Raw genomic sequence first — 40,884 nt, forward strand, 5'->3', positions numbered from 1 at the left:
TCTCGTCAGCGGGAGGCGAATTCTACAGCGTTACACGCTGCTGTCAACACCTCATTTCCTGCTTCGATGATTTGAAGCTGGCATCGTTAAAACCGTCTAACTCATTGAAACTCAAGGAGTTTTCCGTTTCGACTGCGCCGGAAGTGGGGCGAATTATAGGCCGTTGAAATCCTGAGTCAAGCCCCGTGTTCGCTTTAGTTGTGAAAAGTTCAAAACCAATGTGCCCCCCCTCAATTGCGCACTATATTGCACAGCCTTTATAACTTGCGCATCATGCCCCTCTTAATGCTACTGCATCCCTTCTCAGGCCACCCCTATATGACAAAGCAGACTCAACACCTTACATCAGTTCTATTACCGGTCGGCTTACTTCTGATAGCCATGGCGTCTATTCAATCTGGCGCTTCGCTTGCCAAAAGCATGTTCCCGATCGTGGGCGCGCAAGGCACCACTACGCTGCGCCTGATCTTTGCCAGCCTCATCATGCTGCTCATTCTGCGTCCCTGGCGAGCCAAGCTCACCGCCAAGTCCCTGAAGACTGTGATTGTTTATGGCATCGCGTTAGGCGGGATGAATTTCCTCTTCTATATGTCATTGCAAACGGTCCCACTCGGCATAGCCGTAGCACTTGAATTCACAGGTCCTTTGGCAGTCGCTATTTATGCATCCCGCAGAGCTATTGATTTCGTCTGGATTGCGCTTGCGATCACGGGCCTCTTACTACTGATTCCGGTTGACGAAAGCACACATGGCATTGACTTATTAGGGGCCGGGTACGCCCTAGGGGCTGGTGTTTGCTGGGCGCTCTATATCTTGTTCGGACAGAAAGCAGGGGCTGACAACGGCGTGCAGACTGCCGCACTGGGCGTGATCATTGCGGCGTTATTCATTGCACCGATCGGCATCGTCCACGCAGGCGCAACGTTATTGACGCCAAGCCTGATCCCGGTGGCCATCGGTGTAGCTGTACTGTCGACAGCCCTGCCCTATACCCTGGAAATGGTTGCGCTCACCCGCATGCCCACGCGCACATTCGGCACGCTCATGAGCATAGAACCAGCGTTTGGCGCACTGTCAGGCCTGCTGTTTCTTAATGAAGTGCTGTCGTTCGTACAGTGGATGGCCATCCTGTGCATCATCATGGCGTCAGTCGGAGCAACGTTAACCATGCGCGGCCACACAAAGCCTGTAACTAAAGCCGAATGACAGTCCATCGCTATAAGCTCTGGCAATTGACTCTCATTTGAGCGATGTTTAATCACCGTGAGAGTCAATTGGGGCGGTTCAAGACAAGGAGATCTATAAATAGCCACGGGCAAGGCAGTTCGGCACCCACCTCCGCAACCCGACGCTAACGCTTAAGGACAGGAATGAAACGCTTTTTGATAGGTTTGACAGCATTGGCACTCGCAGGCTGTGCGGCAACCTCAGAAACCACTGTGAAACACGGCAAACGAGGGATGCATATCAACTGCTCAGGATTGTCTTCATCGTGGGACAAATGTTATGCCGAGGCTGCGCGATCCTGTGGCGAAAAAGGGTTTCGAACCCTCGCAAAATCAGGCGACTCCGCCGAAGAGCCGGGAGATTATCCCTTCGGCTTGAACCCGGCAGGTTACACCAGCCGAAGCCTGATCATCATCTGCAAGTAAAACAGCCATAAAAGTCAGCCACGCAACCCTCTGAAATTGATTGCGTGGCTTTCTTGTTATGACCGCGTGTTGACTACAGGCTCAGTGCACGTGTTCAGCCAGGCCAGCGCATCGCCTGCCAGCAACGGCGACAAGCGCTCACGAACGTGCGCGTGATAGCCATTGAGCCAATCCACCTCTTCGCACGTTAATAGCTCAACTTGAAGACAGCGCGTGTCAATCGGACACAACGTAAGCGTTTCAAACTTCAAGAACGTGCCAAATTCTGACGTCCCCGCTTCTTGATTCAAAACCAGGTTTTCAATTCGCACTCCCCAGCGACCCGGCCTGTATGTACCGGGTTCTATAGAGGTAATCATTCCCGGCAGCATGGCCGTATGCGGCGCAGTTGCGGCCTGATAGGCAATCACTTGTGGGCCTTCATGCACGTTCAGAAAGTAACCGACCCCATGTCCGGTACCGTGCCCGTAATCGACGTTATCCGCCCAGAGGGGTGCGCGCGCGATCGAGTCCAGCAAAGGAGACAAAATACCTTTCGGAAAACGGGCCCTGGACAATGCAATCACACCTTTGAGCACGCGGGTGCAGTCCTGTTTTTGTTCAGCACTGACCTCCCCCACCGGCACCATCCGCGTGATATCCGTTGTGCCACCCAGATACTGCCCACCCGAGTCAATCAGGAGCAGGCCATTACCCTCGATCACAGCATGTTCCTGCTCGGTCGCATGGTAATGAGGCATCGCACCATTTGCGTTAAATGCCGCAATGGTATTGAAGCTCAATGACACAAAACCCGGACGACGTGCCCGGGCAGCCGTCAATCGTTCATCAATGGTCAGTTCGGTAATACGCTCGCGGCCCCAAGCGGACTCCAGCCACGCAAAGAACTCGCACAACGCAGCGCCGTCCTGCTCCATTGCCTGACGGATGTGAACGGCATCTTCGGGCTTCTTTTGGGCTTTAGCTAACGTTGTAGGGTTTATGCCTTCAACCAGCCTGACCTCCTTGTTTACATTGGCAATCAGCCCACATGTGACACGCGCAGGATCCAGCAGCAAACGGGTCGATGCTGGCAAGGCCGCCAAGGCGTCTGCGATCTCGCTGTAATCACGCAGCACTACGCCCTCACGCTGCAAAGTACGCTTGAGTTCGGCACCGACCTTGTTCAGATCGACAAACAAAGAGGCTTGTGTGTGTTCAATCAATGCAAACGAGAGGAATACAGGATTAAAGGAAACGTCCGAACCGCGAAGATTAAAAAGCCAGGCGATATCGTCCAACGTAGCAATAAAGTGCGCATCGGCCTGACGCTGTTGCAGCGTTTCTCGCAATTGCGCGAGCTTTTCTCCACGGCTCACAGTGGCCTGTGGCGCTCCATGTTCGTACAACGGCTGAACAGGGAGCGAGGGACGCCCCTCCCACACCAGCCCCAACACGTCGATATCGGTACGCAATTGCGCACCCCGCTCTTTCAACCTGTTTTCCAGTGTGCGGGAAGACGCCAAGGCCAGCACTGAACCGTCCACCGCGACGGTTTCACCTTCAGGGGTTTGCTCGGCCAGCCATTCAAGCGGGCCAGGTTGCCCGGGCATCAGCTTGACCAATTCGATGCCGCTGCCCGCTAGCTCTTTGGCCGCCTGTTCCCAGTAGCGGCTATCGGCCCACACACCCGCAAAGGTCGGCGTCACGATCAACGTACCGACTGACCCCTGAAAACCCGATAACCACTGCCGGCCTTGCCAATACGCAGGCAAATACTCTGATAGATGAGGATCGGCGGAAGGCACCAGCAACGCATGGACGCCATGCTCGCTCATGACTGACCGGACCCGCGCCAGGCGCTGCACAACCGATCCTTGATTCAACAACTGAGTACTCATCCTCTCTCCTGCAGGCCAATGGTCATTGTTATGAAGCCCTGATCATGAATCAGCAACTAAGGTTGAGCAACTGCCCAAAACGGCGTGGCGACTTGTGTTGCCGCGTGAATAGCGCTGGCCAGCGCATCAACGTCTTCTTCAGATGTAAAGCGTCCAAAACTCAAGCGAAGGGTGCGTGATGCTTCTTCTGCACTCAGGCCCAAGGCGAGCAGTACATGGGACGGGGCATGACTGGCCGAATTACACGCCGACGTGGCCGAGTACGCTACATCAGCCGCCAGCACCGCACTGTCGAAGTTGCCCTCAACGAAAGTCAGACTCAGCGTGTGAGGAATCCGATGCGTCTGACAACCGTTACACCGCAAACCGGCAATACCGGCCAGTTGATCCAGTAAACGCTCACGTAAGCGGCAGATATGCGCCAGCTCTTCACTAAACTGCTGCTCGGCCAGCTCAAACGCCGCGCCCATACCTGCAATTTGGTGTGTGGCCAACGTACCGGAGCGCAGACCCAGCTCATGCCCCCCGCCATGCATCTGCGCCTGCAGCCGCTCCTGAGCCCGTGGGCCAACATACAAAGCGCCAATTCCTTTAGGCCCGTAAATCTTGTGCCCAGAAAAGGACATCAAATCCACCGGCCAACTGCCGAGATCAATGGCCATCTTTCCTGCGCCTTGTGCGGCATCCACGTGGAAAAGGGCTCCATGCTCGCGCACCCGCTGCCCGATGGACTGGATATCGTTGACTGTTCCCAGTTCGTTGTTCACCAGCATCAACGAAACCAGCAAGGTATCTTCGCGCAACGCATCCCGGACTTGCTGCACACTGATCAGCCCGTTGACGTCCGGCTTCAGCCAGGTCACATCAAAGCCTGATTGCTGCAAAAACAACGCGGTGTCCAAGACGGCCTTGTGCTCGATCTGGCTGGTAATGATATGTCCACGGGTCAAGCCACTGCCTGATGCCACCCCCTTGAGCGCCAGGTTGTTGGACTCCGTGGCCCCGGATGTCCAGACAATCTGTGAGGGCATGGCTCCAACCAACCGGGCAACTTGCGCCCGGGCCTGCTCAACCACAGCACGCGCTTGCCGACCAAACACGTGTGAACTGGAAGCCGGGTTCCCGAAGTTACCCTCGAAACCGAGGCAATCCACCATCACCTGAATGACGCGAGGATCGGCAGGTGTGGTGGCAGCGTAATCGAAATAAAGAGGTCGTTTGTCCATTGTGAACACTCACTGATCGAATTCCGGCATCAGGCATTGCTTGATAACAGAAGCGGGAGGCAAACAGGTTCAGGGGCCTTTACAACTACCCTACCGAAGCCTGCGAAAAAAGAGCCGCGCACAAGAAAAGCCGTAGGAGCATTCCCAAATTCTGATCTTGCACCGCAATGGCCTTAATAAAGCGCCAGAACACCGATCAAGCGCAAGTCTTATATGCAATACGGATATATAAATATGGAATTAGATAGATTTAAGGAATATAAACCCTCGCCTTTCAAGCTGACTCCGACTGACCGGTGAAAGTCTGCGCCTCAAGCAATGGCAGCGTCGGGGTCATTGGGGGAAACCGGCAATAACACTTGCACCGGCTGCAGGGCCGCGCGGTTTGTTTTCCCTGACCAATTGCTGAACACCTGTTGACCCAGCAGCACGTGGCAAATCGTCGACATGCCTGTCGCCGCCCTGTCGGGTTATGGGTAAGATGATGCCCTTCCCGCGCACCTGCGCCGTACGTCCCGCCGAATTAAGTCGATCCCATGCCTTTTGAACTCAGCGTAGATTTGACCACCCTCGCCATTCTGGCTGCCGTGGCCTTTGTGGCCGGCTTCATCGATGCCATCGCCGGCGGTGGTGGCCTGCTCACCACGCCTGCATTGCTCACCGCAGGGTTGCCGCCGCACCTGGTACTGGGCACCAACAAGCTCAGCTCGACCTTCGGCGCCGCCACTGCCAGCTTCACCTTTTACCGACGCAAGCTGTTTCACCCACGGGAGTGGAAACTGGCGATTTTCGGCACGTTGGCGGGCGCCCTGATTGGCGCCATCGTCGCGCACTACATGCCTGCCGAATGGCTTAATAAAATGCTGCCGGTGATTGTTTTTGCGTGCGGGTTGTACCTTTTATTCGGTGGCACGCCCAAAACCCCGATCGACAACGATGCTCCGATCAAAAAGAAGTGGCAGTTGCCTCAAGGTTTCAGTCTCGGGTTCTACGACGGCGTTGCAGGGCCTGGAACGGGGGCCTTCTGGACCGTCAGCAGCATGCTGCTTTATCCCATCGATCTGGTGAAAGCCAGCGGGGTAGCGCGCAGCATGAACTTCGTGAGCAATATTGCAGCCCTGTCGGTGTTCATCTTTTCCGGGCATGTGGACTGGATCATTGGCCTGAGCATGGGCCTGGCAGTCATGGTCGGCGCCTTCTTTGGCGCCCGCAGCGCAATCAGCGGCGGGGCCAAATTCATTCGTCCGGTATTCATCACCGTGGTATTGGGGCTGACTGTACGCCTAGCCTGGCAACACTGGTTCGGCCAGGCCTAAACGGCGCGCCACGTACAGGTCGATGAGATAACGCGCAATCGAGCGCGACGCCGGCAACGGCGGCAGGTGATGCACATTAAACCATTGCGCATCCTCAATCTCATCGGGCTGCGGCACGATCTCCCCGCCGGCATACTCCGCATGAAAACCCAACATCATGGAGTGCGGGAACGGCCAGCACTGGCTGCCCACATACTGGATGTTCTTGACCTCAAGCTGCACTTCTTCGCGCACCTCGCGGATCAGGCACTCCTCCGCCGACTCCCCCGGCTCGGCAAACCCCGCCAATGTGCTGTAGACACCAGGGACAAAGCGCGGGGACCGCGCCAACAACACCTCATCTCCTCGGGTGATCAGCACGATCATGCTCGGTGAAATACGCGGATAACTGCGCAAATCGCAAGGCGAGCAGTACATCGCCCGCTCCCCGGGCACTTGAGTCATCGCCCGGCCGCAACGCCCGCAGAACCGATGCTCGCGCGCCCACGTCGCAATCTGAGCGGCATAGCCCAACACCTTGTACAGCGTGTGATCGCCTTCCAGCATAAAGGCGCGCAACCCTTGGCAGCGACAGCCTTCCACCTCCACCGCGCGCTCCAGCTCCAGCACATACACCGGCTCGCCATCCAGATAACCGATCCCGTGTTCAGCCATCACCGGTAACGACTGTGAAGCCAGCCATTCACGCGAAAACAGCGGCCCATCATCGTTAACCAGAAAGCCCTCCGGGCTGCGCGCCACGGCACGGCCGCCCGAAAGGTTGGTGTCCAGTACTGCGGTGGTCCAACGCGGTGTCATACAAAGTCCTTGTCAGGGTTAAACGCTGACGCCGCGCAGGCGTCAGTCGAGAAATTGCGGGGTGTTCTTGGTCATGTGCGCCGTCATCGCGACGCGCAAATCAGCGGATTGCAGCATGGCTGCGTTCCAGGTAGCCACGTACTCCAGGCCGTCGTCCACCCGGTGATCGCGCATGTAACCGATCATCTGCTTGGTGCCACCAATCGCAATAGGCGACTTGCCGGCAATCTCACGTGCGATCCCCATAACGCCTGCAAGCAGCGCCTCATGGTCGGGGTAAACACGGTTGACCAGCCCGATGGCGCGCGCTTCTTCGGCACCGACCATACGCCCGGTGTAGGCCATTTCGCGGAGCATGCCATCGCCAATGATGCGCGGCAAACGCTGGAGAGTACCCACGTCGGCGGCCATGCCCATGTCGATTTCCTTGATCGAGAACTGCGCGTCTTCTGCGGCATATCGCATGTCACACGCGGCAATCAGATCAATCGCACCGCCCAGACAGTAACCTTGAACCGCCGCCAGTACAGGCTTACGGCAGCGATCCACGGCATTGAAAGAGTCTTGCATCTGCAAAATCTTGCGCCGCAACAAGCGCGCATTGCGCCCTACATCCTTGCCCATTTCGTTGGCGACCGAGGCCAGCAACATGAGGTCGATACCCGCCGAGAAATGCTTACCGGCACCGCTGATGACCACTGCCCGCACGGCATCGGTCTCGTCGATCCAGCGGAAAATATCGATGATCTCAGTCCAGAACGCCGCATTCATCGCATTGACCTTTTCCGGTCGATTGATCCGCACGTGAGCAATATTGCCGTCTAACTCAACCTCAAACGCCTGGTACTGAGACATCACCTGAATCCTTTGTTAAGTGCCGTTGCCGGCCATAAGCCAAGGACTATAACAAGCCGCAAACCACGCTAGCAGGCCGCGATCCTGCCAAACGCCGGACAAAATGACTTACTCAGTGCTTCTGAGGCCGAAGGACAAAGCGCTCGATCGCCTGGGCAACACCGTCTTGCACATTGGTGCCCGTGACATGGGTCGCCTTCAACTTGATGGCTTCGTCCGCTTGCCCCATGGCGATTGATAGCCCGGCCTTTTCGAACATCGCCGGGTCATTGCCCCCATCGCCAATGGCCATGGTCCGGGACAACGGCACATCCAGCATGTGCGCCAGCGCCACCAGGGCTTCGCCCTTGTTCGCCTTCGGCGCCGTGATATCGAGATAGAACGCCTGAGAACGGCTCGCCAGCGCCTTGCCTGCCAGTTCGTCGTGCAGGCGATCTTCAAGCTGGATCAACAATGGCGCGTCACGACTGGCGGCCACGATTTTGTCAACGCGCTCCAGGTGCGGCTCAAAACGGTCAACCACCACAGGGGCGTAGCCGAGTGCGCGCTGCTCATGATCCACCATCGGGCTGTCAGGATCGCGCAAATACCATTGATCATCAGCGAAGACCCACAGATCCACCGGGTAGGCTGACAACAGCTTCAAGCTCTGGCGTACCGCGTCTACCGGTATGTGGTGCGACTTCAGGTACTGGCCATCTGCATCGACCAATACTCCGCCATTGAAGGCCGCCGTGGGCAAGATGATGCCCAACTGCTCGATCTGATCGCGCATCGCGCGCGGCGGGCGCCCCGTGGCCAACGTGAAGAACACGCCAGCATCTTGCAGTTGCCTGACCGCCGCCACCGTGGCCTCACTCAGGGAGTGGTCCGGGCGCAGCAGGGTGCCGTCCATATCGCATAGCACCAGTTGGATTGAATCGGATTTCACGCGTTCATCCTATGTTCAGCCACACCCGGCCATCGCGGGCCAGCAGGTCTTTAGCTGCTTCAGGCCCATCTTCGCCAGCCCTGTAGGATTGGACTTCAGTGTGTTCGCGCCAGGCGTCCAAAAAGGGCTGCACGCCTCGCCAGCCGTTTTCGATGTTATCGGCGCGCTGGAACAGCGTCTGATCGCCCGTCAGGCAATCGTAAATCAACGTTTCGTAACCCGAAGAAGGCTGGATCTTGAAGAAATCCTTGTAGGCAAACCCCAACTCGATATTGGCCATTTTCAGGCCCGGTCCCGGACGCTTGGCCTGCAAGTCAAACCACATGCCTTCATTGGGCTGGATCTGAATGCGCAAATAGTTGGGCTGCATGCGCTCAACGTCGGTATCACGAAACTGCGCATAAGGCGCAGGCTTGAAGCAAATGGCAATTTCCGTGTCCCGGGCACTCATACGCTTGCCGGTGCGCAGATAAAACGGCACACCCACCCAGCGCCAGTTATCGATCATCACTTTGAGAGCGACGTAGGTTTCCGTCGTGCTGTCGGGCGCCACATTGTTTTCTTCGCGGTAACCGGGCACTGGCTTACCGCCGGACTCCCCCTGGGTGTACTGCCCGCGCACTGAATATTTGCGCGCGTCTTCAATCGACCAGGGACGAATCGCGCCGATGACCTTGGCCTTTTCGCCCCGCACCGCGTCTGCGCCGAACGCGGCAGGTGGCTCCATGGCCACCATCGCCAACAACTGAAACAGGTGATTGGGCAACATGTCGCGCAACGCACCCGTGTGTTCGTAAAAACTGCCACGTGTCTCGACCCCCACGGTTTCGGCCGCGGTGATCTGCACATGGTCAATGTAATGGTTGTTCCAAAAGGCCTCGAACAGCCCGTTGGAAAAGCGGCTGACCAAAATGTTCTGAACCGTCTCTTTGCCCAGGTAGTGGTCAATCCGGTAGATCTGCTTCTCGCTCATCACTCTTAGCAGGCAAGCGTTCAATGCCTGGGCTGTTTCGAGGTCCGAGCCAAAAGGTTTTTCAATCACGACCCGGCGAAATGCATCCGGTGTTTCATTGAGCAACCCGCTGGCTCCCAGACGCTGCGCCACTTCACTGAAAAAGCGTGGCGCAGTGGCCAGGTAAAACACCGCATTGCCCGTGCCACTGGCGGCAATCTTCTGTTCCAGCGCCGCGTAGGTGCTGTCGTCCAAAAAGTCGCCCTGCACGTAACTGATGTTTTTTGCCAGCGAAGCCCATAACGCAGCATCCAAGCCATGACCATCAGGATGATCGACCTTGCTGGAGGCTTCCGTGCGAATGAAGTCCTCCAGTTTCTTGGCAAAGCCTTCATCACTGATCGCATTGTGGTCAACGCCCACAATGCGCAGGCCATCGTCCAGCAACCCGTCACGACTCAAGTTATACAGCGCGGGCATCAGCAAGCGCTTGACCAGGTCACCGTGCGCACCAAACAGAAACAGTGTGGTGGGCGGTGCCGGCTTGGCGTCGGGTTGGCTGGACAGGTCAGTCATTTTTTAGGGGTCTCAACGTGGCCGCCGAAACCAAAGCGCATGGCCGACAACATTTTGTCGCCATACAGGCTTTGCTGACGGGAGCTGTAACGGGCAAACAATGCGCTCGACAGTACAGGAACCGGCGTCGATTGCTCCATGGCCGCTTCGATGGTCCAGCGACCTTCGCCGCTGTCAGCCACCGCACCCGAGAAACCGTCCAGCGGTGCGTCGGTGGCCAGAGCATCGGCTGTCAGGTCCAGCAACCAGGACGACACCACGCTGCCACGGCGCCAGACTTCAGCGATATCGGCCAGGTTGAGATCAAAGCGCTGGTCTTCCGGCAAGTTTTCAGAAGCCTTCATTTTCATCACGTTGAAGCCTTCGGCATAAGCCTGCATCAGGCCGTACTCGATACCGTTGTGGACCATTTTCACGAAGTGACCGGAACCTGCCGGGCCTGCATGGATGTAGCCACGTTCGGCACGGTCATCGTCAGACACACGGTCTTTGGTACGCGGGATGTCTCCCATGCCCGGCGCCAGCGTGGCGAACAACGGGTCGAGGTGCTTAACCACCGCCGTGTCACCGCCGATCATCATGCAGTAACCGCGCTCCAGGCCCCACACACCGCCCGACGTGCCGACATCCACATAACGGATGCCTTTTGCGGCCAGCGATGCGGCCCGACGGATGTCATCTTTATAGAACGTGTTGCCACCGTCGATGATGATGTCATCGGCGTCGAGCAGTTGGCTCAAGGTCTCGATGGTGTCTTCGGTCGGTGCACCGGAAGGCAGCATCACCCACACTGCACGTGGCTTGGACAGGCCGTCGACCAGCGCCTGAAGGTCGGCAACACCGGTTGCACCGTCCTTTTCCAGCGCGCTGACGAAATCGGTATTGCGGTCAAAAACCACGGTGGTATGCCCATTGAGCATCAGACGCCGTGCGATATTACCGCCCATACGGCCCAATCCAATAATTCCCAACTGCATGTACTGATGCTCCAAACACAAAATAAAAAAGGGTTACAACACTCTAGTGCAGCGATGCGTAAAGTGCCTCGCTGAGGATTAGTCCTAGCGCATGGCGCATAGTTTCGCACATGAGAGGTAACAGATTCCCTATTCAATACGTTCTGGCGACGGACGAAGGCACGCGGACAACAAAAAATATAAAAGTTCACTTCCCCGACAAAAGAAATCACAATTCACCCCGGCAGTGACCCACGACCCGTAGCGGGCCGTTCGGGTACTCGATCGAAGATGTCAAGAAAGAGGTGAACCATGACCACAGTACTGTCCGCACGACCCGCGCAAACCCTCTATGTCACGATCCGTCGTGATGAGTTGCGTCAGCTCAAGGACGACAACGCGCAGTTACTGCAACAGGTCGAGCACTTGCGCCAGCAACTGGCCCTCGGCCAATCGCCTCTTTCCCTGACACGCTCAGCCGCTCACCTGAACTGACACCCGCCTGCCATGGCGAGTGAATGCTCGCCATTTCGCGACAAAGTTTTCACATCCCCTTGTTGATACTTCAACGCTCGAAGGCTGCTCAACGCTTGATGCAGCGCTGACGCGTTGGCCACGCCTTGCTGCGCCAACCATCCAAGTGGTTATCAGCTGGAGCGCTGTATGGGGATGTTTAAACGCGATGCCACCTCGGCTAAAGGGTTCGACTGGGCAGGCCTGGGCTGGCTGTTTCTGTTCTTCTGGTACTTTTCCGGCATCACTCAACTGTTGATCCAGCTGACCGGCACCTCGGGCTTTTCCGGCTTCCGTCAGGCCTTCGTCATGAGCGCAATCTGGCTGGCCCCGATGCTGCTCTTCCCCGCCCGCACTCGCGTGCTCGCGGCGATTATTGGCGTTGTGTTGTGGGCTTGCTCCCTGGCCAGCCTCGGCTATTTCTTCATCTATCAGCAGGAATTTTCCCAAAGCGTCATCTTCATCATGTTCGAATCGAACATCTCTGAAGCGGGCGAGTACCTGACCCAGTACTTTGCCTGGTGGATGGTACTGGCCTTCCTGGCACATACCGCCGTGGCCGTATTCCTGTGGACGCGTTTAAGGCCGGTGTACCTGCCCCGCGTCCAGGCATGGGCCGCCGCCGTCGGTATTCTGGTCGCCGTCGTGGGTTACCCGCTGATCAAGCAAACGCTCAAGCACGACACCCTGGCCGCTGCGATGGAAAGCTTTGAAAGCCGCGTCGAACCTGCGGTGCCATGGCAGATGGTAGTGGCGTATCGCCGTTACCTTGAGCAACTGGACAGCATGCAGGGCATGTTGGCCAGCGCCAGCAAAATCCCGCCGTTGACCCATCTCAAGGACAGTGAAGCGGGCAAGCCTGCCACGCTGGTGCTGGTCATCGGCGAGTCAACCAACCGCCAGCGCATGAGCCTGTATGGCTACAACCGCAAAACCACGCCCAACCTCGACGAACTGCGCGATCAGCTGTCGATTTTCGACAACGTCGTGACCCCGCGTCCGTACACCATCGAGGCCTTGCAACAAGTACTGACGTTTGCGGACGAAGAAAACCCGGACCTGTACCTGAGCACGCCGTCGCTGGTCAGTGTGATGAAGCAGGCGGGCTACAAAACCTTCTGGGTGACCAACCAGCAGACCATGACCAAGCGCAACACCATGCTCACCACCTTCTCCGAGCAAGCGGACGAACAGGTCTACCTCAACAACAACCGCAATCAGAACGCCCGTCAGTACGATGGCGACGTGCTGGAGCCGTTCTCGAAAATCCTCGCCGACAGCGCACCGCGAAAACTGATCGTGGTTCACTTGCTGGGCACCCACATGAGCTACCAGTACCGTTACCCGCCCAGCTTCGACACATTTACTGACCGCACAGGTGTGCCCGCGGGTCTGACGGACGATCAGGTGCCGACCTACAACAGTTACGACAATGCGGTGCTGTACAACGATTTCGTGGTGTCGAGCCTGATCAAGGACTTCGCCAAGACCGATCCCAACGGTTTCCTGCTGTACCTGTCCGACCACGGCGAAGACGTGTTCGACTCGGTCGGCCACAGCACGCTGGGGCGCAACGAAGCCAAACCGACGGCTCCGATGTACACCATTCCCTTCATGGCCTGGGCCTCACCGAAATGGCGTGAAAACCACCCATGGAATTTCACCCGTGACCTGAGTCGCCCGTACAGCAGCTCGCAATTCATTCACACCTGGAGCGACCTGGCCGGGTTGTCCGCCGATGAGCTGGACGACAAGAAAAGCCTGGTCAGCGATCAATTCGTGGCCCGCCCGCAACTGATCGGCGACCCCTACTCGCGTCCGCAAAAAGCCTTGATCGACTTCAGCCTGATCAAACCCAAACACCCGGCTCCCGGTGAAATCGCCAAGCAATAACCCCCGCCACGAGGCGGCCCGACCGCCTCGTTGACTTTCAGTTGCGCCAAGACATAATTTGAAATAAGAACATTTCCCATTTGGCTAATTTGCCTCCTTATCGCTCGTTTTATGTGAACCACTTCACAACAACGATAAGGAGCCGACAGCCATGTACGCGCCCAAACCCCGTCCCGTCACGTTCGCCCTCGGCCTGCTTGGCAGTGTTTTCACCGCCCAACTGCTGGCAGCGCCCGAGGCCGAAAAGGATGAGCCAGCCCCATCCCCCACGCTGGAACTCCCCAAAACCAGCATCACCGCCCAGGGATTAGGCGCCATCACTGAGCACACAGGCGCTTACACCACCGGTTCTACCAATACCGCCACCCGGCTTAACCTGAGCATTCGCGACACCCCGCAGTCGGTTTCGGTGGTCACCCGTCAGGAAATGGACGACTTCAACCTCAACACCCTCACCGAAGCGATGCGCCATACCACCGGCGTGGTGGTGCAACACAACGACACAGATCGCGTCAGTTATTCATCCCGGGGCTATTCCATCCAGAACTTTCAAATCGACGGGATGCTCAACACATTCAGCAACATGAAAACCGACGCCGACACGATCATTTATGACCGCATCGAGCTGGTGCGCGGCGCCACGGGCCTGACCACCGGTGCGGGTGATCCGTCCGCCACTATCAACATGATCCGCAAGCGCCCGACTCATGAACTGGCCGCCAAAGTGGGCGTCAGTGGCGGTAGTTACGACGACTATTACAGCTACGTGGATGTCGGCGGTCCATTGGGCCTTGACGGCCGTTTGCGCGGCCGCAGCGTACTGGCCTACCGTGACGCCAAGTCCTTTCGCGATCACTACGCCCTCAAACGAGAAGTGGCCTACGGCATTCTTGAAGCCGACCTCACCGACGACACCACCCTCTCGGTGGGTTATGACTACTTCAACAAAGAGGTCCAGGGCACATCCTGGGGCACATTGCCCTATTGGAATGGCGCAGGGGGAAAAGCCGGGCTGGGCCGTGCAACCAATTGGGTAGCGCCCTGGAGTTCATGGCCCAAACAAGACAAAACGGCGTTTGCCACGCTGGATCAACGTCTATTCAGCGACTGGCGCCTCAAAGCGGCTTACACCCATCGCATCAGCAGTACAGACGGCAGTGTTTATTACGCCGGGGGCGGTTTTCCGCAAGCCGATGGCACGGGCATGCAGGCCTATACCAAGCACATGACGGGCGACGAATCCATGACCGCCATGGACATCAATATTTCAGGCACGTACCCGCTGTTCGGTCGCGATCACGAGCTGATGTTTGGCTACGGGGAGGCAACGTTCGTCAATACCTCGCCCTGGTTAATTGATCGCAACCCGGAAGGTTACATACAGGTGCCCGACTGGCAGAACCTGAGCAACGTGCCCAAATTCCAGGACATCAACACCGGGCTGGAGCAAAGCCGGGACACCACCCAGCAAAAAGCCGGGTACCTGGCAACACGCTTTAACCTCAGCGATCAATGGCACGCGGTGCTGGGCACGCGTTACGGCAGCTGGAAAGGCACCAACCTCAACAAGGAATACGACGAAACCACGTACCGACTGACCCAAAAAAACAAAGTCACCCAACTGCATAACGACATGCTCACCCCGTACGCCGGGCTACTCTATGACTTCACCGAGCACCTCACGGCCTACGTGAGCTACACCGATATTTTCAAACCGTCCGAAGAGAAAACCATCAACAAGACTTACCTTGAGCCGGTGGTCGGCAGTAACTACGAAGTGGGCCTCAAGGGCAGCTTTCTGCAAGAACGGTTGAATCTCTCGAGCGCCGTGTTCTGGAGCACGCAAGACAACGTACCTGTGATAGATGACTCCGTGCCCCGCGGCCCGAATGGCGAGGAATATTACAAATCAGCCGGCAAAGGCAACAAGATCAAGGGCTTTGAAATAGAACTGGCCGGAGAAGTCATGCGCGACTGGAACATGATGGCCGGTTACACCTACACCCATTCGCGGGACAGTGAAGGTCAACGCCTTAACAGTGCATCGCCGTTAAACCTGTTCAAGCTCTCAAGCACCTATCGGCTGCCCGGCCAATGGCGAGCCCTGACAGTGGGTGCGGCCGTAAACTGGCAAAGCGACATATTCCGTGAGGCTTGGCGCCCAACCGGTGGCAAAGATGAAAAGGGCGAGCCGATTACCGTCGCCGATACCATCACTCAAAAGTCCTACACCCTGGTGGATCTGATGGCCCGCTACGAATTCGACAAACACCTGTCGGCCACACTGAACGTCAAAAACCTGTTCGATCAGAAGTACTACGACAATGTCGGCTTTTATAACGGAGTGTTCTGGGGGGATCCCCGTACCGTCAACCTGGGGATTGAATGGAAGCTTTAGCCCGCCCGTCGTAGGCAGCGGGCAACGCAGGGCACCAACGGGGCTGGCGCCAGCCGCCCCGGGCAATTCATATGCGGCTCGCCGGGCACCCGCCTGAAGCCACCGGCGGCAAGCCTTACAAGTATTTATTCCAGAACAGCATGCGCCCGTGCGCCGGATTCAGTTGGCCTTCGCTAAAGCCAAACTTGCGATAGGAGCCCTGAGCCACCGGATTGCCTTCCAGCACTTCGAGGGTGATTTTGCAGCAACCGCGCTCACGGGCGATGGCTTCAACTTTCTCAAGCATGTGCTGGCTCAAGCCCAGCCCCCGATAGGTATCGACCACCGACACGTCGTGAACGTTGACCAGCGGCTTACCGGCGAAGGTGGAAAACCCTTCGAAGCAGTTGATCAATCCCGCGGCCTGGCCGCCTACAAAGGCCAGCACGCTGAACGCATGCGGGCGCTTGGCCAGTTCAGCGGGCAACGCTTGAAGAACCGCATCCGATAAGGCTTCACCGCCCCCCATCGGGTCCCGGGCGTAATGGTTGAGCACATCCCTGACGGCCTGTGCGTGTACAGGATTCAAATAGTCCGCTTGCACCACAACGACGTCTGACATGCCACCGGCTCCTTTATGAACGCGCTTAAGAAGCCCCGGACATTAACGGGCCAACCTCAGCCCGCCAAGCCTGACGTGGTGTCCGGCACGTCAATGCTCTGCATCAACGCGTTGACCCGTTATGCAACGTCATGGGCACTGGCATACACCAGCACGTGTTTGTATTGCGGGTGCTCCTTGCAGGCGTCGGGTCGATCAAAACCCGCAGCGGCCGCCATGCGTTGACTGATCAGCAACACATCAAACGCATGTTTCTCGGCATCCCCGAGCCCCAGCAGGGCTTCAATCCGGTCCAGTGGCGCAATGCGGAAATAGCCCAAACCGTTAAGCGCCCTCTCTATCTTCAGAGCCTCTTTTCGCTCTGCGTCGGCGATCAAGATTCGCAATGATTTCGTTGGCATTTAAGTTGAACCATCAGCAAGTGTGTCGTTGGAACGTTTACCGATGCCTGGCAGCGCCAGGCCACGGCACCAGCAAAATAAGTGCTGCCCACACCATTTCAAGGGGCCATTTGTCTTGTCAGGCGCCCGATTCATCATCATCCAGATAAGGCGCAAGCAGTTCATCGAGCCTTTCCATGCTTTGATACAAAGCGTCTACAGTCTCGGTCAGCTCGGGCGCATGGCTGGCAGCACAGGCGTCTTCGAGGCGCTCACACCGCTGGATCACGTCCCGCGCGTCGATCAGGCGCGCACCGCCTTTGACCCCATGCCCCAACCCCATCAACCCCTTGCGATCGCCGTCCACAAACAATGCCAACAGCCGGGCCATGTCCTGCTGATTGCTCGCGGCCAGAGCGGCCAGCATTTTTTGGACCTGTGCGTCATCCCCCTGACTGGTCTCGCGCAGGTACCTCAGGTCAATCTCTGGCGCGGCGCCGCAAAGCGCATCGGCCTCCTCCCCACCAACCGACGCCAGGCAGTCGCTCAAATCCTTGAGGCTGATGGGTTTGAACAGGCATTTATTCATCCCGGCTTCCAGACAACGGTCAACCTCTTCGGGTTGAGCATTGGCCGTAAACCCCAGGATCAGGCACGGTTTCATGCCCAGCAGGTGTTCTTGTTCGCGTATGGCGCGCGCCAGGTCATACCCGTTCATGACAGGCATGTTGCAATCGGTAATGACCACGTCAAATGAGCGCGCATGCCACCTTTCAAGCCCTCGCGCGCCGTGCTCGGCATCAATCACTTGATGCCCCAGATAGCGCATCTGTTGAGCCAGCAACAGACGGTTCGCCGGATAATCGTCCACCACCAGAATCGTTAACGAACGGCTTTGTACCGGCGCTGACTCCGGCTCAATGGGCATGGCCATCGGCTCAAGACGCGGCACCTGCAACAGCACCTCAACCTGCGTCCCCTGCCCCAACACACTCTGCAGGCGTAACGTTCCGTCCATCATTTCGCACAGGGTTCGGCAAATAACCAGCCCCAGGCCCGAGCCACTTCGGGCGGATTGCGTGTTGTTGCTGGCTTGAATGAACGGGCTGAACAACCGTGACTGATCGGCCTCAGAGATGCCCATGCCCGTATCGATGACGCGCACGCACACGCTCAGGCGGGAAGGGTCGCGGCCCGGCGTCACGTGCAAGGCCAGCTTCACTTCTCCGGCGTCCGTGAACTTGATGGCATTGCTCAGCAGGTTGGAGACAATCTGCTTGAACCGCAAAGGGTCAATCCAGGCGTCCGTCTCGGGCACTTCACAGACCACGTGGCTGACCAGACTCAGACGTTTTTGGCGTGCCAGCCCGTCAAACATGCGCAACACCGACGCGACCAATGCCTGAATATTGGCCCGTTCAGGGCTTAAAGACAGATGCCCGGACTCAATGCGCGCGATGTCCAAAATGTCCCCGATCAGCGCCAGCAACTCTCGCGCCGACCCGGAAGCCACCTCGATGGCAAAACGGTCCAGCACACCCTGCTCGGCTTTTTTCATGGCCAGCTCGAGCATGCCGATCACAGCATTCATCGGCGTACGAATTTCATGACTCATGGTGGCCAAAAACGTGGTTTTGGCCCGGTTCGCCTCATCAGCACTTTGCTTGGCGGCCTGCAGCTGCTCCAGCAATTGCTGACGTTTAATGACCGCGCGGCGCAGATAAGCAATCCAGCCCAACGCCACCGCCAACAAAACAGCGGCAATCGCAAAGCCCTGAAGAATCGCGGCACGATTGCGCAACCAATAACTGTCTGTCTCTTGCCCGGTGGTGCGCCAGCGCTGGGTCAAGGCACTCATTTCTTCAGGGCTGATACTCAACAAGGCTTTGTCGAGAATGCTGCTTAACTCGGATGAGTGCCGCGCCGTGGCGAATCCGATATGCGCGGGCTGTGTGCCGACCGTGCTGGTGATATGCAACTGCTCGCGGAAATAGCGCGAAATCATGTAGCGCGCGCTGATCAACGCATTGACCGCCGCTGCCGCCTCACCTTGGGCCACCTTGTTCATGGCTTCCCAGGCATTTTCCACCTCAAGCACCTGCACCTGCGGGTAGTGATGCAGCACAAACTCACGCAGCACAGTGCCCCGCACCATGGCCACCCGCTGGCCCGCCATCTGGTCCAGGGTGGTCGGGCTGCCCGGCGCGACCCGCGTGACAAGCACAAAGGGCGTGGTGAGATAAGGCCGGGAAAAGCGCAATTGCCCTTCACGGGCGTTGCTGGGCGTGAAAGCGCCCATCAAGTCGGCTTCGCCCGTGGTCACCAGCGCGATCAACTCCTCGACAGAATTCCCCGTCACCGGCTCGAACACCAACCCGGTTCGAGCACTGATATTGAGCAACACATCCGCGCTCACGCCTTTGAAGGCGCCCTGCTCATCAATAAATGACAGCGGCAGGTAATGGTCATTGATGGCCACTTTCAATCGCGGGTGTTCATTCAACCAGCGCTGTTCGTTACTGCTGAGGTTTAATCGCCAATGACCGCTTACCTGCGGCCCTTCCGAACTCCAGCGACGCAGGATCGTCATGCGTTCACTGGGCGGAATGGCCGACAGAGCGGCGTTCACAATATCCAACAGCCTGGTGTTATCCCGTTCAAGGGCGAAGGCAAACGGGGTGACTTCCATGCGCGAGAAGTCAGCCAACTGCACATTGTTCAAGTAATTTCTGTTGATCAGGTAATTGGCGCCGATGAAATCGCCTAGGTAGACGTCTGCCTGGCCGAAGGCCACCGCGCCGATCGCGGTCAGGGTGGACGGGTACAGTTGCAGGATGGCCTTGGGGTAAAACGCCTGGACTTTTTGCGGCTGTAAATAATGATCCAGCAGCGCCACCCGCAGGCCAGCCAGATCGGCAGGCAAATGGCCTGTTCGCGCCGTACGCGTCACCAGCGTCGGCGCGTCTTCGGCGTAGGCCTGGGTCAACTTGAGCGCCCTGTCCTGGGCCTCAAAGTCGTTGGCGCTGCCCAGCAGGTCGACTTCACCTTGCTTGAGGGCTTGCACGGCAAGGGGCCTTGAAGGGTAGCGCCTGACCTCGATCGCGATGTGCAGCAACTGCGAGAGGAGTTGCGCATAGTCCGCCGTGATGCCTTCAAGGTACTGCTCATCTTCGACCAGCTCGAAAGGCATGTTGTCGGGGGCAGACACCCCTAATCGCAAGACACCCTTTTGCTCAAGCCAGTGCTCATCGGCGGCCTCAAGTGCCACGTTGTACTCTTCGACATTCGAGCGTCCCAACAGCTGCAAGGTTTGCACTGAGGGGTCAGCAAAGGCTTGTGGCCACCCGAATACGAGCACCACCATGCCAGCCCACGCCCGGAGGATGAGCGCGTTCATTTAGATCAGGTCATTACGTTTGGCAAACTCTGCCAAGTACACCACCGACCTCATGTTCAGCTTTTCAATCAGACGGGCTTTGTACGTACTGATGGTTTTACTGCTGAGCAACATGTCTTCAGCAATTTTCTTGTTGGTTTTACCCAGTGCCAGTTGTTTCAGAATGCTCAGTTCACGGCCAGATAAACGCTCGATCAACTCCTGCTCACTCACGGCGCAATCGCTGCTACGCACCGAGCTATCACTCAAGTTGGGAAAAAAGGTGTACCCGTCAAGCACGACTTTTACCGCTTGCAGAACTTCGGAAAGGCCTTTGGTTTTGGTGATAAACCCGGTCGCACCGGCTTTCATGCAACGCTGTGAATAATGCAGGGGCGAATGGGAGGTCAGCACCAGAATACGGCTCGTAAGGCCCGAGGTTTTTATGCGCCTGATGACTTCAAGGCCATCGAGCCCTGGCAGGCTCAGATCAAGAATAATCAGATCGACATGATGCTCGCGGGCCATTTGAACAGCGTCCACCCCGCTATCGGTTTCCCCCACGACGTGATAGCCGTGATTGCTCAAGATGGCGCTCACGGCAGAACGGATTAACGGATGATCATCAACAATCAAAATCTTATGCATATGCACCCCAGCCCGTAGTATCAATGCCGGTGTACACCGAGCGAAAATCACCGTTTTGAATAGACACGATTTAATTTCAACCCAAAAAGACAGAGTTATTGAGACCTAAATGAAGTATAGGAAAAATCCTACAAACTTCTTTCATCAGGCTCAAAAAAAACGCTGCCGGGTTAAAACCGATTTCAAATCAAGCTGCGGATAATGGCCAAAAAAAAACCATCGCGAGGAAGGGCGCTGGTGACTCTTGTTGTAAGAATTCCCTTAAAGATGCTTTCCGTTATCCCGAAGTTACTCCGTGGTACTCGGGCTCCAAAACGCCTGGACCACCAACGTTGATGTGGAAATTCGCGCGACCAGTGCATCCAGCTCGTCGCCGTCCACGGAAGTGGCAACCAGCGTGCATTCAATCTCGACTTCGTCCTGGCCAAACGCATGCAGATCCAGATCCCGCGCCGGGTAATTGCTGCGCTCAAGCTCGGCTTCCAGCAAGGCGAGCACAGCCTTTTGTTGATGACGTCGCGCAATCACATAGACCATGTAAGTGACTTCGGACGAAATCACGTCCAACGGCTGGCGGTTGATGTTGTTCACGATCGGGCGCAACAGGGTGTTGGCCGCGAGTACGAACAATGTGCCCAGCAGCGCTTCGAGAATCAGGTCGGCCCCCGCACACGCGCCCACGGCGGCAGACGCCCAGAGCGTGGCGGCAGTGTTAAGTCCGCGCACATTGCCTTCTTCCCGCATGATGACCCCGGCCCCTAAAAAGCCGATGCCGGAAACCACATAGGCCACCACCCGCACGGCGCCTTCAGCCCCGCCCAGGCGGTTGGCCATGTCGACAAAAATGGCCGCGCCCACCGCCACTAGCACGTTGGTGCGCAAGCCGGCGGTGCGTTGACGGAATTGACGCTCGAAACCGATCAACCCGCCCAGGACGAACGCCGCGCTGAGGCTGACCAAGGTGTCGATCAGTGACGAGAGGTTGATGTTGTTGAGTGCTTGCATGGTTTCATCCCTGACTCAATCGCTGTGTGGCATCGCCGCCCGGCCAGGCGGCGATGGGTAAGCGCTGGCGTTACTGCCAGCCGAACTTGCGGATGTAGAACCCTTTCACCGCTTGGGTCAGCCCCATGTACGCCAGCAGGATCACGGGCAAGAACACGAAGTACAGCGGTGGCAGCGCCTCCAGTTTAAAGTAGCTGGCCAATGGCCCCATCGGCAGGAAAATCCCGATCGCCATGATCACCCCCGTCATGACCAGCAGCGGCATGGCGGCGCGGCTTTGCAGGAATGGAATCTTCGGCGTGCGGATCATGTGCACGATCAGGGTCTGAGTCAGCAGGCCAACCACAAACCAGCCCGACTGGAACAGCGTCTGATGCTCGGGCGTATTGGCCTGAAACACGTACCACATCAGGCAAAACGTCAGGATGTCGAAGATCGAGCTGATCGGTCCGAAGAACAACATGAAACGTCCCACGTCGGCGGGCTGCCAGCGCTGGGGCTTTTTCAACATGTCGTCATCGACGTTATCGAACGGGATTGCAATCTGCGACACATCGTAGAGCAGGTTTTGTACCAGCAGGTGCATCGGCAGCATCGGCAAGAACGGGATAAAGGCGCTCGCCACCAACACCGAGAACACATTGCCGAAGTTGGAGCTGGCCGTCATTTTGATGTACTTGAGCATGTTGGCGAAGGTGCGACGCCCTTCCAGCACGCCCTCCTCCAGCACCATCAGGCTCTTTTCCAGCAGGATGATGTCAGCCGCTTCCTTGGCAATGTCCACGGCGCTGTCGACCGAAATCCCGATGTCGGCGGTGCGCAATGCCGGGGCGTCATTGATCCCGTCGCCCATAAAACCGACCACATGGCCATTGGCTTTGAGCAAGCGCACGATGCGCTCCTTGTGGGTGGGCGTGAGCTTGGCAAACACATTGGTGGTTTCCACAGCCACCGCCAGTTCGGCATCGCTCATGCGCTCAATGTCATTGCCCAGCAACAAACCCTGCTGGTCCAGCCCCACTTCCCGGCAAATTTTCGCCGTCACCAACTCGTTGTCACCGGTCAGCACTTTAACCGCCACGCCGTGTTCAGCCAGTGCCTTGAGCGCGGGCGCCGTGCTCTCTTTGGGTGGATCCAGGAACGCCACGTAGCCGATCAGGGTCAGGCCTTGCTCATCCGCCAGGGTGTAGGTGTCGCGCCCGCGCGGCATGGAACGTGCGGCGACGCCCACCACCCGCAGGTCTTCTTCGTTGAACGCTGCCGTGACGCTGCGAATGCGGGCCAGCAGTTCATCGGTCAGTACTTCTTGCGCATCGCCGTGGCGAACGTACTGACACACGGACAGGACTTCTTCGACAGCGCCTTTGCAAATCAGCACGTGCGGCCGGTCGTGCTCGGCCACCACCACCGACATGCGCCGCCGGTTAAAGTCGAAAGGAATTTCGTCGACCTTGCGATAGGCCGTGCCCACGTTTAGCTCGCGGTGCACCTCAACATGCTCCAGCACCGCGACGTCCAGCAGGTTCTTCAAGCCGGTCTGGTGATAGCTATTGAGGTAGGCCATTTCCAGCACGTCGTCGGACTCTTGCCCCCAGATATCCACGTGGCGGGCGAGAAAGATTTTGTCCTGGGTCAGGGTCCCGGTTTTATCGGTGCACAGTACATCCATCGCACCAAAGTTCTGGATCGCATCCAGCCGTTTGACGATGACCTTTTTGCGCGACAGAAACACCGCGCCCTTGGCCAGGGTCGAGGTCACGATCATGGGCAGCATTTCAGGCGTCAGGCCCACGGCCACCGAGAGTGCAAACAGCAGGGCTTCGGGCCAATCGCCTTTGGTGAAACCGTTGATGAACAGCACCAGCGGCGCCATCACGAACATAAAACGGATCAGCAACCAGCTGACTTTATTGACACCGGTCTGGAACGACGTCGGGCCACGGTCGGTGGCCCCGACGCGCTGGGCCAATGCCCCAAAATACGTGGCATTGCCGGTGGTCAGCACCACGGCGGTTGCCGCCCCGGACACCACGTTGGTGCCCATGTACACGATGTTGTCCAGCTCCAGCGGGTTGCGGGTATCGCGGTCTGCCTGGTGCGGGAATTTTTCCACGGGCATGGATTCGCCCGTCATGGCTGCCTGGCTGACGAACAGGTCCTTGGCACTGAGCACGCGGCAATCTGCCGGAATCATGTCCCCGGCCGACAACACGATCAGGTCGCCCGGCACCAGTTGCTTGATCGGCAACTCGATGCGTTGCGCGCCCTTGATGTGCAACGACGCCCCATAAAATTTGCCAAACACCGGCGCCGCATCGGCACTGAAGTCACGGCGCATCACCGTGGCGGTGTTGCTGACCATGGCCTTGAGCGCATCCGCGGCCTTGTTGGACTTGGCCTCTTGCCAGAAGCGCAACACTGTGGACAACACCACCATGGTGCCAATCACCACCGCGGCCTGGACGTCATCGGTGGCCAGCGACACGCCCGCCAGCAAGGTCAGCAACAAGTTGAAGGGGTTTTTATAGCAGTGCCACAGGTGAACCCAACGGCTGAGCGGTTGTTCGTGCTCGACCTCGTTAAGCCCGTGCTGTTGGCGCAAGGCCTGCGCTTCAGCTTCGCTCAGCCCGTCAGTGTGGGTGCCGAGCCGGTCGATCAGCTCAGCACTGTCACTGTGGGCCGCGGCTACCAGGGTTTGCGCCAGGGTGGGCGGCACTTCGCGGCTGACGGTGGTGTGGGTCACGCTGTCGAGCACGGCCAGACGCCGAAAATGCCGTGCGATGTGCCGGGTCCGCAGAAAGCCTGCGAAAAATTCTTTAAGGGTGAGTTTCATCGTGCTACTCCTGCGCCGCCTGCGCTCACCCTCATCGGGGCTTACGCAGGCGGCCTTAATCTCGAACCGTCATTCATGGTGTGAGTACTCGCGAGCAGGTCAAATACCTGCGTTTAACGGGGCAATCGCACACGGCCCGGCAAGGCAGGTCGATGATGGCGACGGCGGATTGGCATAAATGTGTTACCCATGGTGAGTCCTCTGACAGACAACGTCAGCGGGATTCCACGGCAGGTCCAGGCGAGCACAGGCGCTACGCCGCAAACGCGGGGCATGAGCCTGCTTCCTGAGGTAACCGGCCTGGCAAAAGGCGTTGGTCACACAGGTTTAAGTGTCGAAGAGAGGGCTTGTCGGATCAGGTCACAGGGGACCGGTTCCAGGCGCCATTTCTCGCTGTTCAGCAAGAAACGGCAGGGGAAGCTGCGCGTTAACTTGCCGAGTATGTGCCAGTCTTGAAGACCGGCCGACTACTGTCACTCGAACTGGTACCCACTGAGGGACTCCGCTATTGATGAAAACGCCGGCAGCTTACGTCCGACCTTTTGCAGAGTAAACCGTGAAAACACGTCCCGTTGACGAATCAAACAGTTCTTCAGCACGGGTTCAGAAATGACCAGTCACCCACTCAAAAAACGTGAGCGACTGGAGGGAGGCAATGGCCAAGGCATGGAATAGAGCGCTGCGACAGGGCCTTAAGTAGGGGCAGGTTCAGACGGCGGCGGCCAGCATTTGCTCAGCGCTGACGCCGCTCTTTGTACGATCTTTCTCGTAACCATACAAAGATGCTGAAATTTCCTCGGCACGAATCGGAAGAACCGACAACAAGGTATCGCTCAAACCATGGCTGGCCTGACAGAAGCCTTGCATGTAGATCCCTGCTTTGCATCGCTCGTCGGTGACGATTCGATAATCGCGGTCCACTTCAAACTCGCCCAAGTATTCAGCCAGCGGGGCCAGCAGGTGACGGTGCATGTGCCGCTCATAGCCCGTGGCCAGAATCACTGCATCGTAAGCCTGCGTGCTGACCTCACCGTTGGCGGAATTACGCAGCGCCAGGGTGATGCCCTGCTCGTCAGCCACGGCGCTTTCAATGCCGGTCAGGCTGCGGAACGCGTGACGGGCAATGCCCGAGACTTTCTGACGGTAGAAAATCCCGTAAATACGCTCGATCAGGTCGATGTCGACCACCGAGTAGTTGGTGCTCTGGTACTCGGTAATCAGGCGCTCGCGCTCGGCGGTGTTCTGCTGGTACACCAGATCGGTGAACTCCGGCGAAAACACTTCATTGACGAACGGGCTGTCATCGGCCGGTTTGAGGGCCGAGCCGCGCAGGATCAAATCCACCTGGGCCGACGGGAAGCTGTCATTTAAATCAATGAAGGCTTCGGCGGCACTCTGGCCACCGCCAATGATTGCGATACGCATGGGCTGGCCGCTCACGCAAGGCTGCGAAGCCATCCGCGCCAGGTACTGCGAGTGGTGGAACACGCGGCTGTCATCTTTGAGTGCCTTGAACGCCTCTGGAATGCGCGGTGTACCGCCCGCGCTGACCACCACCGAACGCGTGGTGCGCACGTGCTGCTGGCCGTGGGCATCGCGGGAAATCACGCGCAGCGCTTCGACCTGTTGCTGATGCAACACCGGCTCGATGGCCAGCACTTCTTCGCCGTAGCGGCTTTGTGCTTCAAAGTGCGACGCGACCCAGCGCAGGTAGTCATTGAACTCCATGCGGCACGGATAAAAGGTGCCCAGGTTGATGAAATCCACCAGGCGCCCGTGGGCTTTGAGGTAATTGACGAAAGAATACGGGCTGGTCGGGTTGCGCAATGTCACCAGATCCTTGAGGAAGGAAATCTGCAGCTCACTCTGGGTGACCAGCGTATTGCCGTGCCAGCGGTAGTCCGCCTGCTTGTCCAAAAACAGCACGTCCAACGGGCCTTGCACCTGCCCGCGTTCTTCCAGAGCGATGGCCAGGGCCAGATTGGAAGGCCCGAAACCGATGCCGATCAGATCATGAACGACGGCCGAAGCGATTGCCTGTGTCATTTCCAGTGTCCTCTGGATTGCCCCTCAACAGAGGGAAGAAAAAGCCCATGACCCGATTGCGCTGTGGCAGCGCAGCAGGTCGTCTGTTGAGTAGGAACGAGGCTACAGAAATAAAATTTAAGCGTGGTCCCACTGCCGAATCCGAATTCGGCAATGCTTCATGGCGTTCACGATGTGCTTCTCGACCACACTGCGGGACACACCGAGGCGTTCGGCAATTTCCAGGTGGGACAGCCCTTCGAGCTTGCGCAGCAAGAAACAGTCGCGGCACACCGTCGGCAACTCATTGAGCGCGCGCTGCACCATTTCCAGACGCTGCCCCTGCGCCAGGGTGGCCTGCGGGGATGGGCTGTAAAAGCGTTCGTCGGCGTCCAGGGCCTCCAGTGGCTCGATCTGGCGCAGCGTGTTGCGGCGATGACCGTCAATCACCAGATTCAGGGCCGTGCGGTACAAAAAGGCCCGCGGCTGCTCAATCGGCTCATCGCTGGAACGCTCCAGTACGCGTACATAGGCGTCATGCACCACATCTTCGGCGGCCTGTGCATTGCCCAGTCTGGCGCTCAAAAAGCTGACCAGCTCGCGGTAGTAGTTTTCCAACGTGACTCCTGACCGCAACGGGTGCGGTAACTTTCCATGAGCGCTGAAACAGGGCCGAATCAGATGGCGGCATGATGATGGCACTTTAGGGGACGTAATTTATAGTAATTCTCATATAGATTTAAAGTCCGACTGTAGAAACAAACAGGAAATATTCAGTAACAGCCCATTCCGAACAGCCTTAAATTCATGGCTCACGCCTACGTCTACTCAACAGCTCCCCGTAACTGTCATCTCGCGACAGCGTTAGCTGTAGGGCATTTCAGCTCGATAACCTGACGACGGGCCGAATCCCATTGGCCGGAACCCTGCATGAAACGCCCCCGACAGACCCGCCGCGCGTTGCTGATCGTACTTTCTTCACTGCTGGTTGGTGCCTTGGTTGCCTGGCCTTTTCTGACACCCGGTCGCGAAGCGTATGACACGGTGCCCGTGACACGCGGCAACATCGAAAGCAGTGTGACGGCACTCGGCACGCTGCAACCGCGTCAGTACGTCGACGTCGGCGCCCAGGCGTCCGGGCAGATCCGCAAGATCCACGTCGACGTCGGTGCCGAGGTCACGCAAGGCCAGCCGCTGGTCGAGATTGATCCGTCGACGCAAACTGCAAAGCTCGACGCCAGCCGCTTCGCCATTGAAAACCTCAAGGCCCAGTTGCAAGAGCAGCGCGCCCTGCACGATCTGGCGCAACAGAAATACCAGCGCCAGCAGCGCCTCGCCCAGGGCGGCGCCACCCGCGAAGAAGACATCCAAAGTGCCCGGGCTGAGGTGCGCACCACCCAGGCGCGCATCGACATGTTCCAGGCACAGATCCGTCAGGCCCGGGCCAGCTTGCGCAGCGACGAAGCCGAACTGGGCTATACGCGCATCTTCGCGCCCATGTCGGGTACGGTGGTGGCCATCGACGCCCGCGAAGGGCAAACCCTCAACGCCCAGCAGCAAACGCCCTTGATCCTGCGGATCGCCAACCTGTCGCCCATGACGGTCTGGGCCGAGGTCTCGGAAGCCGACATCGGCCACGTCAAACCGGGCATGCAGGCGTATTTCACAACCTTGAGCGGCGGCAACCGGCGCTGGGCCAGCACCGTGCGGCAAATCCTGCCCGTGCCGCCCAAGCCCCTGAACGAGGCCAGTCAGGGCGGCGGCAGCCCCGCCAGCTCAGGCAAAAGCGGCAGCGCGCGGGTGGTGCTGTACACCGTGCTGCTCGATGTCGACAACACCGACCAGGCGTTGATGCCTGAAATGACGACCCAAGTGTTCTTCGTCGCCAATCAGGCGCGCGATGTCCTGCTGGCGCCGGTCGTGGCGCTGCAAGGCAGCACCGACAGCGATCGCCAGACCGCGCGGGTGGTGGCCAAAAACGGTGACATCGAAACCCGCCAGATCCGTACCGGTATCAGCGACCGCTTGCGCGTCGAAATCCTTGAAGGGCTCAACGAAGGCGATCACCTGCTGATCGGCCCCGCTCCCGGCAACGGAGGTTAAATGCCCACGCCCCTGATTGAACTGCATGACATCCGCAAGGTGTACGGCGGTGTCGACACCCCGCAGGTGCAGGTGCTCAAAGGCGTCAGCCTGTCGATCCATGCGGGTGAATTCGTGGCCATTGTCGGCGCCTCGGGTTCCGGCAAGTCGACGCTGATGAACATCCTCGGCTGCCTCGACCGCCCGACGTCCGGGCGCTACCTGTTCGCCGGCGAAGACGTGGCCAGCCTCGACACCGACGAGCTGGCGTGGCTGCGCCGCGAAGCCTTCGGCTTTGTGTTTCAGGGCTACCACCTGATTCCCTCTGCCTCGGCCCAGGAAAACGTCGAAATGCCTGCCATTTATGCCGGCATGCCTGCCGCCGAACGCCATGCCCGCGCCGCTGCCCTGCTGACGCGCCTGGGCCTGGCCGAACGCACCGGCAACCGCCCGCATCAACTGTCCGGCGGCCAGCAACAACGGGTGTCCATCGCCCGCGCCTTGATGAACGGCGGGCACATCATCCTCGCCGACGAACCCACCGGTGCCCTCGACAGCCACAGTGGCGCCGAGGTCATGACGTTGCTCGATGAACTGGCCAGCCAGGGCCATGTGGTGATCCTGATTACCCACGACCGCGATGTCGCGGCACGGGCCAACCGCATCATCGAAGTGCGCGATGGCGAGGTCATCAGCGACAGCGCCAATGGCGCGCGCCCCGTCTCTGACAACCCGAACGCCTTGCAAGCCATCGACCTGCGCCAACGCCTCAACCAGGGCAGCGAAGCGCGCGGTGCCTGGAAAGGCGAGCTGGTGGACGCCGTTCATGCAGCCTGGCGGGTGATGTGGATCAATCGCTTTCGCACCGCCCTGACCTTGCTCGGTATCGTGATTGGCGTGGCGTCGGTGGTGGTGATGCTGGCCGTGGGTGAAGGCAGCAAGCGGCAAGTGATGGCCGAAATGGGCGCGTTCGGCTCCAATATCATCTACCTCAGCGGCATGTCGCCCCGGCCTCGGGCACCGCTGGGAATTATCACGCTCAATGACGTGGCCGCGCTGTCCACGCTGCCGCAGGTGAAGATGATCATGCCGATCAACGGCGCCGAGATTGGCGTGCGCTATGGCAACGTCGATCACACGATGTACACCGGGGGCAACGGCATCGATTTCCCGGCCATCTTCAACTGGCCGGTGGTGCAAGGCAGTTTCTTCACCCAGGCCGACGAAGACGCCGCGGCCGCCGTGGCCGTGATCGGCAAGAAAGTGCGGGAAAAGGTACTCAAGGACGTGTCCGACCCGATCGGGCGCTACATTCTGCTGGAGAATGTACCGTTTCGCGTGGTGGGAATTCTGGCCGAAAAAGGCGCCAGCTCCGGGGACTCGGACAGCGACACGCGCATCGTGGTGCCCTATTCCGCCGCCAGTGTCCGCCTGTTTGGCACCCACAACCCGGAATACGTGGTGATCGCCGCGGCCGACGCGAGCAAGGTCAATCAGACCGAAAAAGCCATCGAGCACTTGATGCTCAGGCTGCATAACGGCCATCGCGATTTCGAAATCACCAACAACGCCGCGATGATTCAAGCCGAGGCCAAGACCCGCAACACCCTGTCGTTGATGCTCGGCTCGATTGCTGCCATCTCATTGCTGGTGGGCGGCATCGGGGTGATGAACATCATGCTGATGACGGTGCGTGAGCGCACCCGTGAAATCGGTATTCGCATGGCCACCGGGGCGCGCCAACGCGACATCCTGCGCCAATTCCTCACCGAAGCGCTGATGCTCTCGGTGGTGGGGGGCGCGGCTGGCATCGGCCTGGCTTTCATCGTCGGCGCCGTGTTGTACCTGTGCGACGTAGCCGTGGCGTTCTCGTGGATGGCCGTCCTCGGCGCCTTTGGCTGCGCCCTGGTGACCGGCGTCATTTTCGGCTTTATGCCGGCCCGCAAAGCTGCCCGGCTCGACCCGGTCACGGCCCTGACCAGTGAATAAACAATTGATAAAGCCGTCCTTGAGCCTGTTGTCCGTGTGCCTGTTGCTGGGGGCTTGCAGCCAGAACGTTGCGCCTGACGCGACGGCCGTTGTCCCGCCGCCGAGCTGGCAGTTTGCCCAAGAGCGCGCCTCCCTGGCCGTCAACCAACCATGGTGGCAACAGTTTGGCAGCCCTGAGTTGAATCGCCTGATTGCCCAAGCTCAGGCGGGCAGTTACGACCTTGCGGCGGCCGTCGCCCGCGTGCAGCAAGCGCAAGCCGGCGCCGTGATTGCCGGTGCGCCGCTGCTGCCCGAGGTTAAGTTCGGTGGCAGCGGCAACCGGGAAAAACTCCTGCGCGGCAACGGCTACAGCCAACTGGATGCCACCGATGACAACAAGGCCGTGGACTACTTTGATGCCAACCTGACCGCCAGCTATGAAGTGGATTTCTGGGGGGGCAAGGCCGCTGCCCGAGACAGTGCGGTTCAGGCGCTGCGGGCCAGCGAGTTTGATCGCGCCACCGTGGAGCTGACCTTGCTCAGCAGCGTCGCCAACCGTTACGTGCAGACCCTGGCCTTTGATGAGCAACTGCGTATCGCCCGCCTCAACCTCGCCAACGCTCAACGGGTGCTCAAGGTGGTGCAAACGCGCCATGACGCGGGCTCGGCCACGGCACTGGAACTCGCCCAGCAAACCAGCCTGGTGGCCAGCCAACAACGGCACGTGCCGCTCGTGGAACAGCAAGCCCGAGAGGCGCGCATCAGCCTGGCCGTTTTGCTGGGTAAGCCCGTGCAACAGCTGCAACTGGGGGCGACGCCTTTCGCGCGCCTGCACTGGCCAAGCATTGGCAGCGGCGTGCCCAGCCAATTGCTGAGCCGCCGCCCGGACATCGCCAGCGCCGAAGCCAAACTGGCGGCGGCACACGCCGACATCACCGTCGCACGGGCCGCCATGCTGCCCAGCCTGACCTTGGGCGCCAGCCTGGGCTCGGGCGCCGACCGCTTGAGCGACGTGCTGCGCAGCCCGTTCTACAACCTGACGGCAGGGCTGGCGGCGCCCATCTTCAACAATGGCCGCTTGAGCGCCGAACGTGACAAAGCCATCGCCCGCCAGCAGGAACTGCTGCACACCTACCGTGCCAGCATCATCAGCGCCTTTGCCGACGTCGAGAAAGCCCTGAACAGTGCCAACGGGCTGGACCGCCAGCGGCAGTGGCAAGACGAAGAACTCAAGCAGGCGCAACAGGCGTTCGACATTGCCCAACACCGTTATGCCGCCGGAGCAGAGGTGTTACTGACGGTGCTGGACACCCAACGCACGCTGTACCAGGCGCAAGACCAGCACGTGCAACTGCGCCTGGCGCGCCTGCAAGCCAGCATCGCGTTGTATAAAGCACTGGGCGGGGGATGGCACGCGCGGTAACGGCCAAAGCCACCTTCAGTGCGGCGCTGCTGTGCCCATAACGCCGTAAACGTCACCCTATATATCTACCCCTTCAACGCCCCCGCCCCGCCTTAGAATGTCGACATGCCGTTAACAACAACGGCATTTAACATTCATCACCCCACATTAAGCATGCGAATGAGCACGCGTTGTGGCTGAACTGACTCGCCTCAACATTGATGCGACGGCGAGTACTCGGCTCAGGCCGTATTTAATTATTTTCTTTATCCACTTGCACTTTACCGTGCAGAAGGAGTGACGCTTGAACACACATTCCAGCGATAACAGGTTCAACCTACTTTCGGACACGCAGCCCCAGGACACTCTCCCCTGCCAGGCTTGGCAACTGGTTCTTCCTATAGAAGGCACAGGTATTAACAGCGGTGTTTCGGCCGTCGAACATCAGGGCAAGTTATATGCCTTCTATAACAAAGGCAGTAGTGCGCAAGACGGAATAATTGGCTATGCCATCGTGTCCAAACATCCAAACATCCAAACATCCAACTTGTTTTAGAGGGCCTGCATGAATTGCCCACTGAGCCGGGTATTCAATACCGACCTCTAGGGGGTTATCGTCCTGCGGTCACGGTGTATCAAAACAGGTTGTTCTGTTTTTACAGAGATACCAGCGGCGGTATTAGCTTCAGTGTGGGCTCAGGCGCTTTCTGGGAAAACGCGCAACAGGTGCCCAACGTCCTGACCAGCGACGCCCCCTCTGTGGCAGCGTTGGGCGAACAACTGTTTTTGGTACTGCGAGGTACAGAGGGCGGTGACTTTTATCACAAGGTGCTTGAACCTTCAGGCTGGCAGCCGCATCAGCGCGACCCTCACATAAAATTCAATGGCAGCCCTTCCCTCTGCATCGCGGGCGGCCTGCCCACCGTCGCCGTCAAAGGACTGGATGAACGTCTGTACCTGTTCAACTTCCATGAGAGCGGTTGGGCACCCGTCTTGACGTCAGCACTGAACGATATATATGAGGCCCCCGCCGTTGCCGGATGGGACAGGTTCCTGGTTGACGCCTCACTCAAACACTCAAACAACCACTACACCACTGAACTCGTTCGCTCCCCCACTGAATTAAACGACTACTACCAGACCGCGGGCGCCTACACCTCCCCACCGTGCCTGGTGAACTACCACAGTGACCTGTATTTAATTGGAAAGCGCCCCTGTGATGATCTGGGCATTTCGATCTTCAACCCTGAGTGCATTAAATAACCATTAACTTATCAACATTAAAGGTGCGCTCTTGAGTACTGAACCCGACCATTCCGCCCTTCGACCCACACGTCAAGTCTTGCCTCAAGATCCGCAGAAAAGTATGCCCTGCGAAACATGGGATCTTCATTTATTGATTGAAGGCACCGGCATGTCCACCGGCGCCTCAGCGGTTGAATTCAAAGGCAAGTTATATATTTTTTACGCCCTGCAAAAAGCACCGGGAGTGTTTACGCTGGGTTTTACCGTGCTGTTCAAAAACTCAGCAAATCAGATGATTATCCAGCACATCTCTGAATTGCCGACCACACGGATCCGCCAGCTTCGACCTTCCGTCACCGTGTATGCAGATCACTTGTATTGTTTTTATACCGCACCTGATCAATCCATACGGTTTATCACGTTCTCCGGCACTCAGTGGTCGCCCGTCGAAACCGTCCCCCAGGTGTTAACGTCTGATGCTCCTTCGGCAGTGGGTAATGGTGTCAATCTTTATCTCGCCTTACGCGGGGCAGACAGCCGCGCGCTGTATTACAAGGTGCTGGAGCCTTCCGGCTGGCAACCCCACGTACGCGAAGACCACAAAAGCGTCGTTGAAAGCCCTTCACTGTGTATCCATAGAGACATGCCCTTCGTTTCTACCCGAAGCGCCGCCGGGCAACTGGTGACCTTTCAACTGATCGATGAGCAATACCCGATACATGTGTCCAACCAACCAGATACCTATGGCGCCTCCGCGCTGCATACCCAGGGGGAATACTTTTATTGCGCCACCCGCAAACGGTCGGGCAACCAATACACCGTTGAAACGTTTCGTCCGTATCTCGATGTGGATATCTACTCGCAAACGGCAGGACGCTTCGTGTCTGCGCCCTGCCTGACCAGCTACCTGAGCGATGTGTACCTGATCGGGCAACGGCCTTGCCAAGACCTGGCCCTCCTGAAACTCAACCCGACTTGTGTGAAAAAATGAAAGGCCATCTTGGCCGTTGAGTTCATGACGTGTAACCGTCACGGCCCCCCACCCGTTACGCCCGCCTTCAGGGTCACTCGCGGTGCGGGGCCTTGGTCACCAGATGCCGCGCATACCAGGGGCGGCGCGGAATTTTTCGGAACAAGCTGTCCAGGGTCTTTTCATTCCCAAAGGTAATGCGTAACGCCAGTTTCATGGTTTCAGGGTCCATTTCCACGGTTTTGCCCGACGCCAGCCCCGGCGTGGTGCTGCACCCGTGGGTGAGCGGCCCCAACCACGGGTCGTCGACTTCGACCCAGCGACCCGGTGCGAACCACGGCACACCGTTGACCTCCCTACGCGTCAGTTCGCCAGGGTGAAAGCGTTCGTGGGCGCGAAACCAGTCTTCAAGGCGATCATCGATCCAGCCGTGAAAGCACCAGAACACGGGGTTGACGTGGGACGAAAACGGATCGCCCAGAAAGTCGTTTTCAGGCACGTACCAGCGCGCCGAAAAATCCGCCGGGTCACGCGCCCAGGGCACCGGAGCGCCGTTGGAGGGATCGCGCGGCACTGATGCCCAACGCATGTGCAGCCAGTCATGCAGCCCCAGCTCAACCTCGGAACCAAACTGGCCGAGGGTCAATGTCGACAGGTAACGCGGGTCACGGTAGCGCGACTCCCACACCTCAAAATTACTGTGAAAGGTCTCAGGCTGTTTGATGTCACTCAGCCACTGGGTGTAGAACTCATCACCCTCCGCCAACCAGGTCGGTGGCAAGGCGCTGCCGTCGTGGTTGTCAAAGTAACGGGCGAACCCCGCGCGGTCGCGCTCCAGCTCCGGCTGGGGCATCGGGAACGCGGGCCACGAGGGCAAATGCTGCATCGAACGCGCCGTGCGCAACATGTGCCGGTGCATAAAAAAGAAATCCACCCCCGAGCCATTGCGGTCTTTGCGTGGCCCGCGGGCGTCGCGCTCCTTGTCGCGCTGACCGGGCTGCCAGCCGATGCCGCGCAAGGCATTGCGCTTGGTCTCGGACAAGTCGTGCCAGGTGTCGCGTGAGGCATGCCAAAGCTGGTGAAACAAACGGTGTTCCGGGGACACCAGCCACGCCAGCAGGGTCGGGTTCAGGCCGATACGCTCGCGGGCTTCAGGAAAGGTGCGTTTGAGCGCGACAACGTGGTTGTCCTGCTCGGGCAATGCCAGCGGGCGATCCAGACGCTGCACCCGGCCACTCAACGTGCCGCTGCCCGCGTTGCCATACATGCCCCACACCTCATCAAGGCTGAAACTCAACTCGTAATCGGGCACGCCATGAGGCGCATCGCTGCGCGTCAGGCGCCAGTGCAGGTGTTTGGCGTCGGGTTCAACCAGGTCGCCCAGAATGCGGTAGCGCGGGGTTTGCTGGCTGTGCAACACCTGCGCCGTGTCCAGATAGCCACGTACCCCTCGGCCACGCGGCGCGATGTCCAGCCACATTTCGAGGTCATCGGACGGCAAGCCGTCCAGCCCGGCATCGCGGCCGTGGAAGCGGATCGTCCACAGGCCACGCAGTTGGTCAGCCAGTTGCTGCCCGGCGGTGTCCGCGAGGTCGACCGTTGCCTCGCCGGGGGTGACCGGCTGGTCCACCCGGGTCAACTCGCGATGGCCATAGAACGCTGCTGGCGCTGCTGCGCCGGTGATCGCTAAACCCGCGATGAACCCTCGTCGAGAAATCGTCATTGCCCTACCTGTCCCAGCCTGAATGCAGGCGTTATCCAAGCTAGAACGTGCGTGCGCCGACGAAATTTAGGCCGTGAGCCCGTATCCGGCAGCCGGAACTCCTGCGCGTGGGCGCACTCAGTGATTCATGACCTGAACTCACGAGAGCTTTGTCTCAGGACGGGTTTTTCAGACCCGCAAGGACAGGGATACTCAGCCTCATTCTTACAACCTCCAAGGAGTTATCCATGACAGTTCCAGCCTTCGGCCTCGGTACTTTTCGACTTAAAGGCCAAGTGGTCATCGACTCGGTCACAAACGCCCTTGAACTGGGTTACCGCGCAGTGGACACCGCGCAGATCTACGAAAACGAAGCGGATGTGGGCCAAGCCATTGCCGACAGCGGTGTGGCGCGTGACTCGCTGTACATCACCAGCAAGATTTGGGTCGATAACTTCAGCCAGGACAGACTGATCCCGAGCCTGAAAGAAAGCCTGAAGAAACTGCGCACCGACCATTTGGACCTGACCCTGATTCACTGGCCGTCCCCTCAGGGCGCCGTTCCGGTTGCCGAGTTCATGGGCGCACTGCTGGAAGCCAAAAAGCAAGGGCTGACCAAAGAAATCGGTGTGTCCAACTTCACCATCGCACTGATGAAAGAGGCGATTGACGCCGTCGGCGCCGAACACATTGCGACCAACCAGATCGAACTGCACCCGTACTTGCAGAACCGCAAAGTGGCCGAATTCGCCAAGAGCTAGGGCATTCACATCACGTCCTACATGACCCTGGCGTACGGCGAAGTGCTGAAAGACCCGGTGATCCAACGTATCGCTCAACAGCACAACGCCACCCCGGCGCAGGTCACGCTGGCGTGGGCCATGCAACTGGGCTATTCGGTGATCCCGTCGTCCACCCAACGCGCGAACCTTGAGAGCAACCTCAAGGCGTGTGCATTGAAACTGACTGAAGACGATATGCAGCAGATTGCAGCGCTGGACCGCGGCCACCGCCTGACCGACCCAAAAAGCGTGGCCCCGACGTGGGACTGATGTCGTCGGAGGCCTTAAGGCGGCAATTACAGAGGCTGGCCGAAGCGTTGTAACTGCATTTCCTGCAATCGGCTTAAGGTGCGGCGGAACGCAAACGCCAGGTAGCCCTGGGTGTACAACTGATCCATGGGCACCTGCGCCTCAATGCAGACCGGCACTTTGCGGTCATAGCATTCATCGATCAGCGCAATGAAACGCCGCACGCTGTCGTCGAACTTGGACAGCTGCGGCAGCTCCCGATCCCCTGCCTCAACTTTCACTGCCCCATCCTCAGTGCCGCGTGCAATCTTGCCTTCACGTTGCTCGGCACTCAGGCAGGGGACGTCGCTGAGCAACAGGACCTTGTAACGGTCGCACAGGTCCATGAAGTCCGTGGCAGCCAGCGGTTGCTCGCACAGTTCATGAAAGCTGCACCACAGCACGTTGTCACTGGCGCCCCGGATGTTGAGCGAACGGTGCCCGACCACCCTCGACTGATGGCTGCGGGTCTGCCCCTGTGTGAGGCGCTCGAATAAAGGCCCCATGACGCTGGATGGCCCCGCGGGTGTCACCCAATAACGCTGTTCGGCGATGCCCGGATGCAGGCGATGATCCTGCGCACCGTCGACCGAAATCACGTCCATGTGCTTGAGAATCGCGGTAATTGCTGGCGCAAAACGATCACGGTTGAAGCCGTGGCCATACAACTGCTCGGGCGGCTGGTTGGAGGTGCACACCAACACCACGCCTTCATCGAACATCACCTGAAACAGACGGCCGAGGATGATCGCGTCGCCGATGTCATTGACGAACAGTTCATCAAAACACAGCACCCGCACTTCGTGAGCCAGCCCTTGCGCCAAGGCCTTGAGCGGATCAGCGGTCCCGATCAACTGAAACAGACGCTGATGCACCCACTGCATGAAGTGATGAAAATGCTGGCGTCGGGCTGGCACGTGCAGGCTCTGATAGAACTGATCCATCAACCAGGTTTTGCCACGCCCAACCGGGCCCCACAAATACACCCCTTTGACCGATTTCACGCCCTGGTTCAGTTGCTCATGACAACGCTGCAAGGCTTGCACCGCGCGCCATTGCGCGCCATTGCGCGGGGTCGTGAACAAAGCCGTGTTGTGCGACGGCCTGCTCCCAGGCACTGAGGGGGGAATCCACATTCATACGATGGCTGGCTCCAGAATCTGACGCGGCAGTATGCCAGCAAGGCCTTGATGACGCGCCCTTGAAAAGGTGATCGACGTCACCACATTGTTACCCATGCGGTAACACAGCCTTTTGCCATCAGGGCTTTTTCAGAAGATTAAACGGCGTAAACTTTGCGACATGTAATACACAACTTATGAACTGTCTTACCGGTACTTCGTACGGGCTTATTGAATAATCAACGGGCGCCGTAACTTCTTCCCGCCCGCCTGGCAAATGAAGTCAGTCAGTGTTACCCCTTGATTACTTTAGAGGCCACTTTAATGAAACAGTTAATTGCTTTATTGATGGCTGGCATGGCAACAGTTGCCATGGCCAGTGAAACAACCCACCCTTCGCAACCGGCGGTCGAGCACTATTCCTACGGGTCGAAGCTGGACATTGCCAAAGTCATTCATTTGTCGACCATCCCGAAAGTGTGTGAAGTGGTACCGGCACAGATGACCTACGAAGACCATCAGGGTCAACGTCATACCGTTGAGTACCAAGTGATGGGCGACGGCTGCAGCACCCACTAAAACCGTGCGCTGTACCTCCGGTTGCCCGCACGGATGCGACCCCAGGCCCCCTCTTTGCAGAGGGCTTTTTTATGGCGGTTAAAAACACCGTATTGTTACCGATCCGACAATACTTCTTGGCGATCTTTTGACTTTAATCAATGTTTTGATTCGGTACTCTATGTACATCCCTAGCCGAAACATTGAAACAGGGCACGGTACTTCGTGTTACGTCATTGAGCACTCATGACGTAACAACTTCTCCCGCCGACACGGCAATTGAAGTCAGTGACACGTGATTGTTTTAAGGTCTTGAATAAATGAAACGTTTGATCGCACTTGCTTTGATGGGTATTTCGACACTGGCCGCTGCAGATGAAGTTCACGTTGCACAGGCCCAACCGGTGGTTGAACACTACACCTACGCCACCGATCTCGACGTTGCCAAAGTTATCAGCGTGACCCCGACTGCCGATGTGTGCGAAGTGGTCCCGGCGCAAATGATCTACGAAGACCATCAGGGTCAGCGTCACATACTTGAGTACCGCATCATGGGTAACGGCTGTTCGAACGGCTAAGCCCGGCACACCACAACCCTTTGCAAAACAAGCCTCCGTTGAACGGGGGCTTTTTGTGCGTGTAAAGCACGCTCGGCAGCGTCCGGCCCTTAGGTAAGGGCCGGACGTTCAAGGCGATTCAGACGCCGAGGATCAGTCTTTTTTCTCGGAAATCACTTTGCCTGTATGGTCAAACGTCGTTTCGACCTCTACTTCCACACCATCGATTTTCTTCACGCCTTCCGCTTTCCAGATACCCGTCGCCGGGTTTTCCAGTTCGATTTTCTTGATGGTGATGTAGCCATTTTTAGTCTTGAGGACTTCAACGGCTTCTTTTGAGAACGCCCAGTTTGCATCAGGCGCCGCCATCGCAGCGCCAGCGCTCAACAGAACAGCAGCAGTGATTGCAGCAGTAAGGGTTTTTTTCAACATTGTCTTAACTCCATTAATTGATGTTGCGTCTGTTACCTAGGCTCTGTACGTAAAGTATTGTCGCAAGCACCGCATAGCGCAGGCCAATGAGACCATCGCCGCAAAACTTGTTGCGAGCTTGTCGAAGCGCGTCACGATGCGACGGTTCTCCTTCAGCCAGCCAAACATGCGTTCGATGATGTTGCGCTGCCGATATTTGGGGCGATCAAAAAGTCGAGGCAATCCTGGCTTGGTTTTGCGCTTCATGCTTCGCAACGGAATGACTGGCTGCATGCGATAACGATCACAATACTGGCGCAGCGCTTCAGCGTCGTAACCCTTGTCAGCCAGCAACCAGCGGCAACGCTTGCGTGGGCGACCGCGCAGGCTGGGTATGCAAGCCTGATCGAGTAGCGGTTGGGCATAGGCTATATCGCTGGCTTGTCCGCCTGACAACAGGAAACGCAGAGGCACACCATTGGCGTCGCACAGCATGTGAATCTTGGTCGTCAGGCCACCCCGGCTGCGCCCGAGCGCGTGGTCTTGCGGTTCTTCAAATCCCCTTTTTTCCCGGCACCTGATGAGGCCCGGGTTGCTCGTACGGCAGTGGAGTCGATCATCCATGTTTCCAAGTCAATCAAACCCTGCTCATTCAATCGGATATGAAGACGCTTGAGCATCTGATCAAAAGCTCCGCAATCACGCCATCCCCGGAACCGTTGATAGATCGTTGACCAAGGGCCGAATCGTTCGGGCATGTCTCGCCAGGCTGCGCCAGAGCAAAGCACCCAGAGAATACCGTTTAGCATCAGGCGATCATCGGCCCGAGGGCGCCCGGTGCGCTGATTTTTGGTGAAGATATCTGCAACCAGATCCCAGGCTGCGTCGGGGAGTTCATACCGCTTTGCCATCTTGGCCTCCTGGCTTTAATGGCGGTGTATTTTACAGAAAATCGTATTTCTTGAGTTTACGTACAGAGCCTAG

Annotated in this window: 32 protein-coding genes and 3 pseudogenes; 15 read left to right on the forward strand and 20 right to left on the reverse strand. The window is 58.1% G+C overall.

Translation table 11 applies throughout. From position 1 onward, the window contains the following. The first annotated feature begins 318 nt into the window (after positions 1 to 318). Together rhtA and TU74_RS23750 are read left to right on the forward strand one after the other, a co-directional pair. Positions 319 to 1,206, forward strand: a complete 888-nt coding sequence (rhtA, locus tag TU74_RS20425; RefSeq protein WP_048377504.1) for a threonine/homoserine exporter RhtA — start codon at positions 319 to 321, stop codon at positions 1,204 to 1,206. Positions 1,207 to 1,370: 164 nt separating this feature from the next. Further along, positions 1,371 to 1,652 (forward strand): hypothetical protein, encoded by a 282-nt coding sequence (locus TU74_RS23750; RefSeq protein ID WP_047293986.1) that lies wholly within the window; start codon positions 1,371 to 1,373, stop codon positions 1,650 to 1,652. Positions 1,653 to 1,708: 56 nt separating this feature from the next. On the opposite strand, the gene TU74_RS20430 is transcribed toward TU74_RS23750, so the two are convergent. The 3 genes from TU74_RS20430 to TU74_RS24285 all read right to left on the reverse strand — a co-directional run bounded on the left by TU74_RS20430 (position 1,709) and on the right by TU74_RS24285 (position 5,207). Then, positions 1,709 to 3,532, reverse strand: coding sequence for an aminopeptidase P family protein (locus tag TU74_RS20430; protein ID WP_048377505.1), 1,824 nt, complete (start codon positions 3,530 to 3,532; stop codon positions 1,709 to 1,711). Positions 3,533 to 3,588: 56 nt separating this feature from the next. Continuing rightward, entirely contained in the window at positions 3,589 to 4,758 is a 1,170-nt protein-coding gene (locus TU74_RS20435) for a cysteine desulfurase family protein (RefSeq protein WP_048377506.1), read from the reverse strand. 311 nt (positions 4,759 to 5,069) lie between these two features. After that, positions 5,070 to 5,207, reverse strand: coding sequence for a hypothetical protein (locus tag TU74_RS24285; RefSeq protein ID WP_156466847.1), 138 nt, complete (start codon positions 5,205 to 5,207; stop codon positions 5,070 to 5,072). 87 nt (positions 5,208 to 5,294) lie between these two features. On the opposite strand from TU74_RS24285, the gene TU74_RS20440 reads away from it, so the two are divergent. Then, a complete protein-coding gene (locus TU74_RS20440) occupies positions 5,295 to 6,074 on the forward strand; it encodes a TSUP family transporter (protein WP_047293992.1) in 780 nt (259 codons plus the stop codon). On the opposite strand, the gene nudC is transcribed toward TU74_RS20440, so the two are convergent. The 5 genes from nudC to gnd form a co-directional block, all read right to left on the reverse strand. Further along, complete coding sequence (gene nudC, locus TU74_RS20445; protein WP_048377507.1) at positions 6,042 to 6,872, reverse strand: NAD(+) diphosphatase; 831 nt, start codon at positions 6,870 to 6,872, stop codon at positions 6,042 to 6,044. The genes TU74_RS20440 and nudC overlap by 33 nt on opposite strands. Positions 6,873 to 6,914: 42 nt before the next feature. Continuing rightward, a complete protein-coding gene (locus TU74_RS20450) occupies positions 6,915 to 7,727 on the reverse strand; it encodes a crotonase/enoyl-CoA hydratase family protein (RefSeq protein WP_047280472.1) in 813 nt (270 codons plus the stop codon). 112 nt (positions 7,728 to 7,839) lie between these two features. After that, complete coding sequence (locus TU74_RS20455) at positions 7,840 to 8,622, reverse strand: Cof-type HAD-IIB family hydrolase (protein ID WP_048377508.1); 783 nt, start codon at positions 8,620 to 8,622, stop codon at positions 7,840 to 7,842. A 40-nt stretch (positions 8,623 to 8,662) separates the two neighbouring features. Next, entirely contained in the window at positions 8,663 to 10,186 is a 1,524-nt protein-coding gene (gene zwf / locus TU74_RS20460; RefSeq protein WP_047276474.1) for a glucose-6-phosphate dehydrogenase, read from the reverse strand. Continuing rightward, entirely contained in the window at positions 10,183 to 11,163 is a 981-nt protein-coding gene (gnd, locus tag TU74_RS20465; protein ID WP_047276476.1) for a phosphogluconate dehydrogenase (NAD(+)-dependent, decarboxylating), read from the reverse strand. The genes zwf and gnd overlap by 4 nt, the downstream gene beginning before the upstream one ends. Positions 11,164 to 11,454: 291 nt before the next feature. On the opposite strand from gnd, the gene TU74_RS20470 reads away from it, so the two are divergent. From TU74_RS20470 to TU74_RS20480, 3 genes are all read left to right on the forward strand, one after another. Then, entirely contained in the window at positions 11,455 to 11,637 is a 183-nt protein-coding gene (locus TU74_RS20470) for a DUF6026 family protein (protein WP_047276477.1), read from the forward strand. A 168-nt stretch (positions 11,638 to 11,805) separates the two neighbouring features. Beyond that, a complete protein-coding gene (locus TU74_RS20475) occupies positions 11,806 to 13,548 on the forward strand; it encodes a phosphoethanolamine transferase CptA (RefSeq protein WP_047293996.1) in 1,743 nt (580 codons plus the stop codon). Between the two features lie 151 nt (positions 13,549 to 13,699). Beyond that, positions 13,700 to 15,946: a TonB-dependent siderophore receptor gene (locus tag TU74_RS20480; protein WP_048377509.1), complete on the forward strand. Its 2,247-nt coding sequence runs from the start codon at positions 13,700 to 13,702 to the stop codon at positions 15,944 to 15,946. 115 nt (positions 15,947 to 16,061) lie between these two features. Here TU74_RS20480 and TU74_RS20485 read toward each other — a convergent pair whose 3' ends face one another. The 8 genes from TU74_RS20485 to TU74_RS20520 all read right to left on the reverse strand — a co-directional run bounded on the left by TU74_RS20485 (position 16,062) and on the right by TU74_RS20520 (position 27,432). Next, complete coding sequence (locus TU74_RS20485; protein WP_047276483.1) at positions 16,062 to 16,547, reverse strand: GNAT family N-acetyltransferase; 486 nt, start codon at positions 16,545 to 16,547, stop codon at positions 16,062 to 16,064. A gap of 119 nt (positions 16,548 to 16,666) precedes the next feature. After that, positions 16,667 to 16,948 carry an ANTAR domain-containing protein gene (locus tag TU74_RS20490; protein ID WP_048377510.1) on the reverse strand — a complete coding sequence of 94 codons (282 nt, stop codon included), beginning with the start codon at positions 16,946 to 16,948 and terminating at the stop codon, positions 16,667 to 16,669. 118 nt (positions 16,949 to 17,066) lie between these two features. Then, the gene (locus TU74_RS20495) at positions 17,067 to 20,324 is read right to left on the reverse strand and encodes a transporter substrate-binding domain-containing protein (RefSeq protein ID WP_048377511.1); all 3,258 of its coding nucleotides are present in this window, start codon (positions 20,322 to 20,324) and stop codon (positions 17,067 to 17,069) included. Further along, on the reverse strand, positions 20,325 to 20,951 hold the full coding sequence (locus TU74_RS20500) for a response regulator transcription factor (protein ID WP_047276489.1): 627 nt from the start codon (positions 20,949 to 20,951) through the stop codon (positions 20,325 to 20,327). It lies immediately after the preceding gene. Positions 20,952 to 21,239: 288 nt separating this feature from the next. Continuing rightward, positions 21,240 to 21,956, reverse strand: a complete 717-nt coding sequence (locus TU74_RS20505; RefSeq protein ID WP_047280477.1) for an MgtC/SapB family protein — start codon at positions 21,954 to 21,956, stop codon at positions 21,240 to 21,242. A 70-nt stretch (positions 21,957 to 22,026) separates the two neighbouring features. Beyond that, positions 22,027 to 24,789 (reverse strand): magnesium-translocating P-type ATPase, encoded by a 2,763-nt coding sequence (gene mgtA / locus TU74_RS20510; RefSeq protein ID WP_048377512.1) that lies wholly within the window; start codon positions 24,787 to 24,789, stop codon positions 22,027 to 22,029. A 708-nt stretch (positions 24,790 to 25,497) separates the two neighbouring features. After that, the gene (locus TU74_RS20515; RefSeq protein WP_047277891.1) at positions 25,498 to 26,835 is read right to left on the reverse strand and encodes a lysine N(6)-hydroxylase/L-ornithine N(5)-oxygenase family protein; all 1,338 of its coding nucleotides are present in this window, start codon (positions 26,833 to 26,835) and stop codon (positions 25,498 to 25,500) included. Positions 26,836 to 26,952: 117 nt separating this feature from the next. Continuing rightward, positions 26,953 to 27,432 carry a sigma-70 family RNA polymerase sigma factor gene (locus tag TU74_RS20520; RefSeq protein WP_047280478.1) on the reverse strand — a complete coding sequence of 160 codons (480 nt, stop codon included), beginning with the start codon at positions 27,430 to 27,432 and terminating at the stop codon, positions 26,953 to 26,955. Positions 27,433 to 27,744: 312 nt separating this feature from the next. On the opposite strand from TU74_RS20520, the gene TU74_RS20525 reads away from it, so the two are divergent. From TU74_RS20525 to TU74_RS20550, 6 genes are all read left to right on the forward strand, one after another. Then, complete coding sequence (locus tag TU74_RS20525) at positions 27,745 to 28,917, forward strand: efflux RND transporter periplasmic adaptor subunit (RefSeq protein WP_047276498.1); 1,173 nt, start codon at positions 27,745 to 27,747, stop codon at positions 28,915 to 28,917. Beyond that, on the forward strand, positions 28,918 to 30,885 hold the full coding sequence (locus tag TU74_RS20530; RefSeq protein ID WP_048377513.1) for a MacB family efflux pump subunit: 1,968 nt from the start codon (positions 28,918 to 28,920) through the stop codon (positions 30,883 to 30,885). Positions 30,886 to 30,892: 7 nt separating this feature from the next. Continuing rightward, a complete protein-coding gene (locus tag TU74_RS20535; protein WP_048377518.1) occupies positions 30,893 to 32,287 on the forward strand; it encodes an efflux transporter outer membrane subunit in 1,395 nt (464 codons plus the stop codon). A gap of 283 nt (positions 32,288 to 32,570) precedes the next feature. Then, on the forward strand, positions 32,571 to 32,822 hold the full coding sequence (locus TU74_RS20540) for a hypothetical protein (RefSeq protein ID WP_048377514.1): 252 nt from the start codon (positions 32,571 to 32,573) through the stop codon (positions 32,820 to 32,822). Positions 32,823 to 32,992: 170 nt separating this feature from the next. Further along, positions 32,993 to 33,529 (forward strand): hypothetical protein, encoded by a 537-nt coding sequence (locus tag TU74_RS20545; RefSeq protein ID WP_139145717.1) that lies wholly within the window; start codon positions 32,993 to 32,995, stop codon positions 33,527 to 33,529. Positions 33,530 to 33,560: 31 nt separating this feature from the next. Continuing rightward, positions 33,561 to 34,502, forward strand: coding sequence for a hypothetical protein (locus TU74_RS20550; RefSeq protein ID WP_139145716.1), 942 nt, complete (start codon positions 33,561 to 33,563; stop codon positions 34,500 to 34,502). A 73-nt stretch (positions 34,503 to 34,575) separates the two neighbouring features. Here TU74_RS20550 and pvdP read toward each other — a convergent pair whose 3' ends face one another. After that, positions 34,576 to 36,204: a pyoverdine maturation tyrosinase PvdP gene (gene pvdP / locus TU74_RS20555; protein ID WP_048377517.1), complete on the reverse strand. Its 1,629-nt coding sequence runs from the start codon at positions 36,202 to 36,204 to the stop codon at positions 34,576 to 34,578. A 227-nt stretch (positions 36,205 to 36,431) separates the two neighbouring features. Here pvdP and dkgB point away from each other — a divergent pair. Beyond that, positions 36,432 to 37,235, forward strand: a pseudogene (gene dkgB, locus TU74_RS20560) (2,5-didehydrogluconate reductase DkgB). A gap of 26 nt (positions 37,236 to 37,261) precedes the next feature. On the opposite strand, the pseudogene zapE reads toward dkgB, so the two are convergent. Next, positions 37,262 to 38,393: pseudogene (gene zapE, locus TU74_RS20565) on the reverse strand (cell division protein ZapE). A 305-nt stretch (positions 38,394 to 38,698) separates the two neighbouring features. On the opposite strand from zapE, the gene TU74_RS20570 reads away from it, so the two are divergent. Together TU74_RS20570 and TU74_RS20575 are read left to right on the forward strand one after the other, a co-directional pair. Then, positions 38,699 to 38,953 (forward strand): DUF2790 domain-containing protein, encoded by a 255-nt coding sequence (locus tag TU74_RS20570; protein WP_047276512.1) that lies wholly within the window; start codon positions 38,699 to 38,701, stop codon positions 38,951 to 38,953. A gap of 299 nt (positions 38,954 to 39,252) precedes the next feature. After that, the gene (locus tag TU74_RS20575; RefSeq protein WP_047276514.1) at positions 39,253 to 39,510 is read left to right on the forward strand and encodes a DUF2790 domain-containing protein; all 258 of its coding nucleotides are present in this window, start codon (positions 39,253 to 39,255) and stop codon (positions 39,508 to 39,510) included. A gap of 132 nt (positions 39,511 to 39,642) precedes the next feature. Here TU74_RS20575 and TU74_RS20580 read toward each other — a convergent pair whose 3' ends face one another. Both TU74_RS20580 and TU74_RS23755 read right to left on the reverse strand, forming a co-directional pair. Further along, positions 39,643 to 39,921, reverse strand: a complete 279-nt coding sequence (locus TU74_RS20580) for a PepSY domain-containing protein (RefSeq protein WP_047280482.1) — start codon at positions 39,919 to 39,921, stop codon at positions 39,643 to 39,645. Positions 39,922 to 39,957: 36 nt separating this feature from the next. After that, positions 39,958 to 40,811, reverse strand: a pseudogene (locus TU74_RS23755) (IS5 family transposase). Positions 40,812 to 40,884 lie beyond the last annotated feature (73 nt).

The sequence above is a fragment of the Pseudomonas lundensis genome (assembly GCF_001042985.1).
GTDB classification, from domain to species: domain Bacteria; phylum Pseudomonadota; class Gammaproteobacteria; order Pseudomonadales; family Pseudomonadaceae; genus Aquipseudomonas; species Aquipseudomonas lundensis.

Coding starts and splice junctions, on each gene's coding strand:
- rhtA (WP_048377504.1), top strand. CDS start 319: ATGACAAAGCAGACTCAACACCTTACATCAGTTCTATTACCGGTCGGC.
- TU74_RS23750 (WP_047293986.1), top strand. CDS start 1,371: ATGAAACGCTTTTTGATAGGTTTGACAGCATTGGCACTCGCAGGCTGT.
- TU74_RS20430 (WP_048377505.1), bottom strand. CDS start 3,532: ATGAGTACTCAGTTGTTGAATCAAGGATCGGTTGTGCAGCGCCTGGCG.
- TU74_RS20435 (WP_048377506.1), bottom strand. CDS start 4,758: ATGGACAAACGACCTCTTTATTTCGATTACGCTGCCACCACACCTGCC.
- TU74_RS24285 (WP_156466847.1), bottom strand. CDS start 5,207: ATGTCGACGATTTGCCACGTGCTGCTGGGTCAACAGGTGTTCAGCAAT.
- TU74_RS20440 (WP_047293992.1), top strand. CDS start 5,295: ATGCCTTTTGAACTCAGCGTAGATTTGACCACCCTCGCCATTCTGGCT.
- nudC (WP_048377507.1), bottom strand. CDS start 6,872: ATGACACCGCGTTGGACCACCGCAGTACTGGACACCAACCTTTCGGGC.
- TU74_RS20450 (WP_047280472.1), bottom strand. CDS start 7,727: ATGTCTCAGTACCAGGCGTTTGAGGTTGAGTTAGACGGCAATATTGCT.
- TU74_RS20455 (WP_048377508.1), bottom strand. CDS start 8,622: ATGGACGGCACCCTGCTGCGCCCGGACCACTCCCTGAGTGAGGCCACG.
- zwf (WP_047276474.1), bottom strand. CDS start 10,186: ATGACTGACCTGTCCAGCCAACCCGACGCCAAGCCGGCACCGCCCACC.
- gnd (WP_047276476.1), bottom strand. CDS start 11,163: ATGCAGTTGGGAATTATTGGATTGGGCCGTATGGGCGGTAATATCGCA.
- TU74_RS20470 (WP_047276477.1), top strand. CDS start 11,455: ATGACCACAGTACTGTCCGCACGACCCGCGCAAACCCTCTATGTCACG.
- TU74_RS20475 (WP_047293996.1), top strand. CDS start 11,806: ATGGGGATGTTTAAACGCGATGCCACCTCGGCTAAAGGGTTCGACTGG.
- TU74_RS20480 (WP_048377509.1), top strand. CDS start 13,700: ATGTACGCGCCCAAACCCCGTCCCGTCACGTTCGCCCTCGGCCTGCTT.
- TU74_RS20485 (WP_047276483.1), bottom strand. CDS start 16,547: ATGTCAGACGTCGTTGTGGTGCAAGCGGACTATTTGAATCCTGTACAC.
- TU74_RS20490 (WP_048377510.1), bottom strand. CDS start 16,948: ATGCCAACGAAATCATTGCGAATCTTGATCGCCGACGCAGAGCGAAAA.
- TU74_RS20495 (WP_048377511.1), bottom strand. CDS start 20,324: ATGAACGCGCTCATCCTCCGGGCGTGGGCTGGCATGGTGGTGCTCGTA.
- TU74_RS20500 (WP_047276489.1), bottom strand. CDS start 20,951: ATGCATAAGATTTTGATTGTTGATGATCATCCGTTAATCCGTTCTGCC.
- TU74_RS20505 (WP_047280477.1), bottom strand. CDS start 21,956: ATGCAAGCACTCAACAACATCAACCTCTCGTCACTGATCGACACCTTG.
- mgtA (WP_048377512.1), bottom strand. CDS start 24,789: ATGAAACTCACCCTTAAAGAATTTTTCGCAGGCTTTCTGCGGACCCGG.
- TU74_RS20515 (WP_047277891.1), bottom strand. CDS start 26,835: ATGACACAGGCAATCGCTTCGGCCGTCGTTCATGATCTGATCGGCATC.
- TU74_RS20525 (WP_047276498.1), top strand. CDS start 27,745: ATGAAACGCCCCCGACAGACCCGCCGCGCGTTGCTGATCGTACTTTCT.
- TU74_RS20530 (WP_048377513.1), top strand. CDS start 28,918: ATGCCCACGCCCCTGATTGAACTGCATGACATCCGCAAGGTGTACGGC.
- pvdP (WP_048377517.1), bottom strand. CDS start 36,204: ATGACGATTTCTCGACGAGGGTTCATCGCGGGTTTAGCGATCACCGGC.
- TU74_RS20570 (WP_047276512.1), top strand. CDS start 38,699: ATGAAACAGTTAATTGCTTTATTGATGGCTGGCATGGCAACAGTTGCC.
- TU74_RS20575 (WP_047276514.1), top strand. CDS start 39,253: ATGAAACGTTTGATCGCACTTGCTTTGATGGGTATTTCGACACTGGCC.
- TU74_RS20580 (WP_047280482.1), bottom strand. CDS start 39,921: ATGTTGAAAAAAACCCTTACTGCTGCAATCACTGCTGCTGTTCTGTTG.